Here is a 56,670-nt window from a genome sequence, read left to right on the forward strand (position 1 = left end):
GACGCCCGCCTCCGGGCCGCCGTCGCCCGGGGACGTCCCGAGCTGGAGCGCGTAGGCCCGCACCAGGTCGTGGTAGCGGTAGCGGCCGGGCTGGGGGGCCTCCAGCATGGCGGCGTCCACCAGTGATTCCAGGCTCTCCTCCGCGTCGTGCTCGTCCAGCCCGAGGGCCGCGGCCGCCGCCTCCAGTCCGATGCTCGTGCGGGCCACGGGGGCGAGCAGCCGGAAGGCGCACGCCTGGTCCTCGGGCAGCTGGCGGTAGCCGAGTTCGAAGGCCACGGCCACCGCGAGGTCGCCTGCTCGTAATTCGCCGAGCCTGCGCTGCTCGTTGGCCAGCCGGCGGGTCATGGTCGCCAGCTGCCAGCGGGGCCGGCCCGCGAGCCGGGAGGCGACGATGCGCACCGCGAGCGGCAGATTGCCGCAGGCCTGCACCAGTTCGGCCGCCGCGTCGGGCTCGGCGGTGACGCGTTCGGGGCCGGCGATCGCGGTGAGCAGCGCGACCGCCTCCTCGGTGTCGAAGACGTCGAGGGCCACGGCGGCGACCGTGGAGATCCCGACGAGCCGGGTGCGGCTGGTGACGAGGACACCGCAGTCGGCGGAGCCCGGCAGCAGCGGCGCGACCTGCGCCGCGTCCCGGGCGTTGTCCAGCAGAAGCAGCACCCGCCGACCGTCGAGCAGGGTGCGGAAGAGCCGCGCGCGGTCCTCCGTCATGGCCGGCAGGGTGTGGGCGGGCACGCCCAGCGTGGCGAGCAGGCTGCCGAGGACGGCACCCGGGTCGGCCGGCTCCAGCCCGCTGCCGCGCAGGTCGGCGTAGAGGTGTCCGTCGGGGTACTCCTCCTTGACCCGGTGGGCCACCCGCAGCGCCAGCGTGGTCTTGCCCAGCCCGCCCATGCCGCTGACCACGGCGACCGCGAGCGAGGACCGCCCGGCCGCGGTGAGGGCCCGGCACAGGTGCTCCACGTGCCCGGTCCGTCCGGTGAAGTCGGAGGTGTCGGCGGGCAGTTGGGCGGGACGCGGAGGAACCGGCGCCGGTGCCGCCCCCACCGCGTGGTCCGCCTCCTCGGCGCCGGCCGCCCGGATCGTCTCGGGTTCGTGCGCCGGGGTGTGCAGCGAGGGGTCTCCGAGCAGCACCTGTTCGTGCAGCGCGGTGAGTTCGGGCCCGGGGTCGACGCCCAGTTGCTCGGCCAGCACGTCACGGGCCCGGGTGTACACGGCGAGCGCGTCGGCCTGGCGTCCGGCGGCGTACAGCGCGCGCATCAGGAACGCGTACGGCCGTTCCTTCAGCGGGTGTTCCCGGATGAAGGCCGTCAGATCGGGGATGAGCGAGCCGTGCCGGCCCGCGCGCAGCTCACACTCGAAGAGTTCCTCCTGCAACCCCAGCCGCAGCTCGGTCAGCCGCGACCGCTGCTGCTCGGCGAACGGCCCCGGCACTCCGGTCAGCGGGGAACCCTGCCAGAGGTCCAGGGCCTCGGTGAGCAGCCGGCCGCAGGCCTCGTCGTCCCCGGCGGCCCGCGCCCGCTGCGCGTGCCCCGCCAGGTGTTCCGCGCGGTCGGCGTCCAGCGCCAGCGGCGGGACGACCAGACGGTAGCCGTCGTGCTGGGAGACGAGGAGTTCGGGCGTGGCCGCGTCCTTCTCCAGGGCCCGTCTCAGCCGCCAGGCGTAGGTGCGCACGCTGGCGAGCGCGGAACTCGGGGCCTCCTCACCCCAGACGGACGCGAGGAGTTCCTCGGAGGACGTCGCTCTGCCCGAACGCAGCAACAGGGCGACGAGCAGCGCCTGTTGCTGTGGTGATCCGATGTCCAGTGCCCGCCCGTCCCGGTGCACACGCACCGTTCCGAGCACGGCGAACCCAATGGCTTCCGCCACGAACCGGCCTTCCTATTCACCGGACGCGCCCCCGTAACGCACCGCCACCAGACGACGTCCGAGTATCCGGTGAACAGGCTCACGAATATGCCATGAAGTGACGGGAAGAAGCCAGGCCCTCACACGTCCGCCAAGATCACCTGCACCACGTACGGGAGCACGACCGCGGCCTGCGGATCGTGATCCAGCAGCACCGCCACCGGCGTCCGGCCCTGGGCGCGCAAGGCCTCGGCGAACCGCGGCCGCCCGGCCGTCCCCCTGGGATTCGGGAAGAATTCCGCGGGCCTTTCCTGTTCCGGTGTGATCGCCGGTACGGCCCCGGCGGGCAGCCGCTGGGCGAGCAGGGCACGCTCGGCCGCGGTCCGTATGGCCTCGGCCCGGGTGGCGCCGACCGCGAGGGCCGTCCGGGAGCCGAGCCGGATCCCGCAGGCCGGCACGGACAGCAGGGCGGAGAGGTCGTGGGCGACCGGCTCGCCCAGCGCGCGCAACAGGGACAGCGGATGGGCGGTGCCGGGTGCCTCATCCGCCGGCAGCGGCAGCCGGGGCACGCGCGTCGTGCGGTCGGCGAGCCGCCGCGACAGCAACTCCTCGCAGTGCTGGGCGAGCCCGGCCTCCACGGCGTGCGCCCAGGTCAGTCCGGCCGCGGCGCCGACGGGCGGCCGGTAGGGCACCCCGCCGTCCGGGGCGGGATGGGCCTCCCGGGCGGGGACCCTGCGCAGTGCGCCGGTCACCAGGTCCAGCCCCCAGGCGTCGGTGCCGTCGTCCCGCGCACGGGCGGCGCGGCATCCGTAGGCGGCGAACGTACCGTAGGCGGCGAGCGCGGTGAGCAACGTATGCGCTCGCGCCGTCTCGCGGTCCCCGCCGTGGCCGGTCACCACGGCGTCGGGCGTTCCGGCGGGCCGGGCCCCGAAGGGGTCGGCGACGGCCGTCCGGCACTCCCAGCGGGAGCCCGCCCCCAGCGTGACCTCCTCGCACCGCGTCGGTCCCAGCAGTCCGGTGCGCGGGTCCGTCACCGCGTCGGCGCGCGCGCACAGCTCGCCGCCGTCGACGGCCTCGCCGCCCTGCCTGCCCAGGAACGCCGCCCGGGCCCGGACCTCGGTGACCCTCGGCGTGGGTCCGTCGCACAGCGGCAGGATCCGGTGCGGGCCGGTGGTGCCGTGCGGCAGCTGCGTGCGCAGCAGGTACGGGGTGCCCGCCGGCCGCGCGGTGCCGGTCGCACACGCGAACCAGGCGCGCAGCAGCTGTCCGGCGGCGATCTCGGCGGGCCGGCCGCCGTCCGCCACCGGCGTGCGGCGGGGAACGCCGCGCAGCCGCCGCCACGCCGACGCCGCGGCGGTTCGCGCGGCGGGGCCCAGCGGGCCGGTCCACAGCTCGTCGTCGCCGATCAGGGCCTGCCCGAGAGACACCCCGGTGGCGGCGCACCGTTCGGCCGTCGCCGCGAGTTCGCGCACCGAGCCGGACAGGTGCAGGACGACGTCCGCGGCACCCGGCGTGTCCAGATCGAGGTCCGGTCTCGGCCGGACTCGCTGGGCGCCGTCGCGCCGGGCCCGCTCGACCAGCGCGGTGAAACCGGGATCGGACGGGTCGGCGCCCACGACCCCGATGTCCCGGCAGCCGGCCCGCAGGGCACCGGACAGCAACGCGGCGGACAGCGAGCCCCCCGCTCCGACGAGCAGCAGCCGCCCGTCGCGGTAGCGGCGAAAGCGCGACTCGGGTGAGCCGGCCGGACCGAGGGAGCCGATCTCGGTCGCGTACTCCCGCAGCTCCTGCGCGGTGAGCGGCGCCCCGCCCCGCGACGGCGCGCTCCCCCCGTCCGGCCACGCCTCAACGCTCACCCACGGTTCCATGTCCACAGGTAACAGGGATGCGGTAAATGTCGGATCTACATCCGTTATGAAGTTCGCTCTATGTCACCCCTCGGGTGCGGGAGGGCCCCCGGCGCACTGGCTCAGATGAAGATGAAGAACAGGACCAGGATCACCACCACCGCCACGACGAACCAGATCAGCGCGTGCCGGTGCCCGGTGCTCGGCCGGTCCTCCGGACCGCCGCCACGGGGCCGGTCCTCCGCCATCCGGGGATGTTCGGGCCGGTCCTTGGAGTAGAAATCGTCGCCGCCTGCCATGGGCTCACCCTCCTTACCTCGCCGGCGCCCGAGTACCCGCGCGCCTCTGACCTCATGCGACACACGCCCGGGCCGACGGGCCCGGGGGCCGCGCCGCCCGCCGTCGGGCCGGTGCCCCGGGCGGGGCACCGGCGCGTGCGCACGGCGGGGCGGCCACGACCGTGCGTGGCCGCCCCGCCGGAAGATCCTGTTCCCGTGCCGACCGGGACGCTCGTGTCAGTCCTTGCTCAGCGCGTCCTTCGTCCGGTCGACCATGGCGGCGAAGGGGCCGGTCAGCCACTGGGCCGCGGTGGACCCGGCCACCTTGGGATGGGGGTGGGTGGGCGCCATGCGCTCCACCGACTGCAACCGGCTGCCCATCTTCCGCAGCTGGTCCTCCGGGCATCCGGCGCGCACGGCGGGGAACTCCTGCTGCTCCTCGTTCTCGGCGTGCTCCAGGACCGACCTCTCGAACTCCGCCAGCCGACTGATGAACTCGGCGCTGTCCACGTCCATCTTCTCCAGCTCGGACAGGACCTTGTTCGCCTCGGCCTCCTCCGCGTTGCGGGCGTCGGCCTCGGCCTTCCCGGCCTTGTCGGCGGAGACCGGCCGCAGGATCATCTGCTCGGCGGTCTCGTGGACGGCGAGCAGGGCGCGCAGCTCGTCGAAGGTCTTCTGCTTCTGCTCACCGCTGGACTGCTTCACCTTGCCGAACAGCTCCCTGATGCGGGCGTGCTGCTCCAGCAGGATCGCCACGACATCGCCCTCCGGCAGCCGCGCGGCCTGGTCGCGGTCCTTCTGTGCGTCACCCATGATCGTTTGCTCCTTGTCGGTCTCGTGTCGGCGTACGTCGTGGATCTGTGGCCGGTCCGCGGTCCGGGCCTCTGGCCAGGTCGTACGAGAGCGCTCGCGGCCGCCCCGGACACCGGGGCGGCCGTCCCCCTGAGTACCCGCTTCCGCCGTTTTGATCGCGGTGATTCACCCCGGCGGCGGATCCCGGCCGCGACGGCGGGGCATGATGACGGGCAGGCGTCGCCCGAGGGGAGGGACCGTGAGCACCGTGCCGCACGACGAGACCGGCCCGCGGGAGGAGCCGGTGATCCGGCTCGACCGCTGGAACGCCACCTGGCCGGCCGACGATCCGCACGCCAACTTCAAGTCGGACGTCGTCCTGTACGGCCGGCTCGATCCGCTGGCCACCCTGCGCGGCATGTCGGAGAACCTGGGCATCCCCGTGGGCGCCCTCGCCCGCTATGTGCTGGCGCGGTGGGCCACCGGCGGCAGCGGCGGGCTGCTGGAGATCGGGCCGGTGATGGTCCACCGGCTGTGGGAGCCGATCGCCGAGGCGGAACAGCGGGACAGCGACAGCGAGCGGCTGCGCGCCTACCACCGGCTGCGGGAGATGATCTCCTGGCTCAAGCTGCCGCTGGACGATCCGTCCGTGTATCCGGCCCAGTACGAGGACGACGCCGAGTGATCGGTGGACCGACCCGGCCGGTGCCCCGCCGGACGACACGTCGAGGCACGGCATCCGCAATTACGACCCGCGGGTACCAGCCCGCCCCCGCCCCTCCCTCGCACCCGTCTCCCCCAGGAGTTCCCCGTGTCCGTGCCCGGCGTCACCCCCGTCTCCAGCCGCGACCGCTCCCCCGGGCCGCCCGTCCCGCACGCCGCCGTCGGTGTGGGAGTGATCGTCCTCGGCGACGAGGGGCTGCTGCTCGGCCGGCACCGGCGCGGCACGCTCGAACTGCCGGGCGGCACCGTGGAGGCCGGGGAGTCGCTGGAGCAGACCGCGGTCCGCGAACTCGCCGAGGAGACCGGGCTGGTCGCACGGACCGAGGACGTCCGGCTGCTGGGCACGCTGGTCGACCACGTCGAGGACGTCGTACGGGTGACGGTCGGCGCCGTCGTCACCGCCTGGCAGGGCCGACCGGCGACGCAGCCGGACGAGCGGGTCGGCGACTGGGCCTGGTACCCCCTGGACCGGCTGCCCGACGGCCTGTTCGTGTGCAGCGCCCAGATTCTCACCGCCTGGCGCCCCGACCTCCCCGTCGACCACGCGCCGGCGCACTTCACGCCGTACGCCTAGGGTCTTTCGTTTGGATCAGGCCGGATCAGGGAGCGGGGTCTGGTGCGTGCAGTTGCAAGGCGGAGGAGGGAGTCAACGCGATGGGGGTGCCCCCGCGCGAGCGAAGCCGAGCGTGGGGGAGTTGGCGACCGCCGACAACGCCGCAGATGTGCGTGCCAGACCCCGCGAGCCCGGCATGATCCAGACGAGAGGCCCTAGTACCCCTGTCCCGGGCGGCGCGCCGTCCGACCGGTCGCGCCGCCCGGGGCTTTCGGTGTTACAGGGCCCGTTCCAGCCGCTCCGCCATCAGCTTGACGAAACGGGCCGGTTCCTTCGGCTGGCCGCCCTCGGCGAGGACCGCCAGGCAGTGCAGCAGCTCGGCGGTCTCCGCCAGTTCGGGGGCCTCACCGCGCTCGGTGTACGCCTGGTTGAGGCCCTTCACCAGCGCGTGGCCGGGGTTCAGCTCCAGGATGCGCTTGGCGGTGGGCACTTCCTGGCCCATGGCCCGGTACATGTTCTCCAGGGCCGGGGTGAGGTCGCCCGCGTCGGAGACGACACAGGCCGGGGAGACGGTGAGCCGGGAGGACAGGCGCACCTCCTTGATGTCCTCCGCCAGGTGCTTGCCCATCCAGTCGAGCAGCCCGGCGTACTCCTCGCTCTGCTTCTCCCGCTCGCCGCTCGCGGCCTCCGCGTCCTCGCCGTCGAGGTCGATCTCGCCCTTGGCGACGGACCGCAGCTTCTTGCCCTCGAACTCGCCGACCGCGTCGACCCACACCTCGTCCACCGGGTCGGTCAGCAGCAGCACCTCGATGCCCCGCGCGCGGAACGCCTCCATGTGCGGGGAGTTCTCGATGCTCTGCCGGGAGTCGCCGGTCAGGTAGTAGATGTCGTCCTGGCCGTCCTTCATCCGCTCCACGTACTGCTTGAGCGTGGTCGGCTCGGTGTCGTGGCGCGTGCTGGCGAACGAGGAGACGGCGAGGAGGGCGTCGCGGTTCTCCGCGTCGGTGACCAGGCCCTCCTTCAGGACGGTGCCGAACTCCCGCCAGAACGTGGCGTACCGGTCCGACTCCTCGGCCATCAGGTCCTTGACGGTGGACAGGACCTTCTTGGTCAGCCGGCGCCGCATCATCTCGATGTGGCGGTCCTGCTGGAGGATCTCGCGGGACACGTTCAGCGAGAGGTCCGCCGCGTCGACGACGCCCTTGACGAAGCGCAGGTACGGCGGCAGCAGCGCCTCGCAGTCGTCCATGATGAACACGCGCTTGACGTACAGCTGCACGCCGCGCCGGAAGTCGCGGGTGAACAGGTCGTGCGGGGCGTGCGCGGGCAGGAAGAGCAGCGCCTGGTACTCGAAGGTGCCCTCCGCCTGGAGGCGGATGGTCTCCAGCGGGTCGCGCCAGTCGTGGCCGATGTGCTTGTACAGCTCGTGGTACTCGTCGTCGGACACCTGGTCGCGCGGCCGGGCCCACAGCGCCTTCATCGAGTTGAGGGTCTCGGGCTCGGGCTCGCCCTCGTCGGTCGCGGCGCCCTCGGGGGTCATCCGGATCGGCCAGGTGATGAAGTCGGAGTACCGCTTGACGATCTCCCTGACCTTCCAGGCAGAGGTGTAGTCGTGGAGCTGGTTCTCCGGGTCGGCCGGCTTGAGGTGGAGGGTGACCGAGGTGCCCTGCGGCGCGTCCTCGACCGTCGTCAGGGTGTACGTGCCCTCGCCGCGCGAGGTCCAGCGGGTGCCCTGCTTCTCGCCCGCGCGCCGGGTCACCAGGGTGACCTCGTCGGCCACCATGAAGCCGGAGTAGAACCCGACGCCGAACTGGCCGATGAGCCCCTCCTCGCCGGCCGCGTCCTTGGACTCGCGCAGCTCCTTGAGGAACGCGGCGGTGCCGGAGTTGGCGATGGTGCCGATGAGCTGACCGACCTCGTCGTACGACATCCCGATGCCGTTGTCCCGCACGGTGAGGGTGCGGGCGTCCTTGTCGATGTCCAGCTCGATGTGCAGGTCCGACACGTCGGCGTCGAGCGAGTCGTCCTTCAGCTTCTCCAGGCGCAGCTTGTCGAGCGCGTCGGACGCGTTCGAGACGAGCTCGCGCAGAAAGACATCCTTGTTCGAGTACACCGAGTGGATCATCAGCTGGAGCAGCTGACGAGCCTCCACCTGAAACTCAAACGTCTCGGTCGGCATGTTCGCGGATACCTCACAGGTCCTGTCGTCGGAACTGGCGGCAGCCACTGTAAAACACCTCGTCAGAGCGGGGGGCCGGATCAGGTCCAGAGGGCCTGGGCGAGGGCGGCGCCGGTGAAGGCCGCGCCGAGTCCGGCGACGACGCTCGCCACCACGTTGGCGGCGGCGAGGAAGCGGGCGCCGTCCTCGGCGAGCCGCAGCGTCTCGTAGGAGAACGTGGAGTACGTGGTCAGCGCCCCGCACAGCCCGGTGCCGATCAGGAGCTGGGCGTCGGAGGACATCCCGCCGGCCACGACCGCCCCGGTGACCAGGCCGAGGACGAGGCTGCCGACGACGTTCACGGTGAAGGTGCCCCAGGGGAAGACGGTGTCGTGCCGCGACTGCACGGCACGGTCGGTGAGGTAGCGCAGCGGTGCGCCCACGGCGGCCCCGGCGACGACGAGCAGCCAGTTCACGAACTCTCCTTGTCCTGATGGTGGCGGCGAGGTCCAGCAGGCCGGTGGTGGCCCGGCCGGCGCCGGTCAGGCGCGCCCCGGCCGGCCACAGCAGGGCGGCGCACGCCCCGAGGGCACCGCCCGCGGCCACGGCCGCGAGGACCGGCAGCTGTCCGCGCCACGGCGCGGGCGGCCGGGCGGACACGGGTGCCTCGGTGCCGGCTTCGGCGGCCTCCTCGATCAGGGCCTGTCAAGGATAGCGCGGGCGCGGAACGGCCGGACGACGAGCCGGCGAAGCCCGGGGCGGCCGGTGGCGAAGTCGATTGCCGGGGCCCGGCCGTCCGCCCATCATGTCGGGATGCGCTTCTCCGTGAACGTGCCAAACTTCGGTGACTTCGCCGACCCCCGTGCCGTCGCCGTCCTGGCCGGCGCCGCCGAACAGGCGGGCTGGGACGGGCTGTTCGTCTGGGACCACGTGCTGCACCGGCGGCACCAGGGACGCCCCTTCGCCGACCCCTGGATACTGCTGACCGCCGCCGCGCTCGCGACCTCGCGGATCCGCCTGGGCACGCTGCTGACTCCGGTCCCCCGGTACCGCCCGGAGCAACTGGCCCGCCAGGTGGCCACGTTGGACCGGCTGAGCGGCGGCCGGGTGATCTTCGCGGCGGGCCTCGGCGGCCCGGTCGAGGACGAGTACGGCAGCTTCGGCGACACCGCCGGGCCACGCGAGCTCGCCGGCCGGCTGGACGAGGGCCTGGAGCTGGTGACCCGTTTCTGGTCCGGTGAACCGGTGGACCACCACGGCCGGCACTACACGGCCCGGGACGTGACGCTGCTGCCGCCCACCGCGCAGCGGCCGCGCCCGCCGGTCTGGATCGGCGGCTTCTGGCCGCACCGCCGGCCCATGCGCCGCGCGGCCCGCTGGGACGGCGCGGTACCGCTCTTCGAGACCGCCCGCCACGGGCAGGTCCCGGACCTGGCGCAGGTGCGGGAGCTGGTCGGCTTCGTGCGCGAGCAGCGGGCGGGCGAGGAGGAGCGCCCCTTCGAGTTCGTCCTCGGCGGGGCCACGGATCCCGCCACTGCCCCGGACGTGATCGGCCCGCTGCGCGACGCGGGCGCCACCTGGTGGGACGAACGGCAACTCCAGGGCGGTCCCGACCTGGACCGCCTGGCCCCGGTGCTGCGCCGCGTGGAGGCGGGACCACCGGCCCTCTGACACGCCCCCGCCCCTAGGGCCTCTCGTCTGGATCATGCCGGGCTCGCGGGGTCTGGCACGCACATCTGCGGCGTTGTCGTCGGTCGCCAACTCCCCCACGCTCGGCTTCGCTCGCGCGGGGGCACCCCCATCGCGTTGACTCCCTCCTCCGCCTTGCATCTGCACGCACCAGACCCCGCTCCCTGATCCGGCCTGATCCAAACGAAAGACCCTAGGCCCTCACCGGCGGAAGCGGGGCAGCCGGCCCTCGTCGAGGCCGCGCGGCTGCCGGACGCCCCCCCGTAGCTCGCGGCCGTCCCCGCCGATGGTGGTCCCGACGGGTGAGTGCCCCGCAGATCACCGTCCACTGCGATCCGGATTCAGTCACCCGGCGAACGGCCCGTGAGCCCGCGGGTCACCGGCGCCGTCGCGGGCGGGCCGCCGCGGTGCTCGGCGCCGCGCGGCCACACCACCTCGACGTCGACGCCGTGACTGCGGGCGTAGGCCACCAAGTGGGCGGTCGCGTCCCGGCCGTCGGAGGGTGAGCCGTCCCATACCGCCAGCAGCCTGCCGCACGAGCGCACGAGGGCCTCGTCGGCGGTGATGCAGGAGGCGCGGTCGGCGGGGTCGTACTCCAGCAGGCGCACCATCTGCGACAGCAGCAGCAGTTCGCCGGCCGCCTTGCGGTCCGGCTCGGCGACGGGGGCGGGCATGCCCCGGCGGGCCGGCAGCACCGTCACCAGGGCCAGCCCGGCCGCCCGCGCGGCCCGTCCGAACGCCACGGGCAGGCCCCTGCCGGCCCGGACCAGTCCCGCGCGGCCCGCGCGGGCGCGGTCCGCGAGCCGCGAGCGCAGTTCCTCCTCCAGCAGGGCCAGCGCTGACGGGGTGAGGTCGTGATGTCCGACGACGGCGATCACTCCTGGCCTTCCCTTCTCCGCATGCGCCGATCATCGTCATCCGCGGCGGTCGGGCACAGGGCCCGTCGGTCGGGATCTCAGGGCCGACAGGCCCCTGGGCCGGGGGTGCGCGGTGTGCTTGGGGGGCCGCTGCAAAGATGCGGCGGGGCCCCGGCCGGACCGGTCGGCGGCGGTTGTCGCGGCGCTTCCCGCGGTGGCCGCGGGTGGCCGCGGCCTGTCACCGCTGCGGCTCGATCAGGATCTTCCCGGGCCGCCCGGCCGCGGGGCTCCCGAGGTGGGCGGCGAGGCCGCCGAGGCCGACGCGGGCCGCGACGGCCGTGTGCAGACGCCCTCGGCGCAGGTGCTCGAAGACCGGGGCGAACAGCTCGGGCAGGTGCCGCCCGGCGTCCTGGTGGACCGTGTCGCGCAGCCGGAACAGTTCCACGCGGGCGCTCCCGTGCCCGGTGAAGCACTCCGCCGGGAGCGGGCGTCCCGACAGCAGGCCGTAGTGGACGAACACGCCGTCGCCGGCGGTCAGCGCGCACACGTCACCGCCCACGGCGCCACCGACGCAGTCGAAGGCCACCTCGATGCCGTGGGGTCCGGTCACCGCCCGCAGCCGTTCGCGCCAACCGGGCTCGTCCGTGCGGATCACGGCCCGCCACCGGGTCGGATCGGCGACCGTCCGCCCGGGTGTCCCCCGTACGACCCCGACCGGCGCGACACCGCGCTCGCTCAGGAGTTCCGCGAGGTGCCCGCCGATGGCCGACGTCGCCGCGGTGACCACCACGTGACGCACGCCGGGCCGGCAGTACCGCTCGACCATCGTCACGGCCGTCAGCGGGTTGATGTAGGCGAAGCAGGCGACGTCGTCGGGGATGTCGTCCGGAACGGGGACGCACCAGGAGTGGCCGAGTCGTTTGTACTGCTGCCAGGCCCCGGCGGAGCCCAGCGGCAGCACCCGCCGGCCGAGCGCGGCGGCGGGCACCCCGGGGCCGACGGCGTCGATCACCCCGACGCCCTCGAAGCCGGGGACCATGGGGAACGACGTCCGGGTCCCGTAGGCGCCCGAGACGGTGACCGCGTCGGAGGGGTTGACGGTCGAGGCGAGCATGCGCACCACGACCTCGCCCGCACCGGGGGCCGGTGGCGGGGGCACTTCGCGTACGGTCAGCACGTCGGCGAGCGGACCGGGCGCGTCGACTACGGCGGCCAGCACCGGTGGCCTCCCTCCCGTACGCGATCGGAACGGTTCATCCTACGAACGGCGGGGAGCACCGCCGCGACCGGCACCGGCTTCGGCGGCGTATCCCACCGCCCGGCCCTCACGCACCCGTGGTCGACCCCGGTCGGACGATCATCAGGACCGTGACCGTGGCCCACAGCAGGTTGAACAGGCCGGTGAGCATGGCCAGCCGGGCGGGCGCCCGGAGCACGGGGCTCGGGGTCGCGTCCTTCAGGGCGTCGAGTACGCCGCTCTGCGCGGGCAGCACCAGGAGGGCCAGGACGGCGGCGGCCGCGGCGGTCAGGACGACGGAGGTGATCAGCCAGGCGCTGCCCATGACACCCATCGCGCCGGCCGTGGCGAACCCGAGGACCGGGACGGCCGCGCCGACGGCGGCGTACACGCGGCAGATGCGGTGCAGCAGCCGCAGGGTGCCGAGCGCGTCCGGGTCGCCGGGTGCGTGGTGGGCGCGGCGCAGGGCCGGCGGGAACATGCTGGCGGCGACGGTGACCGGGCCGACGGCCACGACGGCGGCCAGGACGTGCAGGCAGAGGAAGAGCTTCGTCATGGTCAGCGCTCCGCACCCGCCGGTCCGACACGGCGTACGCCGGTGACCTCGCAGGCCGGGAGGCGGCCCGCCCTGGAGGTGCCGGTGAGGGTGTCGCCGGTGACGGTCACGGCGAAGGCCAGGTTCAGGCGCAGCGGCCTGGTGACGGACTGCCGCCAGGCGAGCCGGTCGCCGTCCGGCACGAGGTCGGTGAGCGGTACGTCCTGGCCCGCGCCGTGGGCGGTTCCGGTGAGGACACCGTCGTCGTACCGGAACCGTGCGACGGCCTCGATCCTTCCGACGGGGGTGGCGATGGTCAGGTCCCAGGTGCCTTCGGGGGACATGCTGGTGTTCCTTCTGTCGTGGGGCGGAGGGGGTCAGAAGTGGGCGGGCCGCGGGCCCCGGGCGCGCCAGACCGTGCCCCGGCGCTCGTGGGCGAACAGTTCCTCCACGGCGTGTGCGATGCGCGGGCCCACCTCCCGTTCCAGCAGGTACAGGCCCAGGTCGAGCCCGGAGGTGACGCCCGCGCCGGTGACCAGGTCGCCGTCGTCGACGACGCGGGCGGTCACCGCGTGCGCGCCGGTCGCGTCGAGCAGGTCGAGGCCGAGGTGGTGGGTCGTGGCGTGGCGGCCCTCCAGCAGGCCGGCCATGGCCAGGACGAGGGAGCCGCCGCACACGGCGCTCACCGTCACCTCGGGGTTCTCCATCGCGGCCGTCAGCAGCGCGGGCAGCTCGGTCTCCAGGGTGCGGCCGAGCAGGACGGTGATGAACTCGTCCCGCCGCTGCCCGTCTCCCGTGTCGTCGGCGGGGAGCTCGCCGGGTTCGCCCACGCGGCCCGAGGCGCCGGGGACCAGGACCAGGCCGGGGCGCGCGGGGTCGAGGGCGGCGGTGGCACGCAGCGTCAGACCGCCGGTGCCGCCGACCACCTCGCGCGGCCCCTCGGCGCTGACCAGTTCCACGCCGACCGCGCCGGGCGCGGCGATGCCTCCGGCGTACAGCACCTCGAAGGGGGCGACGACATCGAGCGGGTCGAAGCCGTCGAACAGGACGATCTGGGCATGCATGAACGGTCCTTCACAGGGGTGTCCGGGGGGACGCCCGGCGAGCGCCGGGCCGGCCTCGAACGTAACGGGCCGCCGCCGGACCTCCCAGTGGCAGGAGTGACAGTGTTCAACGGAAAAGTGACAAGCCGCGGAGATGGCCGTTGACCTGGGGCTCCAGGAAACGGGGGCGGGGTTTTCCCTCCGGCGGGCGGGTATGGTCGCGCCATGCTCACCGTCGCCGTTCTCGCGCTGGACCAGGTGATCCCGTTCGACCTGGCCACCCCGATCGAGGTCTTCAACCGGACCCGCCTTCCGGACGGCCGCCCCGGCTACCAGGTCCGGGTGTGCGCGCCGCGACCGGAGGTGGACGCCGGGGCCTTCGTACTGCGCGCGCCGTGGGGCCTGGACGGGCTCGCCGGCGCGGACACGGTCGTCGTGCCCGGTACGGCCACCCCGGAGGTACCGCCCGGCCGGGACGTGTGCGACGCGCTGCGCGCCGCCGCCGCGGACGGCACGCGCATCGCGTCCATCTGCACGGGCACCTTCCCGCTGGCCGCCACCGGTCTGCTGGACGGGCTGCGGGCCACCACCCACTGGGCCGCCGCCGGCCTGCTGGCCGCCGCCCACCCCGGGATCGACGTCGACCCGGACGTCCTGTACGTCGACAACGGGCAGTTCCTCACCTCGGCCGGCGCGGCCGCGGGCCTGGACCTGTGTCTGCACATGGTCCGCCGCGACTACGGTTCGGCCGTCGCCGCCGACGCCGCCCGGCTGTCCGTCATGCCGCTGGAACGCGAGGGCGGCCAGGCCCAGTTCATCGCGCACGACCACGCGCCCGCCCCGGGCGGCTCCGCCCTCGAACCGCTGCTCACCTGGCTCCAGGAGAATCTCGGCCGCGACCTCGCCCTCGCGGACATCGCCGCCCACGCCGGGACCAGCACCCGGACCCTGATCCGCCGCTTCCGCGAGCAGACCGGCAGCACCCCGCTCCAGTGGCTGCACCGGGCCCGCGTCCGCCAGGCCCAGCACCTGCTGGAGACCACCGAGCACTCCGTGGAGCGCATCGCCGCCCAGGTCGGTTTCGGTTCGCCGACCGCCTTCCGCGACCGTTTCAAGCGCACCACCGGTGTCAGCCCCCACACCTACCGCCGCACCTTCAGCTGACACCGGGAGGGCCGGGCACACGGCGCGGCGCGGGCCCGGCAGCCTCCCGGGCGGGGTGCCGGCCGCTCGCTTAAGCTGCCGTTGACCGGGGTGCCGTACGGCCTGCACGGCCTGCGGACGGGTACCGGTGGGTGTGGCGGGGGGGGTGCGCGCTGCCGAAGGAGGCACACGGATGCGGGACATCGCACAGGGCCTCTCCTCCTGGAGTGCGTCGGGCAGTCGGTTCGCCGTGGCGACGGTCGTGCGGACCTGGAAGTCCGCGCCGCGCCAGGCCGGCTCGTCGCTGGCGGTCGCCGAGGACGGAGAGGTGATCGGGAGCGTCTCCGGCGGCTGTGTCGAGGGGGCGGTGTACGAGCTGGCGAGCGAGGTCCTGCGAACCGGAGAGCCCGCGCTCGTCACCTACGGGGTGAGTGACGACGACGCGCTGGCGGTCGGCCTGACCTGCGGCGGGATCATCGAGATCCTGGTCCGGCCGGCGGGTGCGGGACGCTTCCCGCAACTGCCCGGCGTACTGGAGGCGATCGGCACGGGCCGGCCCGTGGCGATGGTGTCCCCGCTGCCCGCCCAGGGGGGCGGCGCGGAGCCCGACCCCACGGCCGCCCCGGCCGGGCGGATGATCGTCACCCCCTCCGGCAAGGAGGGCACGCTCGGGGACGCCCGGCTGGACTCGGCGGTGACCGAACGGGCGCAGGGGCTGCTGGCGCAGGGCAGCACCGAAGTGGTGCGTCTGGGGCGGTCGGGAGAGGAGCGGCGCGACGACCTCGCGGTGTTCGTGGAGTCCTTCGCGCCGCCGCCGCGGATGCTGGTGTTCGGCGCCATCGACTTCGCCTCCGCGGTGGCCCGGATCGGCAAGTTCCTCGGCTACCACGTCACCGTGTGCGACGCCCGCCCGGTTTTCGCCACGCGCCGGCGCTTCCCGGACGCGGACGAGCTGGTGGTCGACTGGCCGCACCGGTACCTGGAGTCGGCGGAGGTGGACGAGAACACGGTGATCTGCGTCCTCACCCACGATCCGAAGTTCGACGTGCCCCTGCTCCGGCGGGCGCTGCGCACCCGGGCCCGCTACATCGGCGCCATGGGCAGCCGCCGTACGCACGAGGACCGGCTGCGGCGACTGCGCGAGGAGGGCATGAGCGAGGCGGAACTCTCCCGGCTGTCCTCGCCCATCGGCCTCGACCTGGGCGCCCGCACCCCGGAGGAGACGGCCGTCGCCATCATGGCGGAGATCATCGCGCTGCGGTGGGGCGGGACGGGGCGCCGGCTGACCGAGACGACGCCGCTGCCCATCCACCGCTGACGTCCGCCACCGGCGGGCGGTTTCCCCGGGAGGCCGCCCGCCGGTGGGACACGGCTCAGCCGGGGAAGACCATCTCGTCACGGCCGAGGCCCGCGAAGACGCCCGAGACCCGGCGGGCGATGTCCGCCGCCGTCAGGCCGACGCGGGCCAGCACCCGGTCGCGCCCGGCGTGGTCGAGGAACTCGACCGGGATGCCGAAGTCCCGTACGGGGACGTCCACTTCCGCGTCCCGCAGGGCCTGTGCGACGGCGGCGCCGACGCCCCCGGCGCGCACTCCGTCCTCGACGGTGACCACGAGCCGGTGCCGGGCGGCGATGCCGGGCAGCGCCGCGTTCACCGGCTTGATCCAGCGCGGGTCCAGCACGGTGGCGCCGATGCCCTGCTCGGCGAGCCGGTCGGCGACCTCAAGGCACATCGGGGCGAGGGCGCCGACGGAGACGACCAGCACGTCGGAGCCGCCCTCGGCGAAGCCGCGCAGCACGTCCATGTCGGCCACGGAGCCGACGGCGGCCACCTCGGGGCCGACCGTGCCCTTGGAGTAGCGGACCACCGTGGGCCCGTCCGCGACCTCGACGGCCTCGCGCATCTGGGCGCGCAGCTGCCCGGCGTCGCGCGGCGCGGCGATGCGCAGGCCGGGGACCACCTGGAGGACGGCCATGTCCCACATGCCGTTGTGCGCGGCGCCGTCGTCGCCCGTGATGCCGGCCCGGTCGAGCATGAAGGTCACCGGACAGCGGTGCAGGGCCACGTCCATCAGCAGCTGGTCGAAGCAGCGGTTGAGGAAGGTCGCGTACACCGCGACCACGGGGTGCAGCCCGGCCGTGGCGAGGCCGGCCGCGGAGGCCGCCGCGTGCTGCTCGGCGATGCCGACGTCGAAGAACCGGTCGGGGAACCGCTCGGCGAAGGGCCCGAGGCCGGTGGAGCGCTGCATGGCCGCCGTGATCGCCACGATGTCGTCACGCTCGGCGCCGAGCCGGACCATCTCCTCGCCGAAGACGGTGGTCCAGTCCTTGCCGGAGACCGAGACCGGCTTGCCGGTGTCGGGGTCGATCACCTTGACCTGGTGGAAGCGCTCCTCGGACTCCTCGGCGAAGCTGTAGCCGCGGCCCTTCTCGGTGATGCAGTGCACGATCACCGGCCCGCCGAAGCGCTTGGCGCGGGCCAGCGCCGACTCCAGGGCCTCGGTGTCGTGGCCGTCGATCGGGCCGACGTACTTCAGGCCCAGGTCCTCGAACATGCCCTGCGGGGCGATGAAGTCCTTCAGACCCTTCTTCGCGCCGTGCAGCGCGTCGTAGACCGAGCGGCCGACGATCGGGGTGCGGTCGAGGACGGCCTTGGTGCGCTCCAGGAACTGCTCGTAGCCGTCGGTGGTGCGCAGGGCGGCCAGATGGGTGGCGAGTCCGCCGATGGTGGGGTTGTACGAGTGGCCGTTGTCGTTGACCACGATGACCAGCGGGAGCGTCTTGTCGGCGGCGATGTTGTTCAGCGCCTCCCAGGTCATCCCGCCGGTGAGGGCCCCGTCGCCGACCACCGCGACGACCGAGCGGTCCCGGCGGCCGGCCAGCCGGTCGGCCTTGGCGATACCGTCGGCCCAGCTCAGGGCGGCGGAGGCGTGCTGGTTCTCCACGATGTCGTGGGGCGACTCGGCGCGGCTCGGGTAGCCGGAGAGGCCGCCCTCCTTGCGGAGCCGGGAGAAGTCCTGGCGGCCGGTCAGCAGCTTGTGCACATAGGTCTGGTGGCCGACGTCGAAGACGATGCGGTCCCTGGGCGAGTCGAAGACCCGGTGCAGCGCGATGGTCAGTTCCACCACGCCCAGGTTCGGCCCCAGGTGGCCGCCGGTGCGGGAGACGGCGTCGACGAGGAACGCGCGGATCTCCTCGGCCAGCGTCCCCAGCACACCGGCGTCGAGCTTCTTGAGGTCCTGCGGGCCGTGGATCGTCTCCAGAATACCCATGCGTCACTCTCCTTCGGCGCTGCTGGTTGAGGGATCGCCCCACCCTGTCACGACCGGGGCCGGCAGACCGTCAATTCGGCCGAATTCGGGCAGTGGGCGCCGACCGGCCAGGTAGTGGAATATTGAACTATCCGGCTCGGTTGTGAGCGGCGAAGGAGGTCACCAGTGGACACCAAGTACTACGACCACGGCACGCCGGCCGAGCGCTGGGAGCGAGGGCAGGCGTTCTTCGACGCGAAGGACTACGCGGGGGCGGCGCGGGTGCTGGCCGGGCTGGTCGAGGAGGTGCCGGAGCAGACCGCGCCCCGGCTGCTGCTGGCGCGCGCCTACTACCACTCGGCCCAGCTGCGCCGCGCGGAGGCCGAGCTGCGGACCATCGTGGACCGCGACCCCGTGGAGCACTACGCCCGGCTGATGCTGGGCCGCACGCTCGAAAGGCAGTCCCGGCACGAGGAGGCGCGGCAGCACCTGCGGATCGCCTCGGCGCTCGCCGGCGACTTCGCGGAGCGCTGAGCCGGGCACCTCGTGCGCCCCGGGCCGCCGTGGCATCCTGGCGCGATGGCACCCGACCGTGATCACGCGCCGCTCGCCGAACGGGTCGAGGCACTCCTCGCCGCCGGCGGCCCCCTGCCCCTCGTCGCCGCCGGCCGGCCGGTGCTGCGCCGCCCCACCGAGCCGTACGACGGCCAGCTCGGCCCCGCCCTGCTGGCCCGCTTCGTCGAGGCCCTGCGCCTGACCATGCACGCCGCGCCGGGCGTGGGCCTCGCCGCGCCGCAGGTCGGCGTGGAGCTGCGGATCGCCGTCCTGGAGGACCCGGCGCCGGTGCCGGAGGAGATCGCCGCGGCCCGGGGCCGCCGTCCGCAGCCCTTCCGGGTGCTGGTCAACCCCTCCTACGAGCCGGTCGGCACCGCGCGGGCCGCGTTCTTCGAGGGCTGCCTCAGCGTGCCGGGCTGGCAGGCGGTGGTCGCGCGGCACGCCGAGGTACGGCTGCGTGCCGAGGACGAACACGGCAACCCGCTGGACGAGGTCTTCACCGGCTGGCCCGCCCGGATCGTCCAGCACGAGACGGACCACCTCGACGGGGTCCTCTACGTCGACCGCGCCGATCTGCGCTCGCTGTCCACCAACGAGGCGGTCGCCGCCCTGTGGTCCCAGCCGTCCCCGGATGCGGCCGCCGAGGCCCTTGGCTTCCGGCTGCCGTGACCGCCCGCCGCCCGCACCCCGAGAGCGGACGGCGGACGCGCCGCCGCGCTCAGTCCGCGTAGGCGCGGGCCTGGAGCGCCCAGAGGCGGGCGTAGGCACCGCCGGCGGCGATCAGTTCCTCGTGGGTGCCGTGTTCGGCCACGCGCCCCGCGTCGAGGACGACGATGCGGTCGGCGAGCCGGACCGTGGACATGCGGTGGGTGACGAAGAGGGTGACGCCGCCGACGGTCGCGGCGACCTCCTTCGCCGTTGCCTGGTAGGCGTCCGTGAGCCGCTGCTCGGCGAGGGCGTCGAGGGCCGACGCAGGCTCGTCCAGGACGAGCAGCAGTGGATCGGGCCGCATCAGGGCGCGGGCGAAGCCGACGGTCTGCCACTGGCCGCCGGACAGGTCCCGGCCGTCCGCGTAGCCGAGGCCGAGGACGCCGTCGAGGCCGACGCTCTCGGCCAGGGCCCGGGCACCGGCGCGGTCGACGGCCCTGCCGACCGCCGCCGCGTCCTCCACGTCCGCGAGCCGGCCGATGCCGACGCTGTGCCGCAGGGACAGTTCGACCCGGGCGAAGTCCTGGTACAGCGCGGCCGTGCGCTCGCGCCACGCCTCCGGCGACACCCGCGCGAGGTCGGCGCCGCCGGACCGGACGCGTCCGCCGGTCGGACGGTACAGGCCCGTGAGGACCTTGATCAGGGTGCTCTTGCCCGCGCCGTTCTCGCCGACGAGCGCGACCGAGGAGCCGCCCGGCAGGTCGAGGTCGATGCCGCACAGGACGTCCTGGCGGGCGCCGGGATAGCGGAAGCGCACGCCTTCCAGGCGCAGCCCGCCGCGCGCGCCGGCGGGCAGCGCAGCGTCCGGGACCGAGGCGCCGCGATCGTCGTGCTCGGCGCGGTAAGCGGTGAAGCGGCGCAGTCCGGCGGCGGCCTGGTGGACCGTGCCGAGGAGTTGCACGCCCGTGGCCATCTGGGTGCTGAGCTGGGTGGCGAGGACGATGGTGAGGACGATGTCGCCGACGCCCGTGCGGCCCTGGCGGACGAGTTCGAAGGTCCACAGCACGGCGGCGACGTACCCGAGGGCGAAGGTCAGCTGGCCGAGGCCGCGCAGCAGCGCGTGCCGGAGGTCGGCCCGGGCCAGGGCCCCGTGGTAGCGGTCCAGCAGGGCCCGCTGGCGGTCGAGCAGGTGGTCGCCCCCGCCGCAGAGACGGATCTCCTTCTGCGAGGCCGGGCTCGTGGCCAGGCGGCGCAGATGGCGGATGCCGCGGGTGGTGGGGGCCTGCTGCTCCACGACCTTCTGCAGGCCGGCCTCGGCGCGCCGGCCGACGGCGACGGGGACGGCGGCGGCCGCCACGAGCGCCAGCAGCCAGGGGGAGACGGTGGCGAGGACGGCGCCGGTGCAGACGGTCTGGACGGCGGTGGCGCCGAGCTGGAGGCCGAGCTGCGTGGTCTCGCGCATCCGCATGACGTCCTGGCGCAGGAGGTCGACGCGGTCGGCGTGCCCGGGGTCGTCGGTCCGGTCGAGGTAGGGGCCGCCGTTGACGAGGCGGAGGAGGTCGCGGTTGAACCGCTCCTCGACCAGCTCCGCGACCTCGAAGTAGTAGAGGAACGCGAAGTGGCCGAGCATGAGTTCGGCGCCGAGGGCGGCGGCGCCCGCGGCGGCCCACCCGACGGCGTCGTCCCGGTGGGAGGCGGCGAGGCCCTCGACGAGACCGCTCGCGCAGAGGCCGACGAGGGGCGTGGCCACCGCGCCGAGCAGCAGGAGCGCCGCGCCGACGCCCAGGCGGCGCCGGTCCAGGCGCCAGGCGAGGGCGAACAGGCGCCCGAGGCAGAAGAACACGTCTCTCACGGGGACACCTCCCGGGTGTGCCGCGCGGGGTCCTGCCCGGCGAGGCCGAAGCGGCGTGCCTGCACCTCGAACATCCGCCGGTACTGCCCGCCGCGCCGGACGAGTTCGTCGTGGGTCCCCGCCTCCGTGACCCGGCCGCCGTCGAGGACGACGATCTGGTCCGCCTTGCGGACGCTGGAGAAGCGGTGCGAGATGACGAGGCTGGTGACGCCGCGGGTGAGGTCGAGGAAGGTGTCGTAGAACTCCGCCTCGCCGCGCGCGTCGAGCTGGGCGGTCGGTTCGTCCAGGACCAGGACGCGGGCGCCGTGCCGCACCGCGAACAGGGCACGGGCGAGGGCGATGCGCTGCCACTGCCCGCCGGACAGCTCCCGCCCGCCGGGCAGGGAGCGGGTCAGCGGGGTGTCGAGTCCGCCGGGCAGGGCGTCGAGCAGGTCGCCGAGGCCGACCCGCCGCAGTTCGCGGGTGATCCCCTCGTCGTCGTCGCGATGGGCGACGGCGCCCATGGCCACGTTGTCGCGCAGCGACAGCTCGTAGCGCAGGAAGTCCTGGAAGGTGACGGCGAAGCCGCGCTGCCAGGAGTCCGGATCCAGCTCGCGCAGGTCCGTGCCGTCGACGCGGACGGCGCCGGTGTCCGGTGTGTAGAGGCCGGCGAGGAGTTTGACGAGCGTCGTCTTGCCGGCCCCGTTGACGCCGATCAGGGCCGTGGACGTGCCCACGGACAGCGTCAGGTCGAGGCCGTCCAGGACCGGGGCGCCGGGCCGGTAGCCGAAGCCGACCCCCTCGAAGGAGATGGCGTCGGCGGGGGCGGGCGCCGGCCGGCGCTCCCCGGTCGCGGGACCCGCCGTCTCCCGCACGATCCGTTCGAAGCCGCCGAGCGCCTCCCAGGCGCCGCGGCCGAAGACCAGCTTGATGTCCGACTCGGGGAACATCACCCCGAACCGGCCGCACAGCACCACGGCCTGCACCGCCATGCCGGCCTGTGCGGGCCGCCAGCCGTGGCCGGCCGGGCCGGTGCCGCCGGCGTGGGCGATCACGAGCAGCGCCACCGCCAGCCCGGCGAGGGCAACCGCCGTGTACACGAGGAACGGCGGGCCGTAGATACGCCGGCGCCGGGCCCACAGGGGGTCCAGGTAGGCGCGGGTCTCGGCGTGGAACCGCGCGTCGAGCCACCCGAGCAGGCCCAGCGAACGGATCTCCTTGGCCGCCCGGGTGCCGGTCGCCAGGTCGCGGAGGTACGCCACCCGCCGTCTCATGGGCTGGGTGGCGTGGAACGCGGCGCCGAAGTGGTGGAATGCCTCGGCGTGCCCGGTCCGCGCGACGAGCGCCACCAGCGCCCCCGCCACCGCCGCCCAGGGGCCCATGGCCCAGGCCAGCACCCCGGCGGCGCCGACGAGTTGGGTGTAGCGGGCCGTCAGCGCGAGTCCGCCCTCCACGGCCGCTCCCGGCGTCAGCACCCACTGCTCGAACGCTTCGTCCACCTCGTTGAGCCGGTCCGCCACCTCCGGGCGCTCCAGGCCCGCGAGCGTCGCGTCGTGCAAGGCGAACCGGGTCAGCCGGGTGACGCAGGCCGCGTCGATCCGGCGGGCGACCTCGCGCGACAGCACCAACTGCACTGGTGCCAGCGCCTGTTGGAGCAGAAAGGCGCCCGCGGCGAGCCACAGCCCCCATGACGCCCTCCCGGCCACCGCCTCCGGCAGGGCCGTACCGCTGCCGACCACGAAGGCGACCGGAGCCGCACCCGCGAGGACGTGCGCGAGGACCGTTCCGAGGATCAGCGGCGCCCCGGCGTACGGCATCAGCGCGAAGAGCTGCGCCGCGGAGCGCCGACGGCGGCGCAGTCGTTCGGCCACGGCGTCCGCCGGGCCCCTCCGGGCCGGCGCGGTCGCCGCGTCCGCCGTTTCCTCCCCTTCCGCGGCCGGGCCGGCGAGGGCTGTCATGGCCGCGGCTCGCCCGCGGGGCGCAGCGGCCGGACGCTCACCGGCACGGTGAGGACCCGGTCCGGTCCCACGACGCGCTCCGGGCCGTCGAGCCGGAAGGATCCGCGCAGCGGCAGGTCCGCACTGGACGGACCGGCCTCCACGTGGATCACCCCGGGCTCCACGACGCGCCGCAGGTCCCTTCCGGTGAAGGAGACGCGATCGGCGTGGACGGTGAACTCGACACGGGCGGCGCGGCCCGGTTCGAGCCGCACCTTGGCCCAGCCGGCGAGCCAGCGGGACGGACGCACGACCGAGGCCACCGGGTCCGAGAGGTAGAGCTGGACCACCTCGGTACCGGCACGGCCCCCGGTGTTGCGGACGGTGACGCCGATCCGCACGGTGCCGTCGGTCGCGATCACGTCCTGGTCCGTGGCGAGGTCCGTGTAGGCGAAGGTGGTCCAGGTGAGCCCGTGCCCGAACGGGTACAGGGGCGTGGGGTCGACCGAGCTGACCCGGGAGGCGCCGCCCATCGCCGGGTGCAGATAGGTTCCGAGCTGGCCGCCCGCGTGGCGGGGCATGCTCACCGGCAGCCGTCCGGACGGCTCGACCCGGCCGGACAGGATTCCGGCGATCGCGCCCGCCCCTTCCTCGCCGGGGAAGAACGCCTGGACGACGGCGGCGGCCCGCTCGGCGAGGCCGCCCAGGGCGTAGGGGCGGCCGGAGATCAGCACGAGGACCGTGGGGGTCCCGGTGTCCAGGACCGCCCGCGCGAGTTCGGCCTGCCGGCCGGGCAGGGCCACGGTCTCCGCGTCGCTGCCCTCTCCGGAGGTACGCCCGCCGGTGCCGAAGAGACCGGAGCGGTCGCCGAGCGTCAGCACGCACACGTCCGCGTCGCGTGCCGCGGCCACGGCGGCGGCGATGTCCGCGTCCCGGCTCATCGCGGTGTCGTCGGCGGCCGTCACCCGGATCTTCGCGTCCGGCAGCTCCGCGGCCAGAGCGGCGCCCAGGGACGGGATCTCCACCCCCGGCTCCATGCCCACACGCGCCGCCATCTCCTCCAGGAAGTCGAGGGAGTTGTGGTTCGCGAACGCGTAGCAGCCCAGCAGGGCGGACGGATCGTCCGCCAGCGGGCCGACCAGTGCGACGGCGCCGTCGCGCAGCGGCAGCGTGCCGTCGTTGGCGAGCAGGACCACCGACGCCTCGGCGAGCCTGCGGGCCAGGGCCCGGTGTCCGGGCGGGTCCAGGTCCCCGGGCTCCAGGGCGGGGAGGGCGGCCAGGTCGGCCTTCCACGTCTCGTCCAGCATGCCCAGCTCGCACTTGAGCGTGAGCACCCGGGCGGCCGCCCGGTCCACCAGTTCCTCGGCGACGGCGCCCTGCCGCACCGTCTCGACCAGCGGCGCCCCGAAGCAGTGCGTGGTGGGCAGCTCCATGTCGACGCCGGCCCGGAGCGCCAGCGCGGCGGCCTCCTCGCGCGAGGCGGCCATGCCGTGGATGTGCTTGAGGTTCCAGATCCCGAAGTAGTCGCCCAGGACGACGCCGTCGAAGCCCAGCTCGCCGCGCAGCACGTCGGTGAGCAGGTGCGGGTCCCCGGTGGCCGGTATGCCGTCGACGTCGTTCTGGGAGACCATCACGGCACGCGCCCCGCCGAGCCGCACACCGGCGACGAACGGCTCCAGCAGGACGTCGGCGAACTCGCGGGGGCCGCACGCCACCGGCGCCATGTTGCGCCCGGCGGCGGACGCCGAGTACCCGGCGAAGTGCTTGAGGGTGGCGACGATGCCGGAGCGCTCCAGGCCGCGGACGTAGGCGGCGCCGACGGTCGCGACGAGGTGGGGGTCGTCGCCGATCGTCTCCTCCGTGCAGCCCCAGCGGTAGTCCCGCGTCACGTCGAGCACGGGCGCCAGACCCACCTGCACGCCCAGCTCGCGCAGGCTGCCCCCGATGGCCGTGGCCATCTCCTCCACCAGCGCGGCATCGAACGCCGCGCCCCAGGCGAGCGGCGTGGGGAACACGGTGGCGGTCCAGGACAGCACGCCGGTGAGGCATTCCTCGTGCACGAGCGCGGGTATCCGGAACCGGTTCGCCGACATCACCGTGTCCTGGAGAAGCCGGAGCCGTTCCTGGCCCGCCGCGGGGAGCACGGGTTCGGTGCCGTAGACCCGGGTGAGCTGGCCGAGGCCGACGGCCGCCGCCTCCCCGAGGGGCGGGGGCAGCGGGTCGGTGGCCCCCTCCGGCACCGCGAGCACGGGCTCACCGGGGCGCAGGGGCGCCACCCAGTAGGCGCCGAGCTGCCCGACCTTCTCCTCAAGGGTCATCCGGCTCAGCAGATCGGCCACCCGGTCGCGCACCGGCAACGAGGCGTCCCGCCACGGCTGCCGGTCCGCATCGGGTGCCGCCGCGTCCTCGCGTGGTTCGGGCATGGGGTCTCTCGTCCTCTCGCTCGGCGGAACACGGTGGGGTCGATCGCTCGGGGTGGGGGCGCCGCGCGGCGGCATGGCGGGCCGCGCCCGGTGCGCGGCGGTCCGGACGTGAGGCCCGAGGTGGTGCGCGGGCTCCCCGCGCGTCCCGACGCGGACACGTCGGCGGCCTCCGGGCGTCAAGTCCGGGAGGCGCACGAGGCGTTCAGGTGTCGGGTCAGAGGCGCGTACGCGAGGTGCCCGAACGTCCGGGCCGGGGGCACGTACGCGAGGTGTGCGGGCGTCGGGTCCGGTGCGGGTTGTCCGGGCGTCGGGACGCGGGCAGGCGGGCGAGGTGTCCGGGCGGGCCGGCCGGGCGTCAGGTCCGGGTCGGGTCCGTGAGCGAGCCCAGGTATGCGCGGCTGTCCGCGAGCGCCGCGAAGAGGTCCTCGTCGGACGTCTGGAGTTCCACGATGCGCAGGGCGCCGGCCGGAGCCGCGGCCAGGATCCGCTCGGTCGGCATCTCGCCGCGCCCGAGCGCGGTGTGCGGGACACCCCTGGCGATCGGCCCGTCCTTCAGGTGCAGGGCCAGTACCCGGTCGCCGAGCCGGGTCAGGACGTCCGGTACGTCGGCGCCGCCCAGGGCGGCCCAGTAGGTGTCGATCTCGAAGAAGACCTCGGGCACGAGGAATTCGGCGAGGACCTCGATGGCGGGCCGGCCGCCGACCTCGGACTCGAACTCCCACCAGTAGTTGTGGTAGCCGAGCCTGATGCCGTGTCGGGCCGCCTGCTCGGCGAGGCCGTTGAGCGTGTCGGCGGTGCGTTTCAGCGCGTCGTGCCCGGCGAAGGCGTCCTCGGCCAGGCCCGAGGGCAGGACCAGCAGGTCGGTGCCCAGGGTGGCCACCGCCTCGAAGATCGGGCCGGGTTCGGTGTCCAGGAGCCTGTGCGAGTGGGCGCTGCACACGGTGAGGCCGAGGTCGTCCGTGATCGCCCGGAGGCCGGCCGGGTCCTCGGTGGCCTCGAAGGGCTCGACGGCGCCGTAGCCGAGGCCGGCCAGGCGGCGCAGCGTGGCGTGCCGGTCGGCGGCCAGGTGGTCGCGCAGGGTCCACAGCTGGACCGCGGGTGACGTCGACATCGTCTCTGCCTTTCACGGATCGAACGCTTCGGGCGCCCCGGGCGCCGTCGGGGCCCCGGACCGGTCGCCGGGGACGGCGGGTGCCGTCCCCTCGTGCCCGCCCGGTCCGGGAAGCCCCCGGCCCGGCCGGAGGTCAGCGGCTGCCGAGCATGTGCTCGACCGCCAGCTGGTTGAGGCGGGAGTAGTGGTAGCCGCGGTCGCGGGCGGCCTCGGTGTCGAACTCCTCGGCGCGCAGGTCCTCGTGGCTCTCGCCCGCCGCGATGGTGGGCACGGCCAGCTCGTCGATCCGGCAGGCCCGCATGGCCTCCTGGACCTCCGGGTCGGCGCGGAACGCCTTGGCGCGCTCCTTGAGGATCAGGTAGGTGCGCATGTTGGCCTCGGCCGAGACCCACACGTCCTCGGCGTCCTCGGTGCGGCCGGGCTTGTAGTCGAAGTGCCGCGGGCCTTCCCAGCCGCTGCTCTCCAGCAGGTCGACGAGGAAGAACGCGCTCTTGGTGTCACCGTGGCCGAATACCAGGTCCTGGTCGTAGCGCGGGCCGTGCTGGCCGTTGAGGTCGATGTGGAAGAGCTTGTCCTGCCACAGGGCCTGCGCGATGCCGTGGACGAAGTTGAGCCCGGCCATCTGCTCGTGCCCCACCTCCGGGTTGAGGCCGACCATGTCGTGGTGCTCCAGGGTGGAGATGAAGCCGAGGGCGTGGCCGATGGTCGGCAGCAGGATGTCGCCGCGGGGCTCGTTCGGCTTGGGCTCCAGGGCGAAGCGCATGCCGTAGTTCTGCTCCTTGACGTATCCGGCGAGGTAGTCGATCGCCTCGCGGAAGCGATCGAGCGCCACGCGCACGTCCTTGGCCGCGTCGCTCTCCGCGCCCTCCCGGCCGCCCCAGAACACGTAGGTCTTGGCGCCGAGTTCGGCCGCCAGGTCCAGATTGCGCATCACCTTGCGGATCGCGTGACGGCGTACGTCGCGGTCGTTGGAGGTGAAGGCGCCGTCCTTGAACACCGGGTGCTTGAACAGGTCCGTGGTGGCGGCGGGCACCACCAGGCCGGTCTCGTCGAGGGCCTTGCGGAACGCGGCGATCGCGGCGTCCCGGTTCGGCTCGACGGCCAGCAGGTCGTCGTCGTGGAAGGTCACGCCCCAGGCGCCGAGCTCGGCCAGCTTGTGCACCGTGCGCACCGGGTCCAGCGGCGCGCGGGTGGCCTCGCCGAACTGGTCGCGCTCCTGCCAGCCGACGGTCCACAGCCCGAAGCAGAACCGGTCTTCGGGGGTGGGCTGGAAGCTCGTCATGCTCGCTCCTGATCAATTCGTAAACGATGTGGACCAAAGCTAAGCACTGCCCGGCCCGGCTGCCAAGACCCCTGCACACGATGACACTCGAAGGGCGTCACCGCGGGCAGGGACGGGACGGGAGCGACGCCGTTCACGCCCCCTCGAAGACCGGGACCAGCACCCGCATAACGGGACGACACGACCCGCCGAGACCCATCCCGATCCCGCCCCGCACGCCCATTGCACATTTAGGAAACCACGTGGATTAATCTCCGCCATGTCCATGACTCCCGACCCGATCGGGTCGTCCACCACCGCTCACACCAGGGGAACCGCCAGGGTCGCGGTCATCGGCGCCGGCCCGGTGGGCGTGGGCCTGGTCGAACGACTGCTGGCCAACGCCCCTCTCCTGACACCGGGCCGGCCGGTCGAGATCGTCCTGGTGGACCCGTACCCCGCCGGCCCCGGGCGGATCTGGCGCGAAGGGCAGTCGCCGCTGATGCGCATGAACTCCTTCGCCAAGGACGTCACCCTCTTCCCCGGCGAAGCCGTGCGCTGCGACGGCCCGGCGCACCCCGGACCGTCGCTGGCCGCCTGGGCGGCGGCCACGGCCACCGGGCTCCTGCCGCCCGTCGATCCCCGCCTCCGGACAGACCTGCGCGAGACCGGGCCCGACTCGTTCGCCACCAGGCGCCTCCAGGGCGCCTACCTGTCCTGGTTCCTCGGCGAGCTGACGCGCGCGGCACCGCCCGAGGTACGGGTGACCGTGCGCGAGGGCCGGGCCGTGGCGCTCACCGGCGGTCCGAACGGCGTCCAACGGGTGCGCCTGGCCGACGGATCGTCGCTCGACGCCCACACGGTGGTGCTCGCGCTCGGCCACCTCGACGCGAGGCCGCGCGGCGAGGAGGCGGCCGCCGCCGAGTTCGCGGCGGAACACGGCCTGACCTACCTGCCGCCGGGCTTCGTCGCCGAGACCGACCTGTCGGTGGTGCCGCCCGGCGCCGATGTGCTGGTGCGGGGCATGGGGCTGGCCTTCTTCGATCTGATGGCCCTGCTCACGCAGGGCCGTGGCGGCCGCTTCACCCGCGACGGCGGCGGCGACCTGCGCTACGTGCCCTCGGGACGCGAGCCCCGGCTGCTCGTCGGCTCCCGCCGGGGGCTGCCCTACCGGTGCAAGCCGACCCACCGGCTGGCGCTGGAGCCCGAGCCGAAGCCGCGCTACTTCACCGAAGCGGCCGCGGAGTTGCTGGCGGGACCCGAGACGCTCGACTTCCGGCGGGACATCTGGCCGATCATCCGCAAGGACCTGAGCCACGCCTACTACCGCGAGCTGTTCGCGGCCGATCCGCACAACACCACCGTGCCGTGGCTGGAGTTCGAGGAACGCCATGCCGTCGCGACCCCGGAGGAGGTGGACCGGCTCGTCGCGGCGGCCGTCCCCGACCCGGCCCGGCGGTTCGATCTCGACGCCCTCCGCGCCCCGTTGCGACACGCCGTCTTCGGTTCCGCGGACACCTTCGGCGCGCACTTCACCGCGCTGCTGGAACACGAACTCAGGCGCTGCGCCGATCCGGCCCGGTCCGCCGACACCGCCGTGTACCGTGCGCTGCTGCTCTTCTTCGAGCAACTCCCCCGGCTCCGCGCCCGTCTCGACGCCCGGTCCCAGGCCGAGGAACTCGACGGCACCTGGCTCTCCCTGTTCAACCTGGTCGCGAGCGGTCCGCCCGCGTTCCGTGTGGAGGAACTGCTGGCACTGTGCCGCGCGGGCGTGGTCCGGCCGCTCGGCTCCGCAATGCGCGTGCGGCTCGACCGTTCGGCGGGGCGGTACCGGGCCGCCGGCGCCAACCACCCGGGCGAGGCCGCGGCCGCGGTGCTCGTCGACGCCCGGGTGCCCGGTCCGACCGTCACGGGCACCGCCGATCCGCTCCTGGCCTCGCTGCACGCCACCGGGGCCGCGACGGAGGAGACCCTGAGCGATCCCGCCACCGGGTACCGGACCTCCACCGGACGGATCGCCGTCGACGGTCGGGGGCGCCTGGTCGGCGCCGACGGCAGGGCGCATCCGGCGCTCTTCGCGCTGGGCTGGAACACCTCGCTGCGCGGCGCCCGTGCGTTCGCCATACCCGGCACGAACGCGGCCGCCTTCCGGCACGCCGACCTGGTGGCGCGGGCCGTGCTCACGGGACTGCCCGCGAACTGAACGGCAACCCGGCGGGCGAAACAAGTCCGAATCGTTGACACGCCCATGACCGCGTGCTGTATTAATCCACCATCTGGATCAATCCTTCTCGACTGACCCAGCGCGCGGCTTCACGCAGAGCACGACGATCCCCCTCGGCTTCGACCGGAATCCCTCCTGCCCTGCTCCGTTTCTTCCGCAGGCCCGCCATGCCGACCGGGGCGTCCGCCATCTGTCGCGATCTCCGCGGGCCTGACGCCCGTTCTTCCACCACCCGCTGAATTCATGAGGTGCCTTGATGCGTGACCTCGAACTTGCGCGACTGTTGCACCGCGAGGACCGGCACTACCTGGAGAGCATCGACCTCATCGCCGCGTCCAACGCGCCGATCGCGGCGGTGCGCGACAACCACACCTGGGGAGTGGCCCAGTTCCGCTCCGCCGAGGGGCACGTCGGGCGCAAGCCCTACGCCGGCACCTCGGTCTTCGACGAGGTCGAACGGATCACGGCGCACCGCGCACGCGCCGTGTTCGGCGGCGAGCACGCCAATGTGCAGCCCGCCTCCGGCTCCCTGGCGAACCTCGCCGCCTACCGCGCCCTGCTGCGGCCCGGCGACACCCTGCTGTCCATGGCCGTGACCTCCGGGGGCCATCTCTCGCACGGCCACCCCAAGCACATCGTCTCGGAGCTCTACCGGGTCGTGCCGTACTCGGTGGACCCCGAGACCGGCCTGCTGCCCTACGACGACATCCGGGAGATCGCCGAGCGGGAACGCCCGCGCGTCATCGTCGCCGGATACTCCGCCTATCCCAGGGCGGTCGACTTCGCGCTGTTCGGCGAGGTGGCGCGCGACGTCGGGGCGACCCTCGTCGCGGACATCTCGCACATCGCCGGCCTGGTGGCCGCCGGGCTGCACGCCAACCCGTGCGCCCAGCCGGAGACCGTGGTGACCACCTCCGTGGAGAAGACGCTGCGCGGCACGCGCGGCGGGATCGTCCTGTGCCCCGAATCCCTGCGCACGCGCATCGACTCCGCGATCTTCCCCGGACTCCAGTCCTCCGTCGGGATGGCCGGCCTCGTCTCGCTCGCGGCCACTCTCCAGGACGCGGCGACCCCCGCCTTCCGCGTCTACCAGGAACGCGTGGTCGCCAACGCGCGGCTGCTCGCCGGCCTGCTGCTCGACGGCGGACTCGACCTGGTGACCGGCGGCACCGACACCCACCTGCTGGTCGTCGACCTCACCCGTACCGCGCTGACCGGCCGCGAGGCCGAGGGCCGCCTCCAGGACCTGGGCATCCTGTCCAACCGCAACATGCTGCCCGCCGACCCGAGGCCCCCCTTCGTCGCCAGCGGGCTGCGCCTGGGCACACCGACGATCACCTCGCGCGGCTTCGACGAGGACGACGTGCGCGAACTCGCCGACATCGTGCTGGTGGCACTGCGCGCCCGGGACTGGGACGCACCGCAGATCACCCTGCTGCGCAAGCGCGCGGACGCGCTGCGCACCCGCCCGCGCCCCGACGACGCGCTCGGCGATCTGGCCGCGAGCACCGCGGCCGCGGGCGACGAACTCTGAGCCGGGGCCGGAACCGACAGCAGCGAAAGGCGGCACTCTCATGGGACATGCCCTGGTCACCGGCTTCCACCGCTTCCACAGCTACGCCGGCCACCCCGGCAAGGACGGCGCGAACTTCGCCTACACGGAGATCGGCCGGCTGCTGGACGAAAGCACCGAGGTGCGGGCCAGACCCCACGACATGGTCGAACTCTTCCGCAGCGACGAGGCCGCGCGCGAGGCCCTGACGGGCTGCGACGTCGTCGTCGCGACGGTGGGGCCGCACGCCTACCTCTACTTCCATCTGCGCGAACGGCTCGGGCTCGACTTCAGGATCGTCCGGGACGCGCGCACCGCGCTGTGGAACGGCTACCTCCAGCAAGAGGTCCTCTCGGCGCCCTACGTACGTCCGGGCGACGTGCTCTACCACTCGTCGCGCTACTCGCTCGCGCTGTACAGCCTGCTGTTCCCCGGCCTCGCGGCCTCCACGCAGGCCGTCTGCTACCCCCTGACCCGCTGGTTCCCCGGGGAGCTGGCCGGGTCCTGGACCGGCTCGGGAGGCAAGGGCCCCACCCGTGTCGGCTTCGTCGGACGGCTCACCGACGACAAGAACCACGCGCAGGCGATCAGCCTCCAGCGCGAACTGCACCGGCGCGCCCCGGGCGCCTTCGAGCTGGTGGCGATCGGCGAGGGCCCACGGCGCGCGGGCCGGGCCCAGGCGGAACCCCCGGTCCCCGGCTACACATGGCTCCCGCCGGTGGACCGGGCCCGGCTGTGGCGGGAGTACCGGGAGATGGACGTGCTGTTCTTCCCCAGCACCTCCTCCCTGGAGACCTTCGGACGGGTGCTGGTGGAGGCCTCGTTCATCGGCACGCCGATCATGGCGTCCACCCACGCGGCCACCTCCGAGCTGCTGCCGGTCGAGTCGCTGCTGCCCACCGCCCTGCGCACGGACACCGAATTCACCACCCACCTCGCGGCACGCCTCGGTGACGTCGACGTCGCCCACGCGGCCGACCTGCTCGTCGCGAAGGCGGTACCGCCCGCCGGGCACGGTCACCGGTACTACGCCGACCACGACGACCTGCTGCTGTCGCTGATCCGTGGAGAGGCCAAGGAACGGTCGGCCTTCGACCTCGAACCGACCCCCGTCCAGCGGGCGTTCCTCGGGCGGCTCAGGATGCGCGGCCTGGACGTCCCCGACCGGGACGGCGCGGACCGGATGATCGGCGCGCTGCGCCGGTCCTTCACCGCACTGCACCAGCGGGGCACCCCCCGTCACCTGGCCACGCTCGCCCTCCTGCTGGCCCGCTCCGGCCATCGGCGCAAGACCGCCGAGTTCCTCCGCAAGAACGTCTTCCACGGCGAGGACTTCAGCAACATCGGCGGCGTCGACCTGCAACTGAGTCACCTCATCGGCTTCGAGCCCCGCTTCACGATCGCTCCCGTCGGTCCGGGGGAGGACGCATGCTCGGCAAACTGATCGTCCCGTACGACACCCGGCGGTTCGACTTCGCCGGCGCGACACGCGCGGCCACCGGTGTGCCGGACCTGGCCCGGTGGCACCGGCGGTACGCGCCCGAGGGCGAGGAGCAGCCGGGCTTCGGGGACCAGGCCTCCGCGATGCACCGCCGGCTCTACGACGTCGAGCCGTTCGCCGCGCTGTACCGGGAGTTCGTCCGGACGGTGATCACCGAACTGGTCGGCGAGGACGTCCGCTACCAGCACGTGCCCAACTGGCGCATCCAGTTGCCGGGCCGTCATGGCGTCGGCAGTTACCACCGCGACCGCAGCGGCGGCCACAATCCGTGCGAGATCACGTGCTGGTTGCCGCTCACGCGGACGACCCCCGAGAACAGCCTGTGGATCGAGTCGAGCGAGGGCGCCGAGGACTTCCGGCCGCACCCCATGCGCTACGGGCAGATGCTCGTGTTCGACAGCGCGAACCTCATGCACGGCAACCAGCGCAACGCCTCCGAGCGGACCCGGGTCAGCTTCGACTTCCGGGTGATCCCCGAATCCCTCTTCCACGAGGGGCTGGCGACGCCGCACCACACCGGCATCGGCGGCCCGATCCGCTGGCTGCGCTCACGCGAGGACGGCACGGCATGACCGCGCGTACCGGGGACCGCGTCCGCGGACGACGCGCGACCGCCACGGACCCGACCCACGCGGCGACGCGCTGCCCGACACCGACTGGAGCGGCACGACGGTGAACGACATCGAGACGGAACAGGCGGGCCCGGCGTACGACGCCATCGTGGTCGGCTCCGGGTTCGCGGGCTCCTGGGCCGCGAAGGAGCTGACCGAGGCCGGGTTCGACGCCCTGATGCTGGAGGCCGGTCCCGCGCGCGAGCCCGCCCAGGTACCGGACCGGGCCGCGTCGTACACCGCGCCCGCCCGCGAGGACGCCGGCGCCTGGCCGCGGCAGCCGGTCCAGCGCAGCCACTTCAACTTCGCGCCCCGGGGCCCGCACCTCTTCGTGGACGACCTGGAACACCCCTATGAGACCCCGCCCGGCCTGCCCTACACCTGGATCCGGGGCATGCAGGTCGGCGGCCGCTCGCTGATCTGGGGCGGATCGGCGCTGCGGCTGTCGCCGTTCGAGACGCAGGCGGCCGACCTGGACGGCCACTCGCTGCGCTGGCCGATCGGTCACCAGGATCTCGCCGACGCCTACGAGGCCGTCGAGGGACTCCTCGGTCTGCGGGGTACCGCCGAGGATCTCGCGCAGCTCCCCCATGGCCGCTTCCAAGGCGAGCCGCCCGCGCTCACACCCGCCGAGGCGGACTTCCGGCGGGCCTACCGGCGCCCGGGCACCCGCCCGGTCCCGGTGCGCTTCGTACCGGCCGACGCGGGTGCCGGCGGCTGGCCGGGGTTCACGGTGCAGGCCACCGCCCTCACCGCGGCCGAACGCACCGGGCGGCTGACGCTGCGACCGGACGCCCGCGTCACCTCGGTGACCACCGACCCGGTGAACGGCCGGGCGACCGGGGTCGATTACGTGGACGTCAAAACCGGGCGGCGGCACCACGCCCGGGCCCGCGTCGTCTTCCTGTGCGGCGGCACCATCGAGACCGCCCGGCTGATGCTGAACTCGCACGGTCCACGCCACCCGCGGGGTCTCGGCAACAGCAGCGGCTGGCTGGGCCGCGGCCTCATGGACCATCCGCTGGTGACGTCCTCGGGTGTCCTCCCCGGATACTCGCCCGGCTCCGTGCTGCCGGCGGCCGGACGCCAGTGCGGGCTGCTCGTACCCCCCGCCCAGCCGGGAAAGGGCGACGTCCGCCCCTTCGCCCTGTGGGTGACCCTGCAACGGGGCACCGGCGACGGCGCGGTGCGGGGCGGCATCGACGCACAGGGGGAGATGCTGCCGTACTGGCACAACCGGGTGAGGCTCGGTGACAAGCGCGACCGCTGGGGCGTCCCCGTCCCCGTCATCGACTGCGGCTACGGACCGCACGAGGAGCGGCTCTACGGCGCCATGCGGCAGGAGGTGGAACTGGCGGCCTCGATCGCCGGTCTCAAGGACCTTTCGGTCGCGCGGGCGCTCACCGCCCCCGGCCGCAACGTCCACGACCTCGGGACCGCCCGCATGGGCGACTCCCCGGCCGACTCGGTCCTGGACCGTGACAACCGCTGCTGGGACGCGCCGAACGTCTTCGTCGCCGACGGCGCCTGCTTCCCCTCCGGCGGCTGGCAGAACCCGACCCTCACCATCATGGCGCTGGCGGCCAGGGCGGGCCGGTGCGCGGCGAGACTGCTGCGGGACGGGGAGTGCTGAGCCCCGCCCGCCGGGAGCCGCGCCACCGTGGTCCGGGCGGCTTCGCAGCAGGCCGGCGCGGCCGGCGCGCACCCACCGACTAGCCTTGCCCCATGCCATCCGAAATCCGCGAGCCCATCCGCCATGCCTCGATGCGGGAGCGGAACCTGGCCGTACTGCTCGGGGTGATCGCCGAGCACCAGCCGGTCACCCGGGCCCGGCTCGCCGTGCTCACCGGCTTCACCAAGACGACCGTCTCGAACCTCATCGCGGTGCTCGCGGAGGCCGGTCTGGTGCACGACGGGGACATGCTGCACGAAGGGGACCGGGGCCGCCCGGGCATAGGCGTGTCGGTCAACGGCGCGGGCGCGGCGGGGCTCGGGCTCGAAGTGAACGTCGACTACCTGGCCGCGGCCGTGCTCGACCTGGGCCGGCGGGTGCGCTACCGGCTCCTGGTGGCGGCGGACAACCGCAACCGCAAGCCCGGCGAGATCGCCGCCGCGCTGGCCCGGCTAGCCCGGCAGGCGGTGGACTCCGCGAACGAGCAGGGCCTGCCGGTGATCGGGGCGAACGTCGCGCTGCCCGGCCTGGTGGACCGCGCCGGAATGCTCCGCGCCCCCAACTTCGCCTGGCGCGACGTGCCGGCGGCGGACTTCACCGACCTGGGCCTGTCCGGTCTGAAGCTGCCGACCGGGGCGGAGAACGAGGCGAACCTGGCGGCGCTCGGTGAACTGTGGTTCGGCGCTGGGCACGCCGCCCTGGGCGACTTCGTGCACGTGTCCGGGGAGATCGGCATCGGCGCGGGCGTGGTGCTCGACGGCCGGGTGTTCCAGGGTGCGCACGGCTACGCGGGGGAACTGGGCCATCTCCAGGTGGATCCGGCCGGCGAGCCGTGTGCCTGCGGCGCGCGCGGCTGTCTGGAGCGTGTCGCCGGGCGGGACGCGATTCTGCGGGCCGCCGGACTCGGGGACTCGGCGGCCGCCGTGGGCCCGTTGGAGCCGCTGTCGGCACTGACCACGCTGCTCGACGCCGGCGACCGGGACGCGACCGAGGCGGTGCGGCGGGCCGGCGACGCGCTGGGACGGGCGCTGACCGCCGTGGTCAAGGTGCTCGATCCGGACTCGATCGTGCTCGGCGGCATCTTCTCCGCGCTCGCCGCGTGGACGACCCCTTCGGTGGAGGCGGCGCTGCGCGCCGGCGGGCTCTACGGGCAGGTGCCGACCGTCGCGGTCTCCTCACTCGGCAAGAACGCGGCGGTACTCGGCGCCGCGGGCCAGGTCGTCGAGCACGTCTACGCCGATCCTGCCCTGCTGCTGCGCTGACCGCGCGCCCGGACCGCGAGCCCGCACGGAGCCGCCCCGGACCGGTGACGACGGCCGGCGCGGCGCGCCCTCGGCTCACGGCGTGGGCCATGCCGGTGCGCGGGCCCGCGTCGTGGCAGCCGCCGGACCGGTGCCGGCACCGCGGCCGCCGAGGTCCGCCGGCACCGGCCCGCCCAGTACGTGTCTCGGCCTCAGGGCGACTCGTCGGCCGACGTCCGCGCCGTGCCCCGTGTGCGTCCCCTCACCTGGTCCACGAGCAGGACCGCCACCGCCGCCGCGGCCAGCAGACCGCCCAGCAGCGCGGTGCCGCGGACGCCGACGTCCGACAGCACCAGTCCCCCGGAGGCCGCGCCCGCGGCCGTGCCCGCGTTGAACACGGCGTTTCCCCCGGCGGAGGCGATGTACAGGTCGCCGGGGGCGACGGACAGCAGTTCGTTCGTCAGCGTCGTGATCATCACGAGGACCGCGAGGCCCGAGGTGGCCATCAGCACGGCGACCAGGACCGGTGTCCTGCCCGCGAGGTACATGCCGATCAGCGACACGGACAGCAGGGCCACCGGTGCCGTCGTCGCCAGCCTCGGGTGCCGGTCCGCGAGGTTGCCCGCGACGGAGACCGAGGCGACACCGGCCGCGCCGCGCAGCAGCAGGAGCGGGGCGACCGCCGCCGTGGAGAAGCCCGTCACCTTCGTCAGGAACGGCACCGTGTAGGTGAACGCCATCGACAGGCCCGCGAGCGCCAGGACGATGGTCACGAGCAGCACGACGTAGCGCGAGGTGTCGGGAACCGCGGTGTCGTCGTCGCGCGTCCGGGAGACGGCCGTGGCCGGCAGGAAGACGGCCACGACGGCCAGCGCCACCAGCCCGATGCCGCTCAGGGCCAGGAACGCCACACGCCACCCCGCGTGCTGGCCGATCCAGCTTCCGGCCGGTACGCCCACGATCGTCGCCATTGAGGTGGCCCCGTAGACCATGGCGAGGATCCGGCCCCGCACCGCCGGGGAGAACAGCGCCGTGGCGGTGACCGTGACCACCGCCCAGAAGACGGCGTGCACCAGGGCCGTCACGGCGCGCGAGGCCAGCAGCAGGGCGTAGTCCGGCGCGGCCGCCGAGCCCAGCCCTGCCAGCACGAACAGCGTCATCAGCCCCAGCAGCAGCGGGCGGCGCGGAATCCGCCGGGTGAGGTAGGTCAGCGGCACGGTGAGCAGCATCACGGTGAGGGCGTAGCCCGTGACCAGTTGTCCCGCGACCGGCAGCGACACCCCGAGCCCGGACGAGATCTGCGGCAGCAGACCGGCGGGCAGGTGCTCCGTGGTCACGACGCAGAACGTCGCGGCCATCAGCGCGCACAGTGCCCACACCGCGGCCGGTTCGGCCTCCGCGTCCGGCCCGGCGAGCCATTTGCGCACCGTTCACCTCCACTTGCCGACGGGTGATGTCCTTGTCCGAGGTTCCGCTCGCCGGGTCCTCATCCCGGGCACAGGTCCTCGGGCCGCGCGCCGGCGGGCACCGGTTCGGGGCGGGTGAAGCCGCTGTCCACCCGACGGCTGCCGCCCGACTCCGCGGCGGCGAGCAGCGATTCCATGAGGTCGAGCACGTGGTAGGCCAGTTCGGCACTCGCCCGGTGCGGCGTGCCCGTGGCGATGGCGTGCGCCATGTCCGCGACGCCGATGCCACGGGCCACGCCGCGGTAGCCGCCGAGCACCGGCGCCGTCCGCCATTCCCGGTCCCCGGCGTGGCAGACGCGGACGTCGCCGGTGAAGCTGTTCGGATCGGGTACCGCCAGGGTGCCTTCGGTGCCGTACACCTCGATCCGGGGCAGCGTGCTCCGCCAGACGTCGAAGCTCAGCATGAGGGTGGAAAGCGCGCCGCCCTCGTGTTCCAGCACCCCGGTGACATGGGTGGCCACCTCCACGGGGAACGTCGTGCCCGCCCGGGGGCCGCTGCCGATCGTGCGGGTGCGGCGTGGGGCGCCGGACAGTCCGGTGACGCGGCGCACGGGTCCGAGCATCAGCACCAGCGCGGTCAGGTAGTACGGGCCCATGTCCAGCAGCGGCCCGCCGCCCGGCCGGTAGTAGAACTCCGGGTCGGGGTGCCAGAGTTCGTGCCCCGGCGTGGTCATGAAGGCGGTCGCCGCGACCGGGGTGCCGATCTCGCCCTTCTCCACGCACACCCGCGCGGTCTGGATGCCGGTGCCGAGGACCGTGTCCGGCGCGCAGCCGACCCGCACCCCCGCGGCGGAGGCCGCGGTGAGGATGGAGCGGGCCTCCCCGGTGGTCATGGCGAGCGGTTTCTCGCCGTACAGGTGCTTGCCCGCCTCGATCGCTGCCCGGGACACCTCCAGGTGTGCCGCGGGCGTCGTGAGGTCGAGGACGAGGTCCACCTCGTCCGAGGCGTACAGTTCCGGCAGGCTCGTCGCCCGCGTCCCCGGGAACCGCGCGACGGCGGCCCGCGCGCGTTCGGGGTCGCGCGTCGCCACCTGTACGGGACGCACGTTCGGCAGCGCGGACAGCGTCTCCAGGTATTCGCCGCTGATGTTACCGGCGCCCACCACGCCGATCCGCAACGGGTCAGCCATGTCGTCTCCTTCGCTGAAGGGTGTCTCCGGCGCCGCAGGGCGCCGCTGTGTCCCGGGGCCCGCCCGCGCGGTCCCGGTTCACCGGGCCGCCGTGCCGGCGCCCGCGGGCGCCACCGCGAGCTTTCTGTCGTCGCCGGCGCGGACCGGCACGTCCTCCATGACGCCTCGTCCCTCGGAGAGCCGGAGGCTGACGTCGAGCACGTGCAGGGAGAAGTCGGCGCTCAGGAAGGGCTGCTCCCCCTTGATGATTGCCATGGCCATGTCAGCCACCCCCGCGCCGACCGTGAGGTCGTGGGTGTCGTCGTAGCGGTGCCGGACGGGCGGAATCACGAAGGGCAGCTGCTCCGGTTCGCCGAGGTAGGCGTTGGTCTTGCCGCTCGTTGTGGCATTGCGCCGCAGCATGACCGGGGCCGAGGCCTGCCATACGTCGCCCACCGAGAGGGTCCCCTGGTCGCCGATGACGGTGAGGGACAGATCGGCCGGCGCGACCCAGCCGATGCTGAGTCTGCACACGGTGCCGTCGGCGAACTCCAGGAAGCCCAGGGAGATGTCGGGTGCCAGCTCGGTGTGCTCGGGCCACTGCCCGCCGAGCTGGAGCGAGGTGTGGGCCGCCATCCGCACCACCGGCCCGAACATGGCCACCAGCCAACTGAGTTGGTAGCCCGCGTGTTCCATGACGCAGCCGTTGGCGATCTCGTCCCGATAGGGCCAGGGCACACCCCGCCGGCTGCGCCACTGCGTGTACGGCATGAAGGCCAGGGCTCCCATGTCGAGCGAGGCGTGCACCAGGCGCGGCTTTCCGACCAGTCCGTCGCCGACGGCGCGCAGCAGCGTCTGCGCGGACTGGCTGAAGACGGTCGACGGGGCACTCGACAGCAGCAGCCCCCTCTCCCTCGCCAGTTCGACGAGTTCCGTCGCCTCCGGGAGCGTGGAGGCGAGCGGCTTCTCCGAGTAGACGTGCTTGCCGGCCAGCAGGGCCGCCTTGGTCACGGTGTAGTGCTGGGACACGGGGGTCAGGTTCACCACGAGGGAGACGTCCGGATCGTCCAGCACCTCCCGGAGGTCACCGAAGACGCGTCCGCCGTACTCGCCGGCGAACGAGGCGGCGCGTTCGCTTTCCACGTCGAAGGCGCCCTTGACCTCGATGTGGGGGTAATTGGGCAGGGTGGCGCCGTAGAAGTCCGCGGCGTATCCACAGCCGACGAAGACCACTCCGACCGTTTCACCGGCCGCCTTTGGACCACGCTCGACGTGCTCGTTCTTGGTGCTGGTCATGTCCCCTCCAGAGAAGTTCTCGCATGGGTGCCGGAAGACGACGGCGTGCCGTTCGCCGTCGGGGCACTGATCGGCTGTGTTTCGTCGAAGGAGAAGCGCCGATTTCCGCGTGTTCCCGATGTCACCGCGGGCGGCGAGGGCCGCTTGCCGACTGCCGGGACTCATAAACCCGGGAAAATGCACGGGAACCGCGATCACCGGGTTCCGAATTGTCGGGAACCCGCGGCGGATGAATGAGTGACTGGACATTAGCAGGGCGTCCCGGCCGTGATCCAGACCCGCGCACGGAATACGCGGTCCCTTTTCCTCGCGGTGAATTCCCGGCGGAGGAACCCGATGTCACCCGGGCAGCGGTGGGGCCAGTCGTTCCTCGGCGGCGTCGGCCAGGACGGCCAGGGGATCGGCCAGCAACGCGGAGAATCCCAGTTCGGCGGCGCCCACGAGAACGGTGTCCTCGCCGAGCCGGCTGACGCGCAGACAGAGCTTCTCGCGGGAGGCGGCGAGGGTGCTGATGTTGATACGGCTGCGGATCTGCGCGGCCGCGCCGAGGAACAGGTCGCGGAGCATGCCGCCGAAGATGACGACGCTGGGGTTGAAGAGGTTGACCAGATTGGCGACACCGACGCCGAGCCAGTCGCCGACCTGGTGCAGCGCGGCCCGCGCCACCACGTCTCCCCGGTCGGCGGCGGAGACGACCGCCCGCACCACTTCCTGACCGGTCTCCTGCGGGTCGCGGCCGGCGGCGGCGAGCAGAGCACGTTCGCCGGCCTCGGCTTCGAGACAGCCGCGGGCGCCGCAGCCGCAGGGGCTGCCGTCGCGCGGATTGACGATCATGTGACCGACCTCGCCGCCGTACCCGTCCGTGCCGCGCAGCAGCCGGCCGCCGGTGACCAGGCCGCCGCCGATACCGATGTCCCCGTGCAGATAGACGATGTTGTCGCTGCCGACCCCGGCGCCCCGCAGATGTTCGGCGAGAGCACCGAGGTTCGCCTCGTTGTCCACCTCGACGGGGACGCCGAGGTCGAGCCGGCGGGCGACTTCGGTGCGGAAGTCCTGATCGGTCCAGCCCATGTTGGGGGCGCGCCGCACCAGGCCGTCGGGGTGCCGGACGATGCCCCGCACGGCCACCCCGACGCCCACGCAGCGGCTGCCGGGCTCCGCGATCGCCAGCATCTGCCGGGCGAACCCGGCGAGTGCGTCGGCGACCTTCGCGGGGTCGTTCGGTTCGTCCAGCGGCCAGGAGCGTTCGCGCCGGTCGAGGAAGACACCGCCGAGTCCGATGCGCGCGGCCGCGAGACGGTCCACCCCGACGTCGTACGCGAGCACGTACACACGGGCCGACGCCGGCCGTACGACCAGCGAGGGCCGGCCCGCCCGGCCGGTGTCGCGCGGGAGTTCCTCCAGGACGAGCCCGGCCGTGGTCAGATCGGTGACCAGTCCCAGGATGGTGCTGCGGTTGAGCCCCATGCGGTCGGCGAGGACGGCCCGGGAGACGGGTCCGCCGATGTGGACGTGATGCAGCAGGGTACTGAGGTTGTGCCGTCGGATCTCCTCCTGGGAATGGCCGACTTTCATGGCACGGGGACCTCGTTGTGACGGGAGCGCGGGGCATTCATCGCTGTACGGCTCGGTGCCGGGACAGCGCGTCCACACCCGCGGCCACCAGCAGCACCGAACCCGTGACAGCGTACTTGACCCCCGAGCTGTACCCCATGAGACCCATCCCGTTCTGGATCACGGCCACCAGCATCCCGCCCAGCACGGCGTCGACGACCCGGCCCCGCCCGCCGAAGAGACTGGTGCCGCCGATGACGGCGGCCCCGACGGCGAGCAGCAGGACGTTGCTGCCCCCGGTGTTGGGGTCCACGGAGTTGCCCCGGGAGGCCGCGATGATGCCGCCGACCGCCGCCATGGCCGAGCAGATGACGAAGGCGGCGATGCGGATGAACGCCACGTTGATGCCGGCCCGCCGGGCCGCCTCGGCGTTGCCGCCGACGGAGTAGATGTGCAGACCGAACGGCGTGCGCTGGAGGACGAACGTGCCCAGCACGAGCAGGACGCCGATGAGCGGCACCACGATGGGCACGCCCTTCAGCGAGACCACCATCGCGTTGCGGCTGCGTTCCTGGTTGAGCACGTACACGGCCAGGGCGCCGAGCACCGTCGGCAGGCCGAGGCGGACGGCGGCCAGCACCGGCGGGGTGGTCGCCAGTCCCCGGCGGCGGCGGTTGTGGTCACGGCGCAGCAGGATCGCCGCGTACACCGCGACACCGCACACCAGCAGCAGCCATCCGGCCAGGGGCGAGAGGTTGTTGTTGGCGATGGCGAGCAGGGTCTTGTCCTCGATGGAGATGTTCGTGCCCTCCTTCAGCAGGATCAGCACGATGCCCTGGAAGCCCAGGAACGCGGCCAGCGTGACCACGAACGAGGGGATGCCCACCTTCGCGACCAGCGTGCCCAGGAGCAGGCCGATGACGACGCCGGTCAGCATGGCGGCGGCGACGGCGCCGTACCACGGCCATCCGTGGTTGGTGAGGAGGATGGCCAGCACCGCGGCGCAGACACCGCTGGCGTATCCGGCGGACAGGTCGATCTCCCCGAGGAGGAGGACGAAGACCAGCCCCATGGCGATCGCGATGCTGCCCGCCCCCTGGGTCAGCAGGTTGGCGAAGTTGAGGTCGGAGAAGAAGACGGGGCTCAGGATTCCGAAGAAGACGCAGAGCGCCACCAGGCCGAGGACCGCGGGCAGGGCCCCGAGTTCGCCGCCGCGCAGCCGGTCGCGGTAGCCGGTGACCAGCGCGCGCAGACCGGGGACGGTGGCGTCGGACGGTGCGCCGGAGGCGCCGGGGTCCTCCGGCCGTTCGGGCTTCTCGGGGGCGACGGCGGTGGTCATGCGGCTGCTCCATTGGTGTCGGTGAGGCCCAGGTTTCCGCTGCGGCCCGAGGTGATCAGTTCGACGAGCTGGGCGTGTGTCACGTCCGAGGTCCTGACCTGGGCGGCCGTCCGGCCCAGGTAGAGGGCGGCGATCTGGTCGGACACCGCGAAGACGTCGTTCATGTTGTGCGAGATGAGCACCACCGCCAGGCCGTTGTCGGCCAGCCGCCGCACCAGTTCCAGGACCTGGGCGGTCTGGGCGACGCCCAGGGCGGCGGTCGGCTCGTCGAGGATGACGAGCTTGCTGTTCCACAGCACCGCCTTGGCGATGGCGACGGTCTGGCGCTGACCGCCGGAGAGGCTGGAGACCCGCTGCCGCAGGGACTTCACGGTCTTGACCGAGAGTCCGGCGAGGGTCTTGGCGGCCAGTTCCTCCATGGTCGCGTCGTCGAGGAGCAGGCCCCTGCGCTTCTCCCGGCCGAGGAACATGTTCTGGACGATGTCCAGGTTGTCGCACAGGGCGAGGTCCTGGTACACGATCTCCACGCCGAGCGCGGCGGCGTCCCGGGGGCTGTGCATCTGCACCTGCTCGCCGTCGAACCAGTACTCGCCGGCGTCGATGGAGTGGATCCCCCCGATGCATTTGACCAGGGTGGACTTGCCGGCGCCGTTGTCGCCCACGAGGGCGGTCACTTCGCCGGGGCAGGCGCTGAAGGCCACGTCGTGCAGCACCTGCACCGGGCCGAAACTCTTGTTGACGCCGCGCAGTCGGAGGATGGGGGTCGCTGTCATGGAGGACGGCTCCTGAAGTCGTGGGGCCGCGGGTTCCGGCAGGCGGTCAGGGCGCCTTGGAACCCGCGGTCGGCCTGTGGGCCCGGCTGGAGTGGGTTACTGGATGCCGGCCTTGGCGCACAGGGCGGCGTACCGGCCGGTGCACAGCTGGGCCTTGGTCACGTATCCGTCGTTCACGACGTCCTTGACGTTGTCCTTGTAGACGGCGACCGGAGTGAGCAGCACGGAGGGCACCGCACGGCCGCCCTGGGGGTCCTTGACGCTCCCGTTGGTCTGCCCCTTCTTGCCCTTGGCCAGGGCGACGGCGAGCCGGGCGGTCGCGTCGGCCTCCTTCTTGACCGCCTTGTAGACGGTCATGCACTGGTCGCCGGCCAGGATGTTCTGCAGGCCCTGCACGGTGGCGTCCTGCCCGGTCACCGGCACCTGGCCGTTGCGGTGGTTCTTGCGCAGCACCGCGATGGCCGCGTTGCCGAGGCCGTCGTTGGCGGCCAGCACGCCGCCGATCCGGGGCTCGCTGGTGAGCATCTGCTCGAAGATGGTCCCGGCCTGGGCGTTGTCCCAGTCGGGCACGGACTGGTTGGGGCCCTTGACGTACTCGCCGGAGCTGTACTTGGGATCGAGAACGCTGTTGTAACCCTGGGCGAAGAGCGTGGCGTTGTTGTCGGTGGGCGAGCCGTTCAGCTCGGCGACGACCGGCTTCTTCGCCTTCATGTCCGACAGGCACTTGCTCAGGCCCTCGCCCTGCAGCTTGCCGACCACCGTGTTGTCGAAGCTCACGTAGTACTGGGCGGAGCCGCCGAGCGTCAGCCGGTCGTAGTCGATGGTGGCCACACCCTGGGCCTTGGCCTTGTCCAGGACGGCCTTGCCGGTGCCGCTGTCGAGGTTGACGATCACCAGGACGTTCACCCCGCTGCTGATCATCTGGTCCGCGATCGTCTGGAACGCCTGCTTGTCGCCCTGGGCGTTCTGGATGTCGTAGTCGACGCCCGCCGCCTTGAACGCCTTGGCGAGGTAGGGGCGGTCGGCCGTCTCCCAGCGGGCGGACGACTTGCTGTCCGGGAGGATCACGCCGATCTTCGGCTTCTTGCCGCCGGAGCCCGACGAGTCGCCGCCCGACGAGGAGTTCCCGCAGGCGGTGAGGGTCGTCAGCAGCGCCACGGAGGCTGTGGTGAGGAGGAGCCCCTTGCGCATGGGCAGGGTCCTTTCTGGGGCGTGGCCGGGTGTGCATCCGCCCACGGATGTGCACGAAGGGGTGTGGGGCACGGAAGCGCACGCTTGACCGGCTTCGGTGGGTATCGACGTCCACCGCGCTGAATGTTGTCGGCCAGAACATACGGCCCCCGCCGCCGTCTCGGCCACCCCCGCGCAACCTCGAAATCGACCGGAGCCGGTAACGAATCGGCCACGCCGCCGAAACCCCGATGTCCGGCCCGGTGCCCGTAACCGGTTCGGCGGGCTCGGGAGCCTCAAGCCGGGGGCGGTCGGCATATCGTCGGAGCCCGCGCCGAAGAGAAACCGGCCCGGCTCGCCGGCCGGCCACCCGGCAGGCCGGGACGCCGCTCGCCCCCGTCCGGAAGGAACCACGCCATGACCGCCCCGCAGTCCTTACCGCTGGAACCCGCCCCGCTCCACGTGCCCGACGAGGTCCTGGACGATCTGCGCGCCCGGCTCGCGTCCACCCGTCCGCCGGTGGACGAGGGCAACGAGGACTGGTCGTACGGTGTCCCCGCCGGCTATCTCGGCGAACTGGTCGCCTACTGGCGGGACGGCTACGACTGGCGCGCGGCCGAGGCCGCCGTCAACGTCCACGAGCACTACCAGGTGAGCGTCACCGGTGTCCCGGTGCATTTCCTGCGTGAACCCGGCCGCGGCCCCCGGCCGATCCCGTTGATCCTCACCCACGGCTGGCCCTGGACGTTCTGGCATTGGTCGAAGGTGATCGGCCCGCTCGCCGACCCGGCCGCGTTCGGCGGTGACCCCGCGGACGCCTTCGACGTCATCGTGCCGTCCCTGCCCGGCTTCGGCTTCCCCGGACCGCTCACCGGCTTCCCGGACGTCAACTTCTGGAAGGTCGCCGACCTCTGGCACACCCTGATGACCGAGACGCTGGGGTACGAGAAGTACGCCGCCGGTGGCTGTGACATCGGCGGGATCGTCACGAGTCAGCTCGGCCACAAGTACGCCGACGAGCTGTACGGCATCCACATCGGCTCCGGGCTGCCGCTCGACTTCTTCAACGGCCCCCGCGCCTGGGACTTCGCCCGGAACCGGCCCCTCACCGACGACCAGCCCGCCGACGTGCGCGCCCGCCTCGTCGAGATGGACCGCCGCTCGGCCTCCCACCTCGCCGTGCACATGCTCGACGGCGCGACCCTGGCCCACGGGCTGAGCGACTCGCCCGCCGGGCTGCTCGCCTGGCTGCTGGAGCGCTGGAACGCCTGGAGCGACAACGGCGGTGACGTCGAGTCCGTGTTCAGCAGGGACGACATGCTCACCCACGCCACGATCTACTGGGTGAACAACTCGATCGCCACGTCGATGCGTTACTACGCCAACGCCAACCGCCACCCCTGGGCACCCGTCCACGACCGCACCCCGGTCGTGCAGGCCCCGGTGGGTCTCACCTTCGTCACCTACGAGAACCCGCCCGGCGTGCACACCGCCGAGGAGCGCGTCCGGGCGTTCCGGACCGGCCCGCAGGCCGGCTGGTTCAACCACGTCAACGTCAACGCCCACGACCGCGGCGGCCACTTCATCCCGTGGGAGAACCCCGACGCCTGGGTGGACGACCTGCGCCGCACCTTCCGCGGCCGCAGGCCCTGAACGGCGTCGCGTCCGGCCGGCGGGTGGGCCGGCCGGACGCGACGCCGCCGCGTTCGCGGCTCAGTTGTCCCGGTACGCCTCCAGCAGCCGCAGCCACACCTCGCTGAGGGTCGGGTACGACGGCACCACGTGCCACAGCCGGCTGACCGGGACATGGCCGGCGACGGCGACGGTGGCGGAGTGGATGAGTTCCCCGACGCCCGGGCCGACGAAGGTGACACCGCGCAGGATCTCGTCCTCCAGGTCGACGACCATGCGGGCGCGGCCCTTGTAGCCGTCGCCGTACAGGGACGCGCCGGCGACGGAGGAGAACTCCACGTCCACGGCGCGGACCCGGTGGCCGGCCTGCTCCGCCTCGGCGAGCGAGAGGCCGACGGCGGCGGCCTCGGGGTCGGTGAAGACGACCTGGGGCACGGCCTCGTGGTCGGCGGTCGCCGCGTGCGCGCCCCAGGGGCCGTCGAGCAGCGGGGTGCCGGCCGCGCGGGCGCCGATGGCGGCACCGGCGACACGGGCCTGGTACTTGCCCTGGTGGGTGAGGAGCGCGCGGTGGTTGACGTCGCCGACGGCGTAGAGCCAGTCGGTGCCGGTGACGCGCAGGGTGTCGTCCACGTCGAGCCAGGAGCCGGGTTCCAGGCCCACGGTGTCGAGCCCGATGTCGTCGGTCTGCGGGACGCGGCCGGTGGCGAAGAGGATCTCGTCGGCCTCGAACCGCTCTCCCGAGCGGGTGCGGGCCACCACGGTGCCGTTCTCCCGGGTGACGGACTCCACGGACGCGCCGAGGCGGACGTCGACGCCCGCCTCGGAGAGCGACTCGGCGACCAGTTCCCCGGCGAACGGCTCCATCCGGTTGAGCAGCCCCTTGCCGCGCACCAACAGGGTGACCCGGGAGCCGAGGGCCTGCCAGGCGGTGGCCATCTCGGTGGCGACCACGCCACCGCCGACGACGATCAGCCGGCCGGGCACCGACTCCGCGCTGGTGGCCTCCCGGCTGGTCCACGGCCGTACGTCGGCGAGGCCGGGCAGATCGGGCAGCTGGGCGCGGGTGCCCGTGCAGACCGCGACCGCGTGCCGGGCGGTGAGGGTGGTGACCGTGCCGTCCGACACGGTGACGGTCACCGTCCGGGGCCCGGCGAGGCGGCCGTGGCCCCGGTAGAGGTCGGCGCCGATGCCCTCGACCCAGTCGACCTGGCCGTCGTCCTGCCAGTGGGAGGTGAAGTCGTCGCGCCGGGCGAGCACGGCGGGGGCGTCGAGGGGGCCTTGGACCGCCGGGGCGAGACCGGGCAGCCGGCGGGCGTCGGCCTGGGCGATGACCGGCCTGAGCAGCGCCTTGCTGGGCATGCAGGCCCAGTACGAGCACTCGCCGCCGACCAGTTCGCTCTCCACGACCGCGGTGGTGAGACCGGCCGCGCGGGTGCGGTCGGCGACGTTCTCCCCCACGGGCCCGGCCCCGAGCACCACGACGTCGTACGCGATGGTTTCCGTTTCCGTCATGGGGTCAGTCTGGTGGGTGGTGTGCGCGTCGGCCACATGGGTACGAGCGCGGCACGCGGGCGCCCGGTGCGCAGGGCATCAGGGTGCGCGCGGACAGTGCGCGGAATAGGCGGCCCGGCGGCCGTGTTTCCGCCGTCGGCACACCCCCACACCAGGAAGAGGGAACCAGGCCATGAGCAGCACCGTGGAACTGACCAAGGAGAACTTCGACGACACGGTCACCGAGAACGACTTCGTTCTCATCGACTTCTGGGCGTCCTGGTGCGGGCCGTGCCGGCAGTTCGCGCCGGTGTACGAGAAGGCCGCCGAGGAGAACCCGGACCTGGTGTTCGGCAAGGTGGACACCGAGGCGCAGCCGGAGCTGGCCCAGGCGTTCGGCATCCAGTCCATTCCGACGCTGATGATCGTGCGCGACCGGGTGGCCGTGTTCGCCCAGCCGGGCGCGCTGCCCGAGGCGGCCCTCACGGACGTCATCGGCCAGGCCCGCAATCTGGACATGGACGAGGTCCGCAAGAGCATCGCCGCGCAGGAGGGTCAGGGCGAGTAGCCCGTCCGGCCGGTTCCGGGCGGCGGGCCGGGCTCAGGTGGAGTCGCGGTGTACGACCGAGACGTCCAGCACCCTGTGCACCTCCGGCTCGCCGCCCGTCTCGCGCACCAAGCGGTCGACCAGTGCGGCGAGGCAGCGGCCCGAGGGCAGTTCGATGCGGACGGTGCTGAGCCGGGGCCGCAGCAGCCGGCCGAGCATCAGGTCGTCGGCACCGATCACGGCCACGTCCTCGGGGATGCGCAGACCCTCGTCCTGGAGGGCGCGCATCAGCAGCATGGCGTACTCGTCGTTGTAGGCGAAGACGGCGTCCAGGCCGGGCCAGTGGGCGGCGAGCCGGGCGGCGGACTGCTCGGTGTAGGCGAGCGGCACCTCGGCGGCGGTCGCGCCGGTGCCGCGCAGGGCCTGGCGGACGCCCGCGAGCCGGGGCCGGGAGCAGGACTGGAGGCCGGGTTCGGCGGGGACGACGACGCCGATCCGGCGCCTGCCCCGCTCGTACAGATGGCCGGCCGCTAACCGGCCCACGGCCTCGTGGTCCATCAGCAGGGCGTGCGCGCCCTCGACGCGTTCGGGGCCGAGGGTGACCACCGCGCGGGTGCCCGAGCGCTTGAGGACGGCCACGCCCCGCGGCCCGCATCCGGAGCCGGGCACCAGTACCGCCACGGGCCGCAACTCGGCCCAGGCGCGGGCGGCTTCGTCGCCCTCCAGGCCGACGGAGCCGTACTGGACGACGGTGTAGTCGAGCCGTCCCAGCGCTCCTTGCAGCTCGCTCAGGAACGCGCTGTAGAGGGGCCCGGCCGGGATCGCCGGGGCGGGCATGACGACCGTACGGCTGTGTCCGGCGCGCAGGCTGCGGGCGGCGGCGTGCGGCACGTACCCCAGCTCCCGCGCGGCCTCGTGGACGCGGCGGCGGGTGGGCTCGCTGATCCGTACGGAGCGGGTGTTGTTCAGGACGTAGGACACGGTCGCGCGCGAGACGCCGGCCAGGCGGGCCACATCGGCGCTCGTGGGCGTGTTCGGTTTCTGCACCATGACAGACCGCATCCTGGCAGAGCGGTCCGGCACCGCGGCGAGCGGGGGATCGTGGTTTGCGGTTGGACCAATTGCCGTATGGTGTACGGCCGTTGACTCCAGAAAGGTCAGGTGGGCGGGTCCGTGCGGGTCACCCGGGCGACCAGGTCGACCCAGGCCGCCTCCAGCCGCTCCATGGGCATCCCCAGCTGCCGGGTCAGATGGTGGATCAGCGCGGGGTCGAGCGAGGCGAGCAGGGTCTGGGCCAGCAGCTCGCAGTCGGCGTCCGGCACGATCTGCCGCAGCAGCATGGTGACGTGGGTGCGCAGCGCCTGGACCGCGGGGTGGGCGAAGCGGCGGCACGCCTCGGGCTGTGCGGCCAGTTGGAGTTCCAGTTGTTCGGCCGAGCGGTAGAGCACCGCGATGCCGAACGCGCGCAGCCGCTCCAGGGGCGGTGCGCCGGGCCCCAGCGGCGGAGGTCCGCCCAGGAAGTCGGCCTGGAGCCGCCGGCCGGAGTGGTCCAGCAGGGCCATCAGCAGTCCCGTGCGGTCGCCGAAGCGCCTGAAGACGGTGCCCTTGCCCACCTTGGCCGCCGCCGCGACGGCCTCCATGGTGACCCCGGCCACGCCGTGCTCCGCGATCAGCCGGGCGGCGGCCTCCAGCAGCCGGGCGCGGTTGCGGGCCGCGTCGGCGCGCAGACCGGGCTCTTCGGGAGCGGTACCCAGCTCCAGCATGGTCGGCTCCTGCGGCGTCGGAAGGGGGTGCGGCAGGCTGGACATGAACACAGCGTAAAGCACGGGAACGGAACTGGACCAGGGTCCGGTTAAGATGGTAGAAAGTTAAACGGACCTTGGTCCGGATCGTAACGGCGATGTTTCAGCCCCTGGAGATTTCCCATGTCTGTTCGTATCCTCGCGCTCGTCGGCAGCCTCCGCGCCGGTTCGCACAACCGTCAGCTGGCCGAGGCGGCCGCCAAGCTCGCCCCGGAAGGTGCCGAGGTCGTGATCTTCGAGGGCCTGGCCGACGTGCCCTTCTACAACGAGGACATCGACGTCGAGGGCAGCGTTCCGGCCGCCGCCGCGAAGCTGCGTGAGGCCGCCCAGGCCGCCGACGCCTTCCTGGTGTTCTCGCCCGAGTACAACGGCACCATGCCGGCCGTGCTCAAGAACGCCATCGACTGGCTGTCCCGCCCGTACGGCGCCGGCGCCTTCGGCGGCAAGCCCGTCGCCGTCATCGGCACCGCCTTCGGCCAGTACGGCGGCGTCTGGGCGCAGGACGACACCCGCAAGTCGGTGGGCATCGCCGGCGGCAAGGTGATCGAGGACATCAAGCTGTCCATCCCCGGCTCCGTGACCCGCTTCGCCGAGACCCACCCGGTCGACGACGCCGAGGTCGCCGGCCAGCTGACCGAGGTCGTGACGCGCCTGCACGGCGTCGCCGCGGAGATCACCGCCGCCTGAGCCTCGGCACCGCACGCGCCCGTAGGGGCCGGAACCCGCTGGTTCCGGCCCCTACGGGTGTTCGGGACGCTACGGCACCCGAGTCACACCGCGCGCCGCGCCCGACTCGCGGCGCCGCCGGGGGGTATGCGGACGGTGGCGTACCGCCGTGCCGTGAGCCGTCCGAGGAGGAAGCCGTGCCCCTGGTCCCGCCCCCGTTCGACCCGGAACTCGCCTCATGCCTGGAGTCGCTGGGGGACGCGGCGGTGCCCGGGTTCAGCCTGGCGGACCTCGACGCGGCCCGGCGTGGCGCGGGTGTCGGCGCGGGGCTGGCGGACCTCACCCTGGGCGGCGCCTTCGAGGTGACGGAGTGCGCGGTGCCGGGACCGCCGGACGCCCCCGGGATCGCCCTGGTGGTCTGCCGCCCGGTGTCGGCCACGGGTCCGCTGCCGGTGTTCTACCACGTGCACGGCGGCGGCATGATGGCCGGCACCGGCCGCGCCGGGGTGGACGTACCGCTGGACTGGGCACGGGAGTTGGGCGCGGTGGTGGTGTCGGTCGAGTACCGGCTCGCGCCCGAGCACCCGCATCCGGCGCCGGTCGAGGACGTGTACGCGGGCCTGCGGTGGACGGCCGGGCACGCGCGGGAGATCGGCGGCGACCCGGAGCGGATCGTGGTGGCGGGCGCCAGCGCGGGCGGCGGGCTGGCGGCCGCCGTCGCCCTGCTCGCCCGGGACCGGCGGGGGCCCCGCCCGCTGGGCCAGCTGCTGATGAGCCCGATGCTGGACGACCGCAACGACACCGTCTCCAGTCATCAGATGACCGGCGTCGGCCTCTGGGACCGGACCGCCAACGAGACCGCCTGGACGGCGCTGCTCGGTGCGCGCCGGGGCGGACCGGACGTCTCCCCCTACGCCGCGCCAGCCCGCGCCACGGACCTGTCCGGACTGCCGCCGGCCTACCTCGACACCGGCTCGGCGGAGACCTTCCGGGACGAGACGGTCGACTATGCGTCCCGCCTGTGGCGGGCCGGCGGCGAGGCCGAACTCCACGTCTGGCCCGGCGCGTTCCACGGTTTCGACACCCTGGCCCCGCAGGCGGCCCTGTCCCGGGCGGCGCGGACCGCCCGGCTCGGCTGGCTGCGACGGCTGCTGGGCGGCTGAGGCGCGGGCCGCCGGGCACGGGACCTCTTTCACCGCACCCCTGTTGACGTTACCGTTCGGTAGACCCGTGTCCGGAGCCTCCCGGAGGTGCTCGCCCATGACGCCCGACCGTGCCGCCGGTCTCGCCGCGTCCGCCCGCGCGCTGGCCGGGGGCGAGGTGACCTCCCGGGAACTGGTGGCGCGGACCCTGGCCCGGATCGAGGCCGCGCAGCCGGTGCTGAACGCCTTCCGTCTCGTGCGCCACGAGGCCGCACTCGCCGAAGCCGACGCGGCGGACCGGGAGTTGGCGGCCGGGCGGCGGCGACCGCTGCTCGGGGTGCCGATCGCGGTGAAGGACGACACGGACGTGGCGGGCGAGCCGACCGCGTTCGGCTGCGCGGGCGACTTCCCGCCGGCGGCCGCGGACGGGGAGGCGGTACGACGGCTGCGGGCGGCCGGCGCGGTGATCGTCGGCAAGACGAACACCTGTGAGCTGGGGCAGTGGCCGTTCACCGAGGGGCGGGCCTTCGGCGACACCCGCAACCCGTGGCACACCGGGCACACCCCGGGCGGGTCCTCGGGCGGCTCGGCGGCGGCGGTGGCGGCCGGTCTGGTGCCGGCCGCGCTCGGTTCGGACGGCGCCGGCTCGGTGCGCATACCGGCGTCCTGGACCCATCTGATCGGCATCAAGCCGCAGCGCGGCCGCATCTCGACCTGGCCGCGCGCCGAGCCCTTCCAGGGCATCACGGTCAACGGCACCCTGGCCCGTACGGTCGCCGACGCGGCGCTGCTGCTCGACGCGGCGAGCGGCAGCCACGACCGGGACGTGCACCGGCCGGCCGCCCTCACGGTGGCGGACGCGGTCGGCCGCGACCCCGGCAGGCTGCGCATCGCGCTGTCCCTGAAGCCGCCGTTCACCGCTGTGCCGGCCCGGCTGGACCCGCGGGTCCGCGCCCGGGTCACCGCACTCGCCGAGTGCCTCGCCGGACTGGGGCACGAGGTGACCGAGGCCGATCCGCCCTACGGTCTCATCGGGCTGACCTTCGTCCCCCGGGCCACCGCCGGGATCGCCGAGTTCGCCCGCGAGGTCCCCGACCCCGCGCTGCTCGATCCGCGCACCCGCGGCGCGGCCCGGCTCGGCCGGCTGCTCGGCGGGGCCCCGCTGCGGGCGGCCCGGCGGGCGGAAGCGGTGCTGCACCGGCGGATCGGCGGCTTCTTCCGGACGTACGACGTGGTCCTCGCGCCGACCACGGCCACTCCCCCGCCCCGGATCGGCGCCTTGTACCGGCTCGGCGGGATGGCCACGGACCGGGCGATGATCGCCGCGTGCCCCTACGCCTGGCCGTGGAACGTGCTGGGGTGGCCGGGCGTCAACGTGCCCGCCGGGTTCACGGGGGACGGGCTGCCGGTGGGCGCCCAGCTCCTCGGCCCGGCCGGCAGCGAGCCCCTGCTGGTCTCCCTCGCCGCGCAGCTGGAGGCGGAGCTGCGCTGGCACGAACGGTGGCCGGCGGTGCGCGAACCGGCGCCGTGACCGAGGGCGTCAGACCGAGAGCAGTCCGATGCCGAGGGCCAGCAGGGCTGCCGCCTTGAGGAGTTCCAGGGCCACGTACCACAGGTGGCCGCGAGAACGGGGCAGGTCCTCGCCCGCGAGGACCCGGTCGGACCTGCGGTTGAGAGAAGGGCGGACGGCGGCCAGCTGGGCCAGCAGGAAGACCGCGACGGCGGCGGTGAGCCCGGTGATCCAGGCGGGGGCGCCGTGTACCGCGACCGCCGCGATCACCACGACCGCGAACACCGCCTCGACCGCGTTCAGCGCCCGGAACACCAGCCGGCCGATGCCGAGCCCGATGGGGATGGTCACGCCCGGTGCGCGGAACTTCAGCGGCGCCTCCAGGAAGGAGATCGCCAGCACCATTCCGAGCCAGACGAAGGTGACCGCGGTAGCGACGGCGGACGTGGCGTTCATCGGGGTGTTGCCTTTCTCGTGTCCCGTGCGGGGGTGCCCGTGTCGCTCAGGTGGGCGAGGCAGAGGTCGGGTCGGGCGAACGGCTCCAGACGGGTGGCCGTCAGCGGCGCGTCGAGCCTCGCCAGCGCGCCCTGGATCAGCCCGAGGTGGAGGGGGCAGACCAACTCACCGTGCTCCTCGGCGAGTTCGAGGAAGGGACAGTGTCGCAGCCCGATCCGCCGCGGGGGCCGCGCCCCGCTCCGCTCGGCCTCCGGCTCGAACCCCAGGTCGCCCAGCAGGGCGAGGAGACGGGTGACCGACCCCTCGGCCGAAGGCCGCTCGAAGGGGGGCGGCGGGTCGGCCAGGAAGCGGCCCCACGCGCGGCCCGTCTCCAGGGCCTCCTCGCGCGCCTCGGCCGGATCGGCGAGGGCCAGGCGGCTGAGCAGCATCCGCGCCAGCAGGAGGTAACCGCGCGCCCCGCCGCGGTCCATGCCGGGGCGGACGGTGTACACGGTGCGCGGCCGGCCCGGGCCGCTGGGCGCCTCGGCCCGGCGCTCGACCAGACCGTCGGCCACCAGGGCGTCCAGGTGGAAGCGGACGGTGTTGGGGTGGACGCCGAGGCGCTCGGCGGTCTCCGTGACGCCGAGCGGCCCGGACGCGGCCCGCAGCACGTCCAGCACCGCGCGCCGACGGGGACTCTCCGTCACGTCCCACCTCTCACCTGCGTGTATTTTTCACAAATCCAACGTGTAGTAATTGTACGTTGAGCTTCGGAGACGACAGACAGCGAGGGGTGCAGATGACGTCATCGTCCGCCGCCGGCGACGGACCGGCGCAGCAGGCGGAACCGGTTCCGCGGGTCCTGTGCGACGCCCGGGCACTGGCGTCGAAGCCGCCGCTTCCGTCCGGGGTGCTGTGGAAACTCGCCGAAGGCGGGCGCCAGCTGGACGCCAACGTGGTGCGGCTCGCCCCCGGCGGGCGGATCGCGGCGCACACGGAGGCGCGGCTGGACGTCCTGCTCCTGGTCGTCGCCGGGTCCGGCGTCCTCGGCGCGGGCACCGGCGGGTCGCCGTGCCCGGTCGCCGAGGGCGCCCTGGTGTGGCTGCCCCACGGCTCCACCCGCGGCATCACCGCCGGCGACGAGGGTCTGACGTACCTCACCGTCCACACCCGCCGTCCCGGCCTCGGCATCACGGCCCGGCCGGACGAACCTCCGGCCTGACCCGCCCCCGCGCCCATCGGGCCCCACGCCGTTCCCACCGCCTGGAATGATCCCGTCCGCTCGGGAGTTGACCGGTGACATGAAGGCCATCGCACTCGACACGTACGGATCCCCCGACGATCTGCGGCTCGTGGAGCTGCCCGAACCCAAGGTGGCGCCCGGCGAGGTGCTGATCCGGGTGAAGGCGGCCGGGGTCAACCCGGTCGACTGGAAGCTCGGCGCCGGCATGCTGGACGCCGTGATGGAGGCCCGTTTCCCGCTGATCCCCGGCTGGGACGTCGCGGGCGTGGTGGAGCGGGTCGGCTTCGACGCCACGGAGTTCGCCGTGGGCGACGAGGTCTACGGCTACATCCGCAAGGACTGGGCGCAGAACGGCGCTTACGCCGAACTCGTGTCGGCGCCCGTGCGCACCCTCGCGAAGAAGCCCGCGTCGCTGAGCTGGGAGGAGGCGGCGGGTGTCCCGCTCGCCGGGCTCACCGCGTACCAGTCGATCGAGCGTCTTGGCATCGACCGGGGCGACGTGGTGCTCGTGCACGCCGCGGCCGGCGGGGTCGGCTCGCTCGGGGTGCAGATCGCCGTCGCCCGCGGCGCGCGCGTCATCGGCACGGCGAGCGAGCGCAACCACGAGTTCCTGCGCTCGCTCGGCGCGGAGCCGGTCACCTACGGCGAGGGGCTCGTCGACCGCGTGCGGGAGCTCGCTCCCGAGGGCGTCGACGCGGTGCTCGACTTCGTCGGGGACGGCGCGGTCCGGCAGTCGCTGCCGTTGCTGCGGCGGCCGGGCCGTGTCGCCTCGATCGCCGACGGCGAGGCCGCGCTCGACGCGGGCGGCCAGTACGTGTGGGTGCGCCCGTCGTCCGCCGACCTGACGGCCCTGGCCCAGCTCGCGGACGCGGGCAAGCTCACGGTCCACGTGGAGAAGGCCCTGCCGCTGGCGGAGGCGGCCGAGGCCTGGCGGCTGAGCCAGTCCGGACGCACCCGCGGCAAGATCGTCCTCACCGTCT

Annotated in this window: 48 protein-coding genes and 1 pseudogene (2 of these 49 only partly in view); 20 read left to right on the forward strand and 29 right to left on the reverse strand. The window is 73.6% G+C overall.

Annotated elements, in window-relative coordinates; genetic code table 11:
• From HZZ00_RS22660 to HZZ00_RS22675, 4 genes are all read right to left on the reverse strand, one after another.
• Positions 1-1,863, reverse strand: the 5' portion of a protein-coding gene (locus HZZ00_RS22660; protein WP_257585092.1) for a BTAD domain-containing putative transcriptional regulator. Its footprint begins 1,119 nt before the window's first position; 1,863 of the gene's 2,982 nt are visible here — the first part of the coding sequence; its start codon is at positions 1,861-1,863; its stop codon lies off the left edge, out of view.
• Positions 1,864-1,982: 119 nt separating this feature from the next.
• Positions 1,983-3,698 carry a hypothetical protein gene (locus HZZ00_RS22665; RefSeq protein ID WP_180328161.1) on the reverse strand — a complete coding sequence of 572 codons (1,716 nt, stop codon included), beginning with the start codon at positions 3,696-3,698 and terminating at the stop codon, positions 1,983-1,985.
• Positions 3,699-3,811: 113 nt separating this feature from the next.
• Positions 3,812-3,988, reverse strand: a complete 177-nt coding sequence (locus HZZ00_RS22670; protein WP_180328162.1) for a hypothetical protein — start codon at positions 3,986-3,988, stop codon at positions 3,812-3,814.
• 216 nt (positions 3,989-4,204) lie between these two features.
• On the reverse strand, positions 4,205-4,780 hold the full coding sequence (locus HZZ00_RS22675; protein WP_180328163.1) for a hemerythrin domain-containing protein: 576 nt from the start codon (positions 4,778-4,780) through the stop codon (positions 4,205-4,207).
• A gap of 238 nt (positions 4,781-5,018) precedes the next feature.
• On the opposite strand from HZZ00_RS22675, the gene HZZ00_RS22680 reads away from it, so the two are divergent.
• On the forward strand, positions 5,019-5,444 hold the full coding sequence (locus HZZ00_RS22680; protein WP_180328165.1) for a DUF6027 family protein: 426 nt from the start codon (positions 5,019-5,021) through the stop codon (positions 5,442-5,444).
• Between the two features lie 150 nt (positions 5,445-5,594).
• A pseudogene (locus HZZ00_RS22685) lies at positions 5,595-6,056 on the forward strand (NUDIX domain-containing protein); the annotation flags it as partial.
• 256 nt (positions 6,057-6,312) lie between these two features.
• Here HZZ00_RS22685 and htpG read toward each other — a convergent pair.
• Entirely contained in the window at positions 6,313-8,214 is a 1,902-nt protein-coding gene (gene htpG, locus HZZ00_RS22690) for a molecular chaperone HtpG (RefSeq protein ID WP_180328167.1), read from the reverse strand.
• Between the two features lie 80 nt (positions 8,215-8,294).
• Positions 8,295-8,669 carry a fluoride efflux transporter CrcB gene (crcB, locus tag HZZ00_RS22695; RefSeq protein WP_070022543.1) on the reverse strand — a complete coding sequence of 125 codons (375 nt, stop codon included), beginning with the start codon at positions 8,667-8,669 and terminating at the stop codon, positions 8,295-8,297.
• A gap of 337 nt (positions 8,670-9,006) precedes the next feature.
• Between crcB and HZZ00_RS22700 the strand changes: the two genes are divergently transcribed.
• Positions 9,007-9,864 carry an LLM class flavin-dependent oxidoreductase gene (locus HZZ00_RS22700; RefSeq protein ID WP_180328168.1) on the forward strand — a complete coding sequence of 286 codons (858 nt, stop codon included), beginning with the start codon at positions 9,007-9,009 and terminating at the stop codon, positions 9,862-9,864.
• 359 nt (positions 9,865-10,223) lie between these two features.
• On the opposite strand, the gene HZZ00_RS22705 is transcribed toward HZZ00_RS22700, so the two are convergent.
• The 5 genes from HZZ00_RS22705 to HZZ00_RS22725 all read right to left on the reverse strand — a co-directional run bounded on the left by HZZ00_RS22705 (position 10,224) and on the right by HZZ00_RS22725 (position 13,575).
• Positions 10,224-10,760, reverse strand: a complete 537-nt coding sequence (locus HZZ00_RS22705; RefSeq protein WP_257585099.1) for a hypothetical protein — start codon at positions 10,758-10,760, stop codon at positions 10,224-10,226.
• Positions 10,761-10,977: 217 nt separating this feature from the next.
• Entirely contained in the window at positions 10,978-11,958 is a 981-nt protein-coding gene (locus HZZ00_RS22710; RefSeq protein WP_180328169.1) for a zinc-dependent alcohol dehydrogenase family protein, read from the reverse strand.
• 106 nt (positions 11,959-12,064) lie between these two features.
• Positions 12,065-12,532: a hypothetical protein gene (locus HZZ00_RS22715; RefSeq protein ID WP_180328170.1), complete on the reverse strand. Its 468-nt coding sequence runs from the start codon at positions 12,530-12,532 to the stop codon at positions 12,065-12,067.
• A gap of 2 nt (positions 12,533-12,534) precedes the next feature.
• Entirely contained in the window at positions 12,535-12,855 is a 321-nt protein-coding gene (locus HZZ00_RS22720) for a hypothetical protein (protein ID WP_180328171.1), read from the reverse strand.
• 33 nt (positions 12,856-12,888) lie between these two features.
• On the reverse strand, positions 12,889-13,575 hold the full coding sequence (locus HZZ00_RS22725; RefSeq protein WP_180328173.1) for a DJ-1/PfpI family protein: 687 nt from the start codon (positions 13,573-13,575) through the stop codon (positions 12,889-12,891).
• A gap of 204 nt (positions 13,576-13,779) precedes the next feature.
• On the opposite strand from HZZ00_RS22725, the gene HZZ00_RS22730 reads away from it, so the two are divergent.
• Positions 13,780-14,718, forward strand: coding sequence for a GlxA family transcriptional regulator (locus HZZ00_RS22730; protein WP_180328174.1), 939 nt, complete (start codon positions 13,780-13,782; stop codon positions 14,716-14,718).
• Between the two features lie 172 nt (positions 14,719-14,890).
• Entirely contained in the window at positions 14,891-16,015 is a 1,125-nt protein-coding gene (locus tag HZZ00_RS22735) for an XdhC family protein (protein WP_180328175.1), read from the forward strand.
• Positions 16,016-16,070: 55 nt separating this feature from the next.
• Here the strand turns inward: HZZ00_RS22735 and dxs are convergent, their stop codons facing one another.
• Positions 16,071-17,969: a 1-deoxy-D-xylulose-5-phosphate synthase gene (dxs, locus tag HZZ00_RS22740; RefSeq protein WP_180328176.1), complete on the reverse strand. Its 1,899-nt coding sequence runs from the start codon at positions 17,967-17,969 to the stop codon at positions 16,071-16,073.
• A gap of 165 nt (positions 17,970-18,134) precedes the next feature.
• Between dxs and HZZ00_RS22745 the strand changes: the two genes are divergently transcribed.
• Both HZZ00_RS22745 and HZZ00_RS22750 read left to right on the forward strand, forming a co-directional pair.
• Positions 18,135-18,482 (forward strand): tetratricopeptide repeat protein, encoded by a 348-nt coding sequence (locus tag HZZ00_RS22745; protein ID WP_180328177.1) that lies wholly within the window; start codon positions 18,135-18,137, stop codon positions 18,480-18,482.
• 45 nt (positions 18,483-18,527) lie between these two features.
• On the forward strand, positions 18,528-19,172 hold the full coding sequence (locus HZZ00_RS22750; RefSeq protein ID WP_180328178.1) for a peptide deformylase: 645 nt from the start codon (positions 18,528-18,530) through the stop codon (positions 19,170-19,172).
• Between the two features lie 49 nt (positions 19,173-19,221).
• Here the strand turns inward: HZZ00_RS22750 and HZZ00_RS22755 are convergent, their stop codons facing one another.
• From HZZ00_RS22755 to xylA, 5 genes are all read right to left on the reverse strand, one after another.
• Positions 19,222-21,003: an ABC transporter ATP-binding protein gene (locus HZZ00_RS22755; protein WP_180328180.1), complete on the reverse strand. Its 1,782-nt coding sequence runs from the start codon at positions 21,001-21,003 to the stop codon at positions 19,222-19,224.
• A complete protein-coding gene (locus HZZ00_RS22760; RefSeq protein WP_180328181.1) occupies positions 21,000-22,940 on the reverse strand; it encodes an ABC transporter ATP-binding protein in 1,941 nt (646 codons plus the stop codon). Before HZZ00_RS22760 ends, HZZ00_RS22755 begins: the two co-directional genes overlap by 4 nt.
• Positions 22,937-25,342, reverse strand: a complete 2,406-nt coding sequence (locus tag HZZ00_RS22765) for a glycoside hydrolase family 3 N-terminal domain-containing protein (protein WP_180328182.1) — start codon at positions 25,340-25,342, stop codon at positions 22,937-22,939. Before HZZ00_RS22765 ends, HZZ00_RS22760 begins: the two co-directional genes overlap by 4 nt.
• Positions 25,343-25,697: 355 nt before the next feature.
• Positions 25,698-26,453 (reverse strand): sugar phosphate isomerase/epimerase, encoded by a 756-nt coding sequence (locus tag HZZ00_RS22770; protein WP_180328183.1) that lies wholly within the window; start codon positions 26,451-26,453, stop codon positions 25,698-25,700.
• A 133-nt stretch (positions 26,454-26,586) separates the two neighbouring features.
• Positions 26,587-27,735 (reverse strand): xylose isomerase, encoded by a 1,149-nt coding sequence (xylA, locus tag HZZ00_RS22775; protein WP_180328184.1) that lies wholly within the window; start codon positions 27,733-27,735, stop codon positions 26,587-26,589.
• A 259-nt stretch (positions 27,736-27,994) separates the two neighbouring features.
• Between xylA and HZZ00_RS22780 the strand changes: the two genes are divergently transcribed.
• The 6 genes from HZZ00_RS22780 (at position 27,995) to HZZ00_RS22805 (ending at position 36,536) form a co-directional block, all read left to right on the forward strand.
• Positions 27,995-29,917, forward strand: coding sequence for an FAD/NAD(P)-binding protein (locus HZZ00_RS22780; RefSeq protein WP_257585105.1), 1,923 nt, complete (start codon positions 27,995-27,997; stop codon positions 29,915-29,917).
• A gap of 277 nt (positions 29,918-30,194) precedes the next feature.
• Complete coding sequence (glyA, locus tag HZZ00_RS22785) at positions 30,195-31,472, forward strand: serine hydroxymethyltransferase (protein ID WP_180328185.1); 1,278 nt, start codon at positions 30,195-30,197, stop codon at positions 31,470-31,472.
• A gap of 40 nt (positions 31,473-31,512) precedes the next feature.
• The gene (locus HZZ00_RS22790) at positions 31,513-32,934 is read left to right on the forward strand and encodes a glycosyltransferase (protein ID WP_180328186.1); all 1,422 of its coding nucleotides are present in this window, start codon (positions 31,513-31,515) and stop codon (positions 32,932-32,934) included.
• The gene (locus HZZ00_RS22795; protein ID WP_180328187.1) at positions 32,919-33,563 is read left to right on the forward strand and encodes a streptomycin biosynthesis protein StrG; all 645 of its coding nucleotides are present in this window, start codon (positions 32,919-32,921) and stop codon (positions 33,561-33,563) included. The genes HZZ00_RS22790 and HZZ00_RS22795 overlap by 16 nt, the downstream gene beginning before the upstream one ends.
• A 100-nt stretch (positions 33,564-33,663) precedes the next feature.
• The gene (locus tag HZZ00_RS22800) at positions 33,664-35,235 is read left to right on the forward strand and encodes a GMC oxidoreductase (RefSeq protein ID WP_180328188.1); all 1,572 of its coding nucleotides are present in this window, start codon (positions 33,664-33,666) and stop codon (positions 35,233-35,235) included.
• Positions 35,236-35,327: 92 nt separating this feature from the next.
• Entirely contained in the window at positions 35,328-36,536 is a 1,209-nt protein-coding gene (locus HZZ00_RS22805) for an ROK family transcriptional regulator (RefSeq protein WP_257585107.1), read from the forward strand.
• 191 nt (positions 36,537-36,727) lie between these two features.
• On the opposite strand, the gene HZZ00_RS22810 is transcribed toward HZZ00_RS22805, so the two are convergent.
• The 7 genes from HZZ00_RS22810 to HZZ00_RS22840 form a co-directional block, all read right to left on the reverse strand.
• Complete coding sequence (locus HZZ00_RS22810; protein WP_180328189.1) at positions 36,728-37,942, reverse strand: MFS transporter; 1,215 nt, start codon at positions 37,940-37,942, stop codon at positions 36,728-36,730.
• A 59-nt stretch (positions 37,943-38,001) separates the two neighbouring features.
• Positions 38,002-39,111: a Gfo/Idh/MocA family protein gene (locus tag HZZ00_RS22815; RefSeq protein ID WP_180328190.1), complete on the reverse strand. Its 1,110-nt coding sequence runs from the start codon at positions 39,109-39,111 to the stop codon at positions 38,002-38,004.
• A gap of 78 nt (positions 39,112-39,189) precedes the next feature.
• Positions 39,190-40,386 (reverse strand): Gfo/Idh/MocA family protein, encoded by a 1,197-nt coding sequence (locus HZZ00_RS22820; RefSeq protein ID WP_180328191.1) that lies wholly within the window; start codon positions 40,384-40,386, stop codon positions 39,190-39,192.
• A 339-nt stretch (positions 40,387-40,725) separates the two neighbouring features.
• On the reverse strand, positions 40,726-41,961 hold the full coding sequence (locus tag HZZ00_RS22825; RefSeq protein ID WP_180328192.1) for an ROK family transcriptional regulator: 1,236 nt from the start codon (positions 41,959-41,961) through the stop codon (positions 40,726-40,728).
• Between the two features lie 37 nt (positions 41,962-41,998).
• Positions 41,999-43,279: a sugar ABC transporter permease gene (locus HZZ00_RS22830; protein ID WP_180328193.1), complete on the reverse strand. Its 1,281-nt coding sequence runs from the start codon at positions 43,277-43,279 to the stop codon at positions 41,999-42,001.
• Entirely contained in the window at positions 43,276-44,052 is a 777-nt protein-coding gene (locus HZZ00_RS22835) for an ATP-binding cassette domain-containing protein (protein ID WP_180328194.1), read from the reverse strand. Before HZZ00_RS22835 ends, HZZ00_RS22830 begins: the two co-directional genes overlap by 4 nt.
• 96 nt (positions 44,053-44,148) lie before the next feature.
• Positions 44,149-45,243, reverse strand: a complete 1,095-nt coding sequence (locus HZZ00_RS22840) for a sugar ABC transporter substrate-binding protein (RefSeq protein ID WP_180328195.1) — start codon at positions 45,241-45,243, stop codon at positions 44,149-44,151.
• A 396-nt stretch (positions 45,244-45,639) separates the two neighbouring features.
• Between HZZ00_RS22840 and HZZ00_RS22845 the strand changes: the two genes are divergently transcribed.
• Positions 45,640-46,875 (forward strand): epoxide hydrolase family protein, encoded by a 1,236-nt coding sequence (locus tag HZZ00_RS22845; protein ID WP_180328196.1) that lies wholly within the window; start codon positions 45,640-45,642, stop codon positions 46,873-46,875.
• Positions 46,876-46,935: 60 nt separating this feature from the next.
• Here HZZ00_RS22845 and HZZ00_RS22850 read toward each other — a convergent pair whose 3' ends face one another.
• Positions 46,936-48,366, reverse strand: coding sequence for an NAD(P)/FAD-dependent oxidoreductase (locus tag HZZ00_RS22850; RefSeq protein WP_180328197.1), 1,431 nt, complete (start codon positions 48,364-48,366; stop codon positions 46,936-46,938).
• 172 nt (positions 48,367-48,538) lie between these two features.
• Between HZZ00_RS22850 and trxA the strand changes: the two genes are divergently transcribed.
• Positions 48,539-48,913: a thioredoxin gene (trxA, locus tag HZZ00_RS22855; RefSeq protein ID WP_180328198.1), complete on the forward strand. Its 375-nt coding sequence runs from the start codon at positions 48,539-48,541 to the stop codon at positions 48,911-48,913.
• Between the two features lie 33 nt (positions 48,914-48,946).
• Here trxA and HZZ00_RS22860 read toward each other — a convergent pair whose 3' ends face one another.
• Both HZZ00_RS22860 and HZZ00_RS22865 read right to left on the reverse strand, forming a co-directional pair.
• Positions 48,947-49,942 carry a LacI family DNA-binding transcriptional regulator gene (locus HZZ00_RS22860; RefSeq protein ID WP_257585113.1) on the reverse strand — a complete coding sequence of 332 codons (996 nt, stop codon included), beginning with the start codon at positions 49,940-49,942 and terminating at the stop codon, positions 48,947-48,949.
• A gap of 107 nt (positions 49,943-50,049) precedes the next feature.
• A complete protein-coding gene (locus HZZ00_RS22865; RefSeq protein WP_180328200.1) occupies positions 50,050-50,718 on the reverse strand; it encodes a TetR/AcrR family transcriptional regulator in 669 nt (222 codons plus the stop codon).
• A gap of 99 nt (positions 50,719-50,817) precedes the next feature.
• Here HZZ00_RS22865 and HZZ00_RS22870 point away from each other — a divergent pair, with 99 nt between their 5' ends.
• From HZZ00_RS22870 to HZZ00_RS22880, 3 genes are all read left to right on the forward strand, one after another.
• On the forward strand, positions 50,818-51,381 hold the full coding sequence (locus HZZ00_RS22870) for an NAD(P)H-dependent oxidoreductase (RefSeq protein WP_180328201.1): 564 nt from the start codon (positions 50,818-50,820) through the stop codon (positions 51,379-51,381).
• Between the two features lie 176 nt (positions 51,382-51,557).
• On the forward strand, positions 51,558-52,523 hold the full coding sequence (locus HZZ00_RS22875; RefSeq protein WP_180328202.1) for an alpha/beta hydrolase: 966 nt from the start codon (positions 51,558-51,560) through the stop codon (positions 52,521-52,523).
• Positions 52,524-52,620: 97 nt separating this feature from the next.
• Positions 52,621-54,033 carry an amidase gene (locus tag HZZ00_RS22880; protein WP_180328203.1) on the forward strand — a complete coding sequence of 471 codons (1,413 nt, stop codon included), beginning with the start codon at positions 52,621-52,623 and terminating at the stop codon, positions 54,031-54,033.
• 9 nt (positions 54,034-54,042) lie between these two features.
• On the opposite strand, the gene HZZ00_RS22885 is transcribed toward HZZ00_RS22880, so the two are convergent.
• Together HZZ00_RS22885 and HZZ00_RS22890 are read right to left on the reverse strand one after the other, a co-directional pair.
• The gene (locus tag HZZ00_RS22885) at positions 54,043-54,468 is read right to left on the reverse strand and encodes a hypothetical protein (protein WP_180328204.1); all 426 of its coding nucleotides are present in this window, start codon (positions 54,466-54,468) and stop codon (positions 54,043-54,045) included.
• Positions 54,465-55,154 carry a metalloregulator ArsR/SmtB family transcription factor gene (locus HZZ00_RS22890; protein WP_180328205.1) on the reverse strand — a complete coding sequence of 230 codons (690 nt, stop codon included), beginning with the start codon at positions 55,152-55,154 and terminating at the stop codon, positions 54,465-54,467. The genes HZZ00_RS22885 and HZZ00_RS22890 overlap by 4 nt, the downstream gene beginning before the upstream one ends.
• A 92-nt stretch (positions 55,155-55,246) precedes the next feature.
• On the opposite strand from HZZ00_RS22890, the gene HZZ00_RS22895 reads away from it, so the two are divergent.
• Positions 55,247-55,669, forward strand: coding sequence for a hypothetical protein (locus HZZ00_RS22895; RefSeq protein ID WP_180328206.1), 423 nt, complete (start codon positions 55,247-55,249; stop codon positions 55,667-55,669).
• A gap of 79 nt (positions 55,670-55,748) precedes the next feature.
• Positions 55,749-56,670, forward strand: partial view of an NADP-dependent oxidoreductase gene (locus tag HZZ00_RS22900; RefSeq protein ID WP_180328207.1) — the 5' portion only. Its footprint extends 2 nt past the window's final position; only the first 922 of its 924 coding nucleotides appear in the window; it begins with the start codon at positions 55,749-55,751; only part of the stop codon is in view: it crosses the right edge, with 1 base visible at position 56,670.

Origin of the sequence: Streptomyces sp. NEAU-sy36, from assembly GCF_013423905.1 — a bacterium.
In the GTDB taxonomy this organism is placed as follows: domain Bacteria; phylum Actinomycetota; class Actinomycetes; order Streptomycetales; family Streptomycetaceae; genus Streptomyces; species Streptomyces misionensis.

What these genes read in the sequence shown, in the direction of transcription:
- HZZ00_RS22805 (WP_257585107.1), top strand. Translation starts at nt 35,328, where the DNA reads ATGCCATCCGAAATCCGCGAGCCCATCCGCCATGCCTCGATGCGGGAG.
- HZZ00_RS22700 (WP_180328168.1), top strand. Translation starts at nt 9,007, where the DNA reads ATGCGCTTCTCCGTGAACGTGCCAAACTTCGGTGACTTCGCCGACCCC.
- HZZ00_RS22825 (WP_180328192.1), bottom strand. Translation starts at nt 41,961, where the DNA reads ATGAAAGTCGGCCATTCCCAGGAGGAGATCCGACGGCACAACCTCAGT.
- trxA (WP_180328198.1), top strand. Translation starts at nt 48,539, where the DNA reads ATGAGCAGCACCGTGGAACTGACCAAGGAGAACTTCGACGACACGGTC.
- HZZ00_RS22820 (WP_180328191.1), bottom strand. Translation starts at nt 40,386, where the DNA reads ATGACCAGCACCAAGAACGAGCACGTCGAGCGTGGTCCAAAGGCGGCC.
- HZZ00_RS22840 (WP_180328195.1), bottom strand. Translation starts at nt 45,243, where the DNA reads ATGCGCAAGGGGCTCCTCCTCACCACAGCCTCCGTGGCGCTGCTGACG.
- HZZ00_RS22790 (WP_180328186.1), top strand. Translation starts at nt 31,513, where the DNA reads ATGGGACATGCCCTGGTCACCGGCTTCCACCGCTTCCACAGCTACGCC.
- HZZ00_RS22750 (WP_180328178.1), top strand. Translation starts at nt 18,528, where the DNA reads ATGGCACCCGACCGTGATCACGCGCCGCTCGCCGAACGGGTCGAGGCA.
- HZZ00_RS22720 (WP_180328171.1), bottom strand. Translation starts at nt 12,855, where the DNA reads ATGTCCCCCGAAGGCACCTGGGACCTGACCATCGCCACCCCCGTCGGA.
- HZZ00_RS22835 (WP_180328194.1), bottom strand. Translation starts at nt 44,052, where the DNA reads ATGACAGCGACCCCCATCCTCCGACTGCGCGGCGTCAACAAGAGTTTC.
- HZZ00_RS22830 (WP_180328193.1), bottom strand. Translation starts at nt 43,279, where the DNA reads ATGACCACCGCCGTCGCCCCCGAGAAGCCCGAACGGCCGGAGGACCCC.
- HZZ00_RS22860 (WP_257585113.1), bottom strand. Translation starts at nt 49,942, where the DNA reads ATGGTGCAGAAACCGAACACGCCCACGAGCGCCGATGTGGCCCGCCTG.
- HZZ00_RS22725 (WP_180328173.1), bottom strand. Translation starts at nt 13,575, where the DNA reads ATGCATGCCCAGATCGTCCTGTTCGACGGCTTCGACCCGCTCGATGTC.
- xylA (WP_180328184.1), bottom strand. Translation starts at nt 27,735, where the DNA reads ATGACGAGCTTCCAGCCCACCCCCGAAGACCGGTTCTGCTTCGGGCTG.
- HZZ00_RS22765 (WP_180328182.1), bottom strand. Translation starts at nt 25,342, where the DNA reads ATGCCCGAACCACGCGAGGACGCGGCGGCACCCGATGCGGACCGGCAG.
- HZZ00_RS22730 (WP_180328174.1), top strand. Translation starts at nt 13,780, where the DNA reads ATGCTCACCGTCGCCGTTCTCGCGCTGGACCAGGTGATCCCGTTCGAC.
- HZZ00_RS22880 (WP_180328203.1), top strand. Translation starts at nt 52,621, where the DNA reads ATGACGCCCGACCGTGCCGCCGGTCTCGCCGCGTCCGCCCGCGCGCTG.
- HZZ00_RS22895 (WP_180328206.1), top strand. Translation starts at nt 55,247, where the DNA reads ATGACGTCATCGTCCGCCGCCGGCGACGGACCGGCGCAGCAGGCGGAA.
- HZZ00_RS22870 (WP_180328201.1), top strand. Translation starts at nt 50,818, where the DNA reads ATGTCTGTTCGTATCCTCGCGCTCGTCGGCAGCCTCCGCGCCGGTTCG.
- HZZ00_RS22885 (WP_180328204.1), bottom strand. Translation starts at nt 54,468, where the DNA reads ATGAACGCCACGTCCGCCGTCGCTACCGCGGTCACCTTCGTCTGGCTC.
- HZZ00_RS22735 (WP_180328175.1), top strand. Translation starts at nt 14,891, where the DNA reads ATGCGGGACATCGCACAGGGCCTCTCCTCCTGGAGTGCGTCGGGCAGT.
- HZZ00_RS22675 (WP_180328163.1), bottom strand. Translation starts at nt 4,780, where the DNA reads ATGGGTGACGCACAGAAGGACCGCGACCAGGCCGCGCGGCTGCCGGAG.
- HZZ00_RS22780 (WP_257585105.1), top strand. Translation starts at nt 27,995, where the DNA reads ATGTCCATGACTCCCGACCCGATCGGGTCGTCCACCACCGCTCACACC.
- dxs (WP_180328176.1), bottom strand. Translation starts at nt 17,969, where the DNA reads ATGGGTATTCTGGAGACGATCCACGGCCCGCAGGACCTCAAGAAGCTC.
- glyA (WP_180328185.1), top strand. Translation starts at nt 30,195, where the DNA reads ATGCGTGACCTCGAACTTGCGCGACTGTTGCACCGCGAGGACCGGCAC.
- htpG (WP_180328167.1), bottom strand. Translation starts at nt 8,214, where the DNA reads ATGCCGACCGAGACGTTTGAGTTTCAGGTGGAGGCTCGTCAGCTGCTC.
- HZZ00_RS22770 (WP_180328183.1), bottom strand. Translation starts at nt 26,453, where the DNA reads ATGTCGACGTCACCCGCGGTCCAGCTGTGGACCCTGCGCGACCACCTG.
- HZZ00_RS22760 (WP_180328181.1), bottom strand. Translation starts at nt 22,940, where the DNA reads ATGACAGCCCTCGCCGGCCCGGCCGCGGAAGGGGAGGAAACGGCGGAC.
- HZZ00_RS22715 (WP_180328170.1), bottom strand. Translation starts at nt 12,532, where the DNA reads ATGACGAAGCTCTTCCTCTGCCTGCACGTCCTGGCCGCCGTCGTGGCC.
- HZZ00_RS22845 (WP_180328196.1), top strand. Translation starts at nt 45,640, where the DNA reads ATGACCGCCCCGCAGTCCTTACCGCTGGAACCCGCCCCGCTCCACGTG.
- HZZ00_RS22795 (WP_180328187.1), top strand. Translation starts at nt 32,919, where the DNA reads ATGCTCGGCAAACTGATCGTCCCGTACGACACCCGGCGGTTCGACTTC.
- HZZ00_RS22815 (WP_180328190.1), bottom strand. Translation starts at nt 39,111, where the DNA reads ATGGCTGACCCGTTGCGGATCGGCGTGGTGGGCGCCGGTAACATCAGC.
- HZZ00_RS22850 (WP_180328197.1), bottom strand. Translation starts at nt 48,366, where the DNA reads ATGACGGAAACGGAAACCATCGCGTACGACGTCGTGGTGCTCGGGGCC.
- HZZ00_RS22670 (WP_180328162.1), bottom strand. Translation starts at nt 3,988, where the DNA reads ATGGCAGGCGGCGACGATTTCTACTCCAAGGACCGGCCCGAACATCCC.